Genomic DNA, 55,434 nt, shown 5'->3' on the forward strand with positions numbered 1-55,434 from the left:
GGCGGGGGCCTGAGCCCCCGCCGCGGCTTCGTGGAGTCCTTCTTTCCTGCCGCCGCCCTTTTGGCGGTATGCTGGGGCCAGCCGGATGAAACCAGGGCCGTTCAACGCCATTACCGACGTGCCGGGGGTCAAGGTGGGGCACTACACCGACGCCCTTCACCTCACCGGGGCCACCGTGGTCTTGGTCGAGGGCGGCGCGGTGGCCGGGGTCGACGTGCGCGGCAGCGCGCCGGGGACCCGCGAGACCGACCTGCTCCACCCCGCCAACCTCGTCGAGCAGGTGCAGGCCGTGGTGCTCTCGGGGGGCAGCGCCTACGGCCTCGAGACCGTGGGCGGGGTGCTGCGCTACCTCGAGGAGCGCGGCCTGGGCTACCCCGTCGGCGAGCACGCGGTGGTGCCCATCGTGCCCGCGGCGGTGCTCTTCGACCTCGGCGTGGGCAGCCACACGGTGCGGCCGGGGCTCGAGCAGGGCTACCAGGCGGCGGCGCAGGCCCACGACGGCCCGGTGGAGCAGGGCAACGTGGGGGCGGGCACCGGGGCCAAGACCGGGGGGCTCAAGGGCGGCTTAGGCACGGCGAGCGTGGTGCTGGAGGACGGGCTGCGGGTGGGGGCCGTCGTGGGGGCCAACGCCCACGGGCGGGCCTGGGACCCCGCCAGCGGCGAGCTCTACGGGCGCTGGCTCGAGCTCGGGGGCGAGTTCGGCCTCAAGCACCCCCCGCGCCCGCTCCTGAGCCCCCCGGACTACTCCGGCATGTTCGGCAGCCCCCTCCAGGTCTCCAACACCGTGATCGGGGTGGTGGCCACCAACGCCCGCCTCACCAAGGCCCAGGCCCAGAAGGTGGCGATGATGGCCCACGACGGCATCGCCCGCGCCGTCACCCCCGCCCACACCATGTTCGACGGCGACGTGATCTTCGCGCTGGGCACGGGCGAGCTCGAGGTCCGGACCCCCGCCGAGCTGAGCCGCCTGGGCGCCGTCGCCGCCGACGTCTTCGCCCGGGCGCTGATCCACGGCGTGCTGCACGCGCGCTCGGTGGAGGGGCTGCTTTGCTACCGGGAGGTCTATGACGCCTGAGGACCTCGCCGCCCTCGCCCGCCGCGCCGCCGAAGCGGTGGACGCCGAAGAGGTGGTGCGGCTGGCCCAGAAGCTCGTGCAGATCGAGAGCTACTACCCCGGCCCCGGCGAGCAGCCGGTGGTGGACTACCTCGAGCCCTACCTGCGCGAACGCGGCTTCAAGACGCACGTCCAGCCCGTCGCCCCGGGCCGCCCCAACCTCATCGCCGACCTGGGCTCAGGGCCCGGGGGCCTGATCCTCGAGGGCCACACCGACGTGGTGACCCACGGGCGGCTGGAGGACTGGCAGGTGCCGCCCTACGCCGGGCTCATCCAAGACGGCCGGCTCTACGGGCGCGGCTCCTGCGACATGAAAGGCGGGCTGGCGGCCGCCGTCGTCGCGGCGGCGACGCTCGAGCGGGTGCTGGGCGAGCCCCCGCGCACCCTGCGGCTGTGCATCCCCTGTGACGAGGAGGGCCTGATGGGGGGCATCAAGGCCTTCGTGAGGGCGGGCTACGCCGAGGGCTTCGCCGGGGCCGTCATCTGCGAGCCGGAGGAGCTCGAGGTCTGCCTGGTGCAGAAGGGGGCCATGCGGGTGTGGGCGAGTTTCGAGGGCCGCATGGCCCACGGGGCCATGCCCTACGCCGGGGTCAACCCGCTGCCCGCCGCCGCGTGGTTCGTGGGCCGCATGGCCGAGGTGCAGTCATGGTTGCAGCGCACTCCCGATCACCCCCACCTGGGCAAGGGCTGGGTCACCCCCACGGTGCTCGAGGCCAGCGCGGGCGAGGGGCAGTTCAACGTGATGCCGGGCCACGCCCGCGTGGGGCTCGACGTTCGCACCAACCCCGACCACGACCACGCCGCCATCCGCCGGCGGCTGGAGGCCGAGTGCGAGGAGTGCATGCGGAATTTCCCGGGGGTGCGGGCGGGGCTCGAGGTCTTCGAGGACCGCCCCGCCACCCACACCGACCCCGCCCAGCCGGTGGTGCGGGCCACCGAGCAGGCCCTCTCTTTACTGGGCCTGCCGGTGTGTTATGGTGGAGTTCCGGGCGCGACCGATGGGACGTATCTCTGGGCCTGGGCCAAGCTCCCCATCGTCACCATCGGGCCGGGTGGGCGGAGAACGCCCCACCAGGCCAACGAGTTCGTAGAGATAGACGATCTCGTCGCCGCGGCGCGACTATACACCGCGATTTCCGTTCTGATGCTCTACAGGGACTGAATCGCGGACGGTAGGTCCGCCGCGGCGACGGTCTTTTGGGGCATCTTGAGAACCTCACATTGAAGGAGGGTAAAGATGACGAAACGTTGGTTTTGGGCACTGTTCCTGCTCCTGGGCCTGGTCTTCGCGCAGAACCGGGGGGGCACGCTCACGGTGGCGCTGCAGACCGAGCCCACGGTCTTCGACCCCAGCCAGGCCGCCGGGGCCGACATCGCCCGCATGGTCTACGACAACGTGCTGCAGGGGCTGGTCAAGCGCAACGCCAAGGGCGAGATCGTGCCCGCCCTCGCCGAGCGCTGGAAGGTCTCGGCCAGCAGCCTGACCTACACCTTCACCCTGCGCAAGGGCGTGAAGTTCCACGACGGCACGCCCTTCGACGCCGCCGACGTGGTGGCGAAGTTCAACCGCGCCAAGGACCCCGACACCAAGCGCAGCGGCCACATCCGCCCCGAGATCTACCGCGACATCGCCTCGGTGACGGCCCCCGACGCCTCGACGGTGACCTTCACCCTCAAGCAGCCCAACCAGGACTTCCTCTTCGTGCTCTCGCTGCCCGAGAGCACCATCGGGCCGCGCGAGCGCAAGCTCGAGGACCAGAAGGTCAAGCCCGTCGGCACCGGGCCCTTCCGCTTCGTGGCCTGGGAGCGCGGGGTGGGGGTGCGGCTCGAGCGCAACGAGGCTTATTACATCCCCAACCTGCCCTACCTCGACCGGGTCAACTTCCGCTTCCTCGGCGACGGCGAGGCCCAGCTCGCGGCCCTGCGCGCGGGCGACATCGACGTCATCGCCTACTCCATGCTGCCCGAGAACGCCCAGATCCTCGCGCGCGACGCCCGCTTCAAGGTCTTCAGCGGCAGCGGCACCGCCGAGGCCGTGGCCTCGATGAACAACTCCCGCGCCCCCTTCAACGACGTGCGGGTGCGCCGGGCCATGCAGTACGCGGTCAACAAGGACGAGCTGATCCAGAGCGCCATGCTGGGCTACGGCACCAAGATCGGCTCGATGCGCTCGCCGGGCGAAGCCTGCTACGAGGACCTCTCGGGCTTCTACGCCTACGACCCCAACCGCGCGCGCCAATTGCTGGCCGAGGCCGGCTTCAACGCCCAGAACCCCCTGCGCTTCACCTTCACCCTGGCCGCCGAGTTCCCCTACGAGCGCCGCATCGGCGAGGCCCTGGCCGCGCAGCTCAACCGGCTGGGCGTGGTGCAGGTCAACATCCAGGTCGTCGACTTCGGCACCTGGATCCAGCGGGCCTTCGTCGCCGCCGACTACCAGATGACCATCATCGGCCACGTCGAGGCCAACGACATCGGGCGCTACGCCAACCCGGGCTACTACTGGCGCTACAACAGCCCGCAGGTGCAGCAGCTCTACACCACCTACCTGCGCTCCAACGACCCCAAGAAGTCGTGCGACGCGCTCAAGGCCATGCAGCGCAAGCTGGCCGAGGACGCGGTGAGCATCTGGACGATGAGCCTGCCCGCGCTGGGCGCCTACCGCGCCAACGTGATGAACTGGCCCGGCGCCTCGCTGAGCCCCGGCATCCTGCTGGCCGAGGTGTACCTGGCCAGGTAGCCGGTAGCTGATGGTCAATAGCCGGTAGCCAGTAGCTTTTCGCTATCAGCTATAATACCAGATTCGGTTAGTTCGTCACCGAACGGTGACGAACTAACCCGACCGAAGGGAGTGCTCTAGGATTCAAAAAGATAGCCTCCAGGGTTCTGGGTTGGATGATTATCTTTTTGAATCCGGTATAAGCTATCGGCAGCGCTGTTATGTGGTCCTACCTCGCGCGCCGTTTCGCCGTCGCCCTGGCCACGCTGTGGCTGGCCTCGAGCCTGGTCTTCCTGGCCCTGCTCGTCATCCCCGGCGACCCGGCCTCCATCATCCTGGGCTTCGGCGCCGACCCCGAGCGCATCGCGGCGCTGCAGGCCCGGCTGGGGCTGGACAAGCCGCCGCTCGAGCGCTACCTGCTGTGGTACGCCGGGGCCTTGCAGGGCGACTTGGGCGAGTCGATCCGCTACAGCTCGCCGGTGCGCACCGAGATCGCCCGCGGCCTGAGCGTGACGCTGCCGGTGGTGGTGTTCTCGCTGCTGCTGGCGACCCTCATCAGCGTGCCGCTGGGCGTGCTGGCGGCGCGGCGGGCGGGGAGCTGGCTCGACGTGGGCATCTCCACCGCGGCCCTGCTGGGCATCGTGCTCCCCTCCTTCTGGGTAGGCCTGATGTTCATCTACCTCTTCATCGTGCGGCTCGACCTGCCCCTGCCCACCAGCTTCCCCATCGACGGCTGGCGCGACCCCCAGCGGGCGCTGCTGGCCCTGGTGCTGCCCATCCTCACCGTCACCCTCTCCCGCTCGGCGCTGCTGGTGCGCATGGTGCGGGGGAGCGTGCTCGAGGTGCTCTCGCAGGACTACGTCCGCACCGCCCGCGCCAAGGGGCTCGCCGAGCGCAAGGTGCTCTACAAGCACGCCCTCAAGAACGCGGCCTTGCCGGTGGTGACGGTGCTGGGGCTGGAGTTCTCCCAGCTCCTCATCGCCGCGGTGATCGTGGAGACGGTGTTCGGGCTGCCGGGGCTGGGCTCGCTCTCGCTCACGGCCATCAACGCCCGCGACTTCCCGCTGGTGCAGGGCATCGTGGTGGTGCTGGCGGCCTTCATCGTGCTGGTGAACCTGATCGTGGACCTGCTCTACGCCTACCTCGACCCCCGGGTGAGCTATGCCTGAAGCGAACGCCCCTCTGCCTGCCCGCCGGGGCCTCTGGCACCGCCTGCCCCTGGCGGTCAAGCTCGGCGGGGCCGTCATCGTGCTGGTGCTGCTGGGCATGGTCGCGGGCTGGCTCAACCCCACTGACCCCGACGCCACCGGCCCCGACCGCCTCGCCCCCCCCTCGGCCCAGCACCCCCTGGGCACCGACCTGCTGGGCCGCGACCTGCTCGCCCGGGTGCTGGCCGGGGCCGAGAACGCCCTCTACGTGGGCGTGATCGCGGTGGGCATCGGCCTGTCGCTGGGGGTGCTGCTGGGGATGCTGGCGGGCTACTTCGGTGGCTGGCTCGACTCCCTCCTCACCTTCCTCCTCGACAGCCTCTACGCCTTCCCAGCGCTGCTGCTCGCGCTGCTCTTCGCGGCGGTGTTCAACCCCGGCGCCACCAGCTCGATGGCCGCCATCGGCATCGCGGCGGTGCCGGCCTTCGCGCGGCTGGCCCGGGCCGGGGTGCTGGCGGTCAAGGCCCAGCCCTACGTGGAGGCGGCTCGAGCCCTGGGCGTGGGCTCGGCCCGCATCATCGCCCGCCACGTGCTGCCCAACATCCTGGGCCCCCTGGTCGTGCAGGCCAGCCTGGCCTTCGCCGCCTCCATCCTCGCCGAAGCCGGCCTTTCCTACCTGGGCCTGGGCACCCAGCCCCCCACCGCGAGCTGGGGCCGCATGCTCCGCGAGGCCCAGAGCTACCAGGAACTCTCCGTCTTCCCGGTCCTGTGGCCCGGCCTGGCCATCGCCTTCACCGTCCTCGGCTTCAACCTCCTCGGCGACGGCCTGCGCGACTGGCTCGACCCCAGGCGGCAGAACCGCTAGAGGGGGCCCGTGGGGGACCTGGGGAGCCGTCAGCTATCAGCCGTCAGCCGTCAGCCATAAGCAAAAGGCTCGAGGCCCGCGGCCTGTGGCTAGTGGTGAAAGGGACCCCACCCCAACCCTCCCCGCCTGCGGGGAGGGGGTATCCCCCCTGCCCCCCTTGCTAAGGGGGGTGAAGAAGGGGTGTTTGGCGTTGGGCGTTCGGCTATCGGCTATCGGCTATCGACCATCGACCATCGACCATCACCGCCCCACACACCCCCTTTAGCGTTAAGCTGGGTCGAACCAAAGGAGGAACTCGATGAATTACGCCGACATGTTTCGCCTCGAGGGGCAGGTCGCACTGGTGGTGGGCGGGGGTTCGGGCATCGGGCAGGCCTCGGCCGAGGCCCTGGCGGCCCACGGGGCGCGGGTGGTCGTGGCCGACGCGCGGCTCGAGGCCGCCCGGCAGACCGCCGAGCGCGTCCAGGCGGCGGGCGGGGAAGCCGAAGCCGTCGAGCTCGACATCCTCGACGGCGCGGCGGTGCGGGCGCGGGTGGAGGAGATCGTGGGGCGCTACGGCCGCCTGGACACCGCCGTGACCACCCCCAGCATCAACGTGCGCAAGCCCTTGCTCGAGTACACCGACGAGGAGTTCGAGCGGGTGGTCATGCTCAACCTCAAGGGCACCTTCCACGTCCTGGCCGAAGCGGGCCGGGCCATGGCCCGGCAAGGCTCGGGCTCGCTGATCGCCTTTTCCTCCATCCGCTCGCTGGTGGTGGAGCCGGGGCAGGGGGTCTACGCCGCGACCAAGGCGGGCACGGTGCAGATGGTGCGGGCCCTGGCCGCCGAGCTGGGCCCCCGCGGCGTGCGCGCCAACGCCATCGGCCCCGGCGTGATCGACACCCCCCTCACCGCCCCCATCAAGAACCAGCCCGAGTGGTACGCCGCCTACGGCGCCAAGAGCGTCTTCGGCCGCTGGGGCAAACCCGAGGAGGTCGCCGGCGCAGTGGTTTTCCTGGCCTCGAGGGCCTCCTCCTACGTCACCGGCACCATCCTCTTCGTAGACGGCGGCTGGACCGCGGTGGACGGGCGCTTCAACCCGCCGCTGTGAAGACGGGTTTCGGGGAGCCTGGGGCTAGTAGTTCGTGGCTCGTGGCTACCTCACCCCGGCCTTCCCCGCCGGCGTCGAGGGTCGAGGGCCAAGGCGTATTGCGTCTTGCGTCTGGCGTACGACGTAGGACGTACGACGTACGCCCCGCACCCGGCGTTGGGCGTTTAGCTATCGGCTATCAGCTATCGACTATCGACACGACCCTACTCATACCAGATTCGGTCAGTTCGTTCCCGAATGGGGACGAACTGACCCGACCGAAGGGAGTGCTCTAGGATTCAAAAAGATAGCCTCTGAAGGTCTTTAGTTTGGGTGATTATCTTTTTGAATCCGGTATCACCACCTCCTGCGCCGCTGCGGCAGGAGCAACAGGATCACCCCGATCACCACGCACATGTCGGCCAGGTTGAAGATGGGGAAGTCGCGGATGACGCCGACGTTGGTGGTCATGTCGATGTAGTCCACCACCGAGCCGCGGCCGATGCGGTCGATGGCGTTGCCCCAGGCCCCCGCCACGATCATGGAGAGGGCGACCATCTGCACGGCCGGTAGCCGGGGGTTGCGGTAGAGGTAGTACAGAATCCCGAAGCCCACGACCACGTTGATGTAGGCGAGCCACGGGGCCCCGCCCGTGAACAGCCCGAAGGCCGCGCCGGTGTTGTAGACCAGGGTGAAGTCGAGCAGCCCGGGGATGACGGTCCTGGAACCGGCGGTGAGGCTCTGGATCGCGGCCAGCTTGAACACCTGGTCGAGCGCGAGCAGGAGCGGGACGATGAACAGCGGCATGGCGGGAGTCTATTCGAGCGAACATGAGCTTGCAACTCAGGGGCCGGGCCCGGCGCTTTCCCGGGAGGAATCCCCCAAGGCCCCGCCCAGGCGACCCCGCATGGACTCGAGCCTTCCCCGCACCGGCACGGCCTCGGTGGCCCTGGCCAGGCCGTACGGCGGCATGTTGCCGTAGACGCTCTCGAAAGCCCCGGCCTCCACCCGGTAGGTCTCGTGCCAGATCCCCACTGCCCCGCCCTTGAAGGACTGCCGGAAGAAGCGCCGCCAGGCCTCGGGGTGGAGGCGGGGGTCCTGGCGGGCGAAGCGCTCGAGGTCTTCGGTGCTCCGCCAGTACTGCACGGTCACGATCTCGCGGAAGTTGGGGCTGAAGAAGGGGCCGTTGGCCCCCAGGAAGCCGCTTTCGGGGTACCGGCGTAGGTAGTCCTGCATGGGCCCCATCGCGCTCGCCACCGGCAACCACTCGCGCCAGCGCAGCCAGTTGTTGACCCGCATCCCGATGAGGAAAACCACCATCGGCCCGTCGTGTCGTGCGGTAAAACGCCCGATCTGCACCATGTTCCCACCTCACGCGGGTTTGAACACCATGAAGTACAGGTTGAGCAGCGGCAACACCGTGGCGATGACCCCGAACACGCCCCACCAGTTGGCCAGCCGCCAGTAGGCCGTGGGGATGCTCGCCTGCCGGGCGAAGGCGCGGGCCATGCGGGCCTGGGCGACCTGGATGGGGACGAGCGCCACCAGCCAGATCACGCCCGAGGCCACGAACAGCCCCCGGCCCCAGCCCACCCACGAAGCCCCCTCCCAGCGCCCGGCCATCAGCTCGCCGGTGACGATGATCAGCCCCACCCCCAGCGCGGTGAAGGCGAAATCCGTGACGGTGACCATCCGCTGGGCATAGGCCACGATGGCCGGGTTCTGGGTGCGGTCGGCCAGCACCTTCCACAGCGCGGTCACTAGGATGTTGCCCAGGAAGATCACCGCGCCCAGCACGTGCAGCGACTTGAGCAGGAGGTAGCTATCCACGGCGCACCCCCTCCGCTTCGACGCCCCCTACCCGACCGTTTTGTTCGTTCCCGTTCATACCTACCTCCTTACGCTATTCATATGCTTAACGCTGTTAAGTGAGCGATCCAAAAAAATCAGGGGCTGAGCCCTCGAGCCAGCATCTCCATGAACTGCCCGGCCAGGCGGCGCACGTCGGCGGGGTTGTCCCAGCGCGGCACGACGCCCTTCATGCTCAGCGCCAGCGACACGATGCCGTGCATGCCCGACCAGACGAGGTTGGTGGTCTCGAGGGGGTCGCCCATGCGGATCTTGCCCGCCTTCATGGCCTCGGTCACCGCCTGGAGCAGGATGTGGTAGGAGGTCGAGCCTTCCACCTCGCCCGCGGGCGCGCTGGCCCGCAGCGCCCACTCCGAGCGCTGCATGAACATCATCTGGTAGTGCAGCGGGCGGGAGAGGCCGAACTCGAGGTAGGCCCGGCCCAGCGCCTCGACGCGCTCGAGGGGGTCGGGGGTGCTGCGGTAGGCCTGCTGCAGGGCCTCGGTGAACTCGGCGAAGCCCTGCTGGCACACGGCGAAGAGCAGGTCGTCCTTGTCGGCGAAGTAGAGGTAGATGGCGGTGGGCGAGTACCCGATGGCCTCGGCGACCTGCCGCAGGCTGAAGCCCTCGTAGCCCTGCTCCTCGAAGAGCCGGGTAGCGGCTTCCAGGATGGTGCGGCGCAGCTCCTGCTTCTGCTGCTCGCGCCGCTCGGCGCTGCGCTGGCGGATGCGGGCCTGCCGGGTGGCCGTGGGGTCGCTCACGGCCTCAGCTTACTTTACGGTGTTAAGTTAGTCAATACTGCTAAACGAGCTTCCTGGAACGCAGCCACTCGAGGCTCACCCGCACGCTCTCCAGCGGCCTGGCGCTCTCGTCCTGCTCGACGAGCAGCCAGCGCACCCCGCTCGCCTGCGCGGCCCGCACGGCGGCCTCGACCGGCACCTCGCCCCGCCCGAGCTCGACCGTCCGGCGCCCCTCGAGGTCCTTGAGGTGCACCAGGGGCAGGCGGCCCGTGTACTTGCGCACGTAGGCGGCCGGGTCCTGGCCCCCGGCGTGGGCCCAGGCGACGTCGAGCTCGGCCTCGAGGCTGGGCGCGGCGGCGAAGAGGGCGTCGAAGGCGGGCCGTCCCCCCACCTTCTCCTCGAACTCGAACTCGTGGTTGTGGTAGACCAGCCGGAGCCCCGCCGCCCGGCAGGCCTTGCCCAGCCGCTCGAGCCGCCCGAACAGCTCGCGCCACTTCGCCTCGCTGCCGCGCAGCCCCGCGTCGAGCCAGGGGCACACCAGGTAGGGCGTGCCCAGGGCGCGGGCCAGCGCGACCTGGCCGTCGAGGCCCTGCTCGAGCTGCTCCAGCGGGACGTGCAGCCCGGCCACCTCGAGGCCCAGCCCGTCCAGGAAGCGCCTGAGCTCGCCGGGGTTGAGCCCGCCGTAGACCCCGGCGAACTCCACCCCCTTGTAGCCCATCGCCGCGACCTGCTCGAGGGTCTCCTTGAAGCGGTCGCCCAGCAGGTCGCGCAGGGTGTAGAGCTGGAGCCCGACCCTGGGGCGCGGGGTGTTCTGGGCCCGGCCCAGGCCCTTCGCGGCCAGCGCCGTCGCGGCCACGCCCTGCAGGAATCGCCGTCGGTTCATCGGCTTCATGCCCCTCAGTCATACCGGCCCGCCGCATGAGATGCTAGATGACCCGGCGGTTCCAGTTGGCGAGCAGCAGGCTCGAGGCCAGCAGCGCCCCGGCCAGCAGGCACAACAGCGCCGTGACCTCGCTGCGCTGGGGCTTCCACACCGTCTGGCGCTGCAGCTCGCGGTAGACCTCGAGCAGCCGCTCGGCGGAGCCCACGGCGAAGTACCGCCCCCCGGTGACGTCGGCGATGCCCCGCAACTCGGCCTCGTCGAACCCGGCGAAGGGCACGTTGGGGTCGGAGCTGTTCACCGACCCCACCCCGATGGTGTGGACCACGACGCCCAGCTTGGCGGCCTCCCGCGCGGCCTCCTCGGGCTCGATCCCGGTGCGGTTCTGCCCGTCGGAGAGCAGGATCACCGTGGCCGAGCCCAGCACCTTGCCGTCCTCGCCCAGCGGGAAGGCCCGGACGCTCTCCATCAGCCCCTCCCCGATGGCGGTGTTGGGGCGGCGCTCGAGGTAGCCGATCTGCTCGACCACCTCGGCGTGGTTGCCGGTGAGGGGCGCGTTGAGGACGGCGTACCCCGCGAAGCTCACCAGCCCCACCTTGATCCCGTCGGGCAGCCGCTCCACGAAGTCCTTGGCGGCGGCCTTGGCGGCTTCCAGGCGGGTGGGGGCGATGTCCTGCGCCCGCATGGACCCGCTGACGTCGAGGGCGAGCACGATGCCGGCCCCCTCGTCGGGCATGGGGATGACCGCCTGCGGCCGGGCCAGGGCCAGCAGCCCCAGGAGCAGGGCGAGCCCGTAGAGCCCCAGCGGCAGGTAGCGCCTGGGGTTACGGCCGTGCGCCGTGGCCTGCCGCCAGCGCTCGAGGCCCGGCAGCAGCCCGTACCCCTCGCGGGCTTCCCGGCGCACCATCCGCCAGTAGACCCACGCCAGCAGCGGCAGCAACAGCAGGGCCAGCAGGAGGTGCGGAGCCTGGAAGCTCATGAATGCATGGTAGGGCAGCCCCTCGTTTCCAAGTTGGAGCCCCCTCACGCTTGACCAAGTAAAGCGCCCCCCTCGTCAGGGGCCACCCCGACCGAAGGAGCATGAGCGCCCCCCGGGCCTCGAGCCGCCCCCTAAGGGACACCCGGAAGTGCGGCCTCCCGAAATTTACGGGAATAGGAACCTTTCTCCAAGGCCCAGTGAACCGGGCCAGCTTTATCGAGTGGGCATATTAGGGCTCACTGGTGGGTTCTCACCAACGTCCACTGCTCTTCCGAGAAGGTACAGCCGTTGAGCTCGAATATGCGCCGCATAGGATAGTTGCCGTAATCCGTCGCGCCTACGTACTGGGGAGCAAACTGACGGGCTTTATGCATTAAGTACCGGTGCAAACGGGCCCCCCAGCCCTGTCCGCGAAGAGGGGGAATTACGCCGAGCAGTTCTATCCTCGCCACGCCCTCCCTCTGCCGGCCGACCAGACCCGCAGCCAGTAGCTGTCCTGTTGCATCCACGACCTTGTAGCCTTCGACAGCTTGGTAGGTCGTGTAGTGTTGTGTCTTCGCCTCCAATATGCTTCGCACCTGGCCTGAATCAGCCATGTTCGTCACCAGGCTGTAGAACCTAACAAATCGTTCGTCGAGCATTTCTTCGATCGAAAACGGTTGGGTAAACTCGGGTTCTTTAAAGCCGCTCACCCCGGATAAGTCAGCGGCATAGACGAGGACGTGGCTCTCCTCCACCCATCCACTTCGATAGGCCAGCTCGACCAGATTTGGGTCATTGCGCTTAGAGCTCAGGTTGAGGCTCAGCCGGGAGCCTCCTTGCTGCTCAGCCAACCACCCCAAGAGGAAGAGGGCCGCTTCATCCCCCAGGTTTTCCGCTGTGCGCGGTGCTACTACCTTGAGCGGGGTCGTGCCGGACACATGGGAAAGGCTGAAGGCAGCTAGAATGTTATTGTTCCCATTAATCAAGACCCATAGATCCTCAATTCGCGTTTTCCGGACTTCGAGCCTGAGTAGCAGATTGTTTAAGGCAGACTTGGAGTCAGTTTGGCCCCTCAGCGCTACAAATTCTGCCAATTCACTTTGTTCCGGGTTTCTGATCTTCATTGTCATACCAGATTCGGTTAGTTCGGCGCCGGATGGCGGCGAACTAACCCGACCGAAGGGAGGGCTCTAGGATTCAAAAAGATAGCCTCCGGGGCTCTTCGGATCGGATGATGATTTTGAATCCGGTATCAGATCCTGAGATTAAACACTCACCATCTCTGCTTTAGAGATGGTGAGTACAGGTTACTACAAGTTCTTAGGGATGCTCTAAACAATGAGAGTGAAGATCGACCAAATTGCCGCATCCAGTCTTAGTCTGGACCAGACGTTCATCATCCAATTCCCTCATGATTGTATTTAAATCAACGTATCAATTGTTCCGAGTTTGCTTTCCCGCCCATCAGCGCCTCGGCCTTGTCCACCACGTACTCGGCGAAGGGCATGGCGGCGGTGAAGGCCGGGGAGATGGCGTTGAGCACGTGCAGCCCCTCGGCGTTGCCCTCGAGGTTGAAGTCCATCACCAGCTTCTTGGCCCGGTGGTCGTAGAGCTGGGCCCGGATGCCGGGGCGGCCCCAGGTGCGGAAGTTCTCGGGGCGGGTGCCCTCGAGCATCCGGGCGGCCTGGGCCACCAGGTAGCGCTGGGAGTACTTCCGGATCTCCTCGAAGGCCAGCCGCCGGAAGTCGAAGTCGTTGCGCAGGAACAGGATGGCCTCGTCGCGCAGCACGCCCAGCGCCTCCATGAGGTCGAAGCCCTCCAGGCCGTTGTAGTTCTCGCGCCAGAAGGCGGGGATGGCGGTGGGCCCGATCTTGGTCTTGCCGTCCACCGTCACGGTGAAGTGGACGCCCAAAAAGGTGTTGCGCAGGTCGGGGACGGGGTAGATGTGGCGCTTGAGGCTGCCCTTGGGCTCCGAGCCGTAGAGGTAGAGGCCCTTGAAGGGCAGGATGCGGTAGTTGAGCCCGATGCCGAAGTCGTGGGCCACCTCGTCGGCGTGCAGCCCGGCGGCGTTGATCACGTAGCCGGCCTCGAGCTCGCCCTGGGGGGTCCGCACGGCCTTGCCCCGGCGGCCCAGGTAGGGGCTGGAGAGCCGGAACTCGATGCCCTGGGCGCGGGCCTCGGCCACCAGCGCGTTCATGCACTCGACGGGGTTGACGGTGGCGGTGTTGGGCGACCACAGGGCCAGCTCGGTGGTCTTGACCCGGGGCTCGAGCTCCTTGGCCTCCCGCTCGCTGATGAGGTAGGTCTCGACCCCGTTGAGGTCGCCGCGGCGCTTGAGCTCCTTGAGGCCCTCGAGCTCGCCCTCGTGCTTGGTCACCACCAGCTTGCCGCACTCGTTGATGCTCAGGCCCTGCTCCTTCACGAAGGCCTTCCAGCGCTCGTTGCCCAGCCGGGTGAAGCGGGCCTTGAGCGAGTCGGCGGTGTAGTAGAAGCCCGCGTGCAGCACGCCCGAGTTGCGCCCCGAGCCGTGGGCGGCGATGTCGTTTTCCTTTTCCAGCACGGCGATGCTGGCCTTGGGGTTGCGGCGCTTGAGCTCCAGCGCCACGGTGGTGCCCACCACCCCGCCGCCGATGATGAGGAAGTCTACGGTCTTCACGGCCTACTCCTATTCCTAGCCTACGCCAAGGCGGCGTTAGGGGGATCGTTAGGGCAGCGTGAACCCGGGGAACGGGCTGCAGCCGGGCCCCGCACGACGACGGCCCGGCCGGGTTACCACCAGCGTAGGGGGGTCTCGGGGAAGGCGGCGGGAGCCACCTCGTCGCCCTCGTCGTAGGTCTGCTTGCTGCGGTAGTCCTCGCCTTGGGGGTCGCGGTAGACCTCGAGCTGTTTCCCCTTGACGTCCAAGATCCACACCTCGGGCACCTTGTTGCGGGCGTAGACCCGCAGCTTGCGGCCCCGGTCGTAGGCCAACGTCGTGTCGCTGATCTCGACGACCAGGCGCACCTGCTCGGCGTGGGGCACGCCACCCGGGTAGCTATTCCTGTCGATCACGGCGAAGTCCGGCTCGGGCAGGCTGGTTTCCTCGGCAGTGCGTAGGGGCACCTGGCAGAGAATTCGGGCTTTTTCCCGGAGCTTGAGGACGAGTTCTTCGTTGAGCACAGCGAGTTTATCCACGTGATCGTCGCCCATGGGCGGCATCTCGAAGACCTCCCCCTCGAGCAATTCCAGGCGAAGCTCCTGCGGGAAGGCTCCGGCGCGGTGCATTTTCTCGAACTCGGCCACCGTGAAGCGGTGGCGCCGTTCGTCCCCCGAGGGTTGGGGCGGCGTCTTTAGCACGGGCTCAATTGTAGCAAGGGCGGTTAGGATTAGAGGGCATGAACCCGGTCGCATTCATCGAAGCCAAGCGCGACGGCCACGCCCACAGCCGGGAAGAGCTCGAGGCCTTCCTCTCCGCCTACCTGCGCGGCGAAATCCCCGACTACCAGGTCTCGGCCTGGCTGATGGCGGTGTTCTGGCGCGGCATGACTCCCGAGGAGACCACCGCGCTCACCCAGGTCATGGCCGACTCGGGCCACCGCCTCGACCTCTCGGCTTATCCACACCCTGTGGATAAGCACTCCTCCGGCGGGGTGGGCGACAAGACCACCCTGGTGGTCACGCCCATCCTGGCCGCTTGCGGCTGCACGGTGGCCAAGATGTCGGGGCGGGGGCTGGCCCACACCGGGGGCACCATCGACAAGCTCGAGAGCGTCCCCGGCTGGAGCGGCGACCTCAGCGAGGAGCGTTTTCACGAGCTGGCCCGCACGGTGGGGCTGGTGATTGCCGCGCAGTCCAAGGACCTCGCTCCCCTCGACGGCAAGCTCTACGCCCTGCGCGACGTGACCGCCACCGTGGACTCGCTGCCCCTCATCGCCTCCTCGATCATGAGCAAGAAGCTCGCCGCCGGGGCCCGCACCATCGTCCTCGACGTGAAGGTGGGGGCGGGGGCCTTCATGAAGACCCTCGACGACGCCCGCCGGCTGGCCCAGACCATGATCGCCATCGGCAAGGGCGCGGGGCGGCAGGTGCGGGCGGTGCTCTCGAGCATGGAGCGCCCGCTGGGGCACGCGGTGGGCCACGCCGTCGAGGTGCGCGAGGCCATCGCCACGCTGCGCGGGGAGGGCGCCGAGGACCTGCGCGAGTTGGCCCTCGCCCTGGCCGCCGAGGTGCTCGAGGCCGAGGGCAAGGACCCCGCGCGCGCGCGGGAGGCGCTCGAGTCGGGCGCCGCCCTCGCCAAGTTCCGCGAGTTCCTCCAGGCCCAGGGCGGCGACGCGCAGGTGGTGGAGGAGCCCGAGCGGCTCGAGCTCGCCCCCGAGGTCTGGGAGCTCAAGGCCCCGCACGACGGCGCGGTGGCGGCGGTGGACGCGCTCGAGGTGGGCCTGGGCGTGCTGGCCCTGGGCGGCGGGCGCGTGAAGAAGGGCGAGGCCATCGACCTGGGCGTGGGGGCCTGGCTGGCGAAGAAGCCGGGCGACCGGGTGCGGGAGGGGGAGGTGCTGGCCCGGCTGCACCACCGGGGCAAGGGGCTGGAGGAGGCCGCCGAGCGCCTGGGCCGGGCCTACCGCCTGGCCGCCGAAGCCCCCAATCCACCCTTAATCCTCGACGTGCTCCGCGGTTAATCCGGTCAAATTGCCTTGACCCGCCCGCGGCTTTCATGTCATTCTCACCCCCGTGCGCCGCAGACGACCGGCCCGTTACACCCTATGGCTGGCCCGCACCGGCGCGGCCCCGCGCACCTTCTCGCTGCCCGTTTGGATCCCGGCAGCCCTCGTGATCTTCCTGGCCGCCTGGAGCGCCTTCAACCTCTACCTGTGGAACCGCACGGCCGAGATGCGCAGCCTGCAACTGCGCCTGTCGAGCCTCTCCGGCCAGGCCCGCCAGCTCACCCTCCGGCTCGAGGCCGAGAAAACCCGCAACGACGCTCTCAGCCAGGAGGCCCAGGAGGTCATGAAGAGCCTGGAGAGCCTCGAGGCCGAGATCAACCGCCTGCGCGAGCGCGCCGGGATGCCCCGGATCCGCCTCACCCCCGCCCGCAGCAGCCCCAAGGAGCCTAAGGGCGGCGCGGCCCTGGCCCCCGAGCCTGGGAGCCTCTTCCTCCAGGCCCGGCACCAGCTCACCGGCCTGGCGGGCGACTTGGGCGAGCTCGAGAGCCGCCTCGACGCCACCCTGCGCCGCGAGGAGGCCCTGCCCAGGGGCTACCCCCTGCCCGGCCACACCCGCATCACCTCCTACTTCGGCAACCGCCGCAACCCCTTCGGCGGCCGCCGCTACGAGTTCCACGACGGCCTGGACTTCTCCGCCCCCTACGGCACCCCCGTCCACGCCACCGCCCCCGGCGTGGTGATCCAGGCGGGCTGGAACGGCCCCTTCGGGCAGTCCATCACCCTCGACCACGGCTACGGCTACCGCACCCTCTACGGCCACCTCTCGAGGCTGGGCGCGCGGGTGGGGCAGCGGCTCGAGGCGGGCGAGGTGCTGGGCTGGGTGGGCTCGACCGGCCGCTCGACCGGCGCGCACTTGCATTACACGGTGATGCGTTACGGGGTGGCGGTGGACCCACGGGCGTATTTGCCCTAGGGAATCCGTGGCACGGGCTCGGCCCCCTCGAGCGGCGGCACCGGGACAGGCCGGCCGTCGGGGCCTACGGCCACCATCACGAACCCAGCCCGGCAGGCCAGCACGCGCTCCTCTTTGTCCATAGGCTCGACCCACATCTCCACCTCCAGCCGCATCGAGGTGCGCCCGGTGGCCTTCACCCAGGCCGCCAGCTCCACGATTGAGCCCTGGGGGACGGGGTGGCGGAAGTCGAGGGCGTCGGCGTGCACCGTGACCACCTTGCTCCTGGCGTGACGGGTCGCGGCCACGAAGGCCGCCTCGTCCATCCAGGCCATGGCGGTGCCGCCGAAGAGGTTGCCGTAGTGGTTGGAGTCGCCCGGCAGCACCAGGTGCACGGCGCGGGTGACGCCGGCGCGCGGCTGGGGTAGTGCTTGAGCGGGGGATGGCAGGCCCATGCTCCTCCTTCAGAACACGAAGTCCTCATCACGCAGGGGCTCGACCCGGATGGCCTTGACGTAGCCGTTGCCCTTGGTGGAGAAGAAGTCGTGGTTCTTGGTCTGGGTGCGCAAGCCGGCGAGCACCACCGGGTTGACCTGCTCCTCGCCCACGCCGAAGCAGGGCTCCAGGCCCAGGTTCATCAGGGCCTTGTCGGCGTTGTAGCGGGAAAAGCGCGTCACCTGCTCCTCCAGCCCGATGGGGGCGTAGAGCTCGGCGGTGTAGCGCGCCTCGAGCCGGTCGAGCCGCTCGAGGATGCCCAGCGCTTCCTGGCGTGCTTCGCTCTGGGCCCGGTGGCTAAAGCGTTCGAAGACCTGCTGGGCCAGCAGCCCCACGTAGACCCCGTGGATGGACTCGTCGCGGATGATCAGGTTGATGATCTCCCCCGAGTTCACCAGCTTGCCCTGCCCGGCTAAGAACAGCGGGTAGAAGAAGCCCGAGTAGAACAAGTAGGACTCCAGGAACACGCTCGTGCACAGGGCGAGGTAGAGGCTCTTCTGGCCCCAGACGTTGCAGTAGCGCTCGTGCACGAAAGCCAGCTTGTCCTGCAAGAGGCGGTTGTGCCGCACCCAGCCGAAGATCTCCTCGATGCGGGCCGAGGTGCACAGCGTCGAGAAGATGCTGCTGTAGCTCTTGGCGTGCATGTGCTCCATGGCCCCCATGAAGCCCATCACCGCCCTGACCTGGGCACTGCCCACGTGCTGCGAGAGCAGGGGCATGCCCACGCTGCCCTGCTCGGTGTCCAGCAGGGTCAGCCCCGCCAGCACGTGCTCGTAGACCCTCTTCTCCTCGAGCGAGAGGGCCATCCAGGGCAGCTTGTCGTCGGCCAGGGGGATCTCTTCGTCCACCCAGAACTGCCGCACGTTCTGGTCCCAGAACATCTTGGTGTAAGCGTCGTCGGGCTGGTTCCAGTTGACGGCGGAGAAGGTGGGTTGGTCGGTTGGAGGATCGCTATGCACTCGAGTCTCCTTATTAACATTTCGTGGCCTGTGAATACCGGATTCAAAAAGATAGTCATCCAAACCAAAGACCTTCAGAGGCTATCTTTTTGAATCCTAGAGCACACCCCTCCCTGACGGTCGGCGAAGCAAGCGCATCCCTTCCAAGGGGCGGTATCGCCCTCCGCCACGCGGATAACTTCAGTCGGGCTGACCGAATCGGGTATGAAGAGGGCAGGCACAAGGCCATCCCTACAGCGTGGCGTCTAGCGTTCGGCATTAGGACTCAAAGCCCCCGGCCACCGGCTCACACCGCACAGGCCAGGCACTCCTCCACGCCGAGGTTCTTGGTGCGCGTGTAGTAAAGGCTTTTCAGGCCCTTCTTCCAGGCGTAGACGTAAAGCCGCGCCAGCTCGCGGGTGCTGGTCTCGCTGGTGACGTAGAGGACGGTGCTGATGCCCTGGTCCACGTGCTGCTGCATCTCGGCGACGAGGTCGATGAGCTTGTACATGTCCATCGCGTAGGCCGACTTGTAAAACCAAAGCGTCTGGGGCGAGAGGTAGGGCATGGGGTAGTAGGTGGTGGCGTTGCCGTAGGTGCGCGTCTCGATGGGCTCGACGACGGGCATGACCGAGGGGGTGGCGTTTTGGAGGTAGCTGATGCTCTGGGTGGGTGCGACGGCCAGGCGGTAGGAGTGGTACAGGCCGTGCCGCATGACCTCGGCCTTCAGGCGGCTCCAGTCGGCGGGGGTGGGGATGGCGATGCCCTCGAAGAGCTTGCGCACGGTCTGGGTGCGGGGGCGGTAGTCGGTGTGCTCGTAGCGCTCGAAGTAGGCCCCGCTGGCGTAGTCCGACTTCTCGAACTGTGCGAAGGTGCGCCCCTTTTGGCGGGCGATGAGCATGGAGCGCTCGAGGGAGTAGTAGTTCAGCGCCATGAAGAAGGTCCGCACAAAGTCACGGGCTTCCTCCGACTCGTAGGGGATGTGGTTCTTGGCCAGGTAGCCGTGCAGGTTCATGGCCCCCAGCCCCACCGAGTGGAACTCCTCGTTGGCCCGCCGCACCCCCGGCGCGTTGGGGATGTCGGAGAGGTCGCTCACCGCGGTGAGGGCGTCCATGGCGGTGTGCACGCTCTCCCGGAGGTTCTTGCGCTCCATCACCCCGGCGATGTTGAGCGAGCCCAGGTTGCAGCAGATGTCGTAGCCGATGAGGTCGGGCTGGCCGTAGTCACCGATCACCGAGGTGCTTTGGATCTGGAAGATCTCGGTGCAGAGGTTGGACATCTTGATCTGCCCGATGCCCTTCAGCGGGTTGGCCGCGTTGGCGTTGGAGCGGTAGACGATGTAGGGATAGCCCGACTCGAACTGGGTTTGAGCGATGCGCGTGAGCATCTGCCGGGCCTCGAGGGGCCGCTTCTTCACCTCAGGGTGCGCCACGAGCTGCTCGTACGTGCGGTCTAGGTCCATGTCGTCGAGGTGCTGCCCGAAGGCTCTGTAGACCGAGTAGGGCGCGAAGACGAAGAACTCCCGGCCCGCCTGGGCGAGCTCGAAAAACTTGTCCGGCACGATCAGGCCCAGCGAGAGGGTCTGGACGCGGCTCTTCTCGTCGGCGTTGATCTTCTTGGTGTCGAGAAACTCCTCCACGTCCCAGTGGAAGATGTTGAGGTACACCGCCCCCGCGCCCTTGCGCTGGCCCATCTGGTCGGCGTAGTTGAAGGCGTCCTCGAGCAGCTTCATCACCGGGACCACGCCCTTGGCCGCGTGCTCCACCCCCTTGATGGGCTCGCCCCGGCCCCGCAGCTTGGAGAGGTTGAGCGCCACCCCGCCGCCGATCTTGGAGAGTTGCATGGCCGCATTCAGGTTGAAGCCGATGGAATTGAGGCTGTCGTCGAGCTCGAGCAAGAAGCACGAGACCAGCTCGCCGCGCCGGGCCCGGCCCGCGTTGAGGAAGGTGGGGGTGGCGGGCTGGTAGCGCCCCTCCATCATCGCCCGCACGTAGGCGCGGGCCCTCTCCACGTCGCCCTGGGCCAGGTGCAGCGCCACCGCCAGCACCCGGTCCTCGTAGCGCTCGAGGTAGTGCCGCTTGTCGTCGGAGCGCAGCGCGTAGTCCTTGTAGAACTTCGACGCCGCCATGAAGGATTGGAACTCGAAGCCGTAGCCGTAGGCCAACCCGGAGAGCTCGGCGATGGCCCCCTCGCTGTAGCGCTCGAAGAAGTCCTCGTAATAGCCCTCCTCGATCAGGGCGCGCATGCGGGCGATGGGGTGGGGGAAGGCACGCAGCTTGCGGGCTGCTTCGGCCTCGAACTCCCGCAGCGCCTCCCGGTCGCGCTCGAGCTGGAAGAAGCCGTCCTTCTTCTGCAAGACTTCGCTGTTAAGCTCGAGGTAGCGCAAGCGCCCTCACCCCTTCCCAAAAGCGCGCGACGTCCTCCGCGCGTCCTGAAAGCTCGAACTTGTGGATCACCTCGAAGCCATACGCCGCGGCCAATTGGTCGGCGGCTTTGGCGTAGTTGCTTCCCCAGTTGCGGTTGCCGCTGGCCGCCACCGCGCGGATGTGGGCCTGGTTGCGCCGAGCGAAGCGCTCCACCTCGTGCGGCACCTGACCCAGCCCGGTGGTGTAGGTCAGGAGCACGCAGGGCTCGCCGGCTTCCTCCTCACCCGTGCGAATTTGCAGCAGCCTGGGCGCGGGCAGCTTTCGCACGAAGCGCTCGACATTGCCGGTTCTGGAAGCATAGACGATGAGCAAGGGTCACCTCGGAATTGTCGATGGTCGATGGTCGATAGCCATTGGGTCGCGCGTCCTACGCCGAACGCAAAACGCCGATAGCCGCCCGTTGTAGAGATGGGCCTTGTGCCTGCCCTCTTTCCCACGGGCTAGCCACGAGCTACGAGCCACAGGCTGGCCGTATGCGCCTTTATGCGGTGCTTAGCTGTAGGGGGAGATTCACCTTTACCATCCTTTCCGCCCCTGACGCGGGGGCGAGGAATAGGATCTGGGCAGGCGTTCGGGCTTACGGGGTTGGGCCCCGATCACCGTTGCGCGACAGCGGCGGATTCACACCGCACTTCCCCTGTCTCCAAACCCAGAGGCCACATCTTGTGGTCTCTGCCGAGAAATCTACTACAGGTTGAGTACCTTGTCCATAGGTTTGTGGGGTTCCTTTGGCTTTCCTTCATCCGACCTGGGCTGAACCGGGCGGAGGCCGGGGGAGGGGTAAACTGAGCCGATGCTGAGTCGTGGTAAGTCTTCACCCAACGCTTCGCTGACCTACCTGGCCGAGGGCACCGAGCTCGAGGGCAACCTCAAGGCCAAGGGGCAGGTGCGCATCGACGGGACGGTGCGGGGCTCGGTGCTGGTGGAGGGCGAGCTCGAGATCGGGCCCACCGGCTTTATCGAGGGCGAGCAGGTCAAGGCCAAGAACGCCCACGTGCAGGGCAAGGTGCGGGCGGCCGTCGCGGTGGAGGGCAAGCTCACCCTCACCAAGAGCGGGCAGCTCGAGGGCGACGTGCGCGCGCGGGCGCTCGACATCGAGGCGGGGGCGGTGTTCATCGGGCGCAGCCAGACCGGGGAGGTCAAGGCCGCGCTGCCCCAGCCGTCCAAAACGGCCAGCGAGTAAGCCGCGCAGGCGGCCCGGAGGGCGATTTGTACGGCCCTCCGGGCATTTTCTTAGACCGCGTAAAGGCAAAACCCCTGCCAAAAGCGGTAAAGTGGTTGGGCTGTGGCCCTCGAACGTTTGTTCCGCCGTCGGCGCACCCAGGGTGAAGTCCGCGACGTCCCCGAGCTGTGGACGCGCTGCCCGAGCTGCGATGCGCCCATTTACAAGAAAGACCTCGAGCAGAACCTCTACGTCTGCCCCAAGTGCAGCCACCACATCCGCTTCCCGGCCATGCGCCGCATCGAGTCCTTGGCCGACGCCGGCTCCTTCGAGCAGACCACCCGCCTCAAGCCCGCCGACCCGCTGCACTTCACCGACACCGAGCCCTACGCCAAGCGCCTCGAGCGCTACCAGAAGGAGGCCGGCCGCCCCGACGCCATCGTGGGCGGGCGCTGCCTGATCGGCGGCGTGCCGAGCGTGCTGATGGTCATGGACGCGGCCTTCGCCGGGGGCTCGATGGGCAGCGTGGTGGGGGAGGAGATCACCCGCGGCGCCGAGCTCGCCGCCCAGGAGGGCCGCGCGCTGGTGATCGTCTCGGCCTCGGGCGGGGCGCGCATGCAGGAGGCCGCCCTCTCGCTGATGCAGATGGCCAAGACCACCCTGGCCCTCGACCGGCTGTGGGCCAAGCGCCTGCCCTACGTCTCCATCCTCACCGACCCCACCACCGGGGGCGTCACCGCCAGCTTCGCCGCCATCGCCGACGTGATCTTCGCCGAGCCGGGCGCCCTCATCGGCTTCGCCGGGCCCCGGGTGATCAAGCAGACCATCCGCCAGGACCTGCCCGAGGGCTTCCAGCGCTCGGAGTTTTTGCTCAAGCACGGCATGGTGGATAAGGTCGTCGACCGCCGGATGCTGAAGGAGGCGGTGGCGCGCGTGCTCAAGCAGCTCGCAGGAGGTGCCCGTGCCGCTGGAGTTTGAGAAGCCCATCCTCGAGCTCGAGGCCCGCATCGCCGAGCTCGAGAAGTACGCCCAGGAGAGCGGCGTGGGCCTGGAGGGCGAGCTGTCGGTGCTGCGCGAGCGGCTCAAGAAGCTGCAGAGCGACACCTACGGCAGCCTCTCCCGCTGGCAGCGGGTTCAGCTCGCCCGCACCCCCGGCCGACCCACCACCCTCGACGTGCTCAACGGGGTCTTCCAGGACTTCCTCGAGCTCTCCGGCGACCGCACCTTCTCCGACGACTCGGCCATCGTGGGCGGGCTGGCCTACCTCGAGGGCACCCCGGTCGTGGTCTGCGGCCAGCAGAAGGGCCGCGACACCAAGGAGAACATCCAGCGCAACTTCGGCATGCCCCACCCCGAGGGCTACCGCAAGGCCATGCGCCTGATGGACCTGGCCGACCGCTTCCGCCAGCCCTTCTTCGCCTTCATCGACACCCCCGGCGCCTACCCCGGCATCTCCGCCGAGGAACGCGGCCAGGCCTGGGTCATCGCCCAGAGCATCCAGCGCATGGCCCGCCTGCGGGTGCCCGCCATCGCGGTGATCCTGGGCGAGGGCGGCTCGGGCGGGGCGCTCGCCATCGGCGTGGGCAACCGCGTGCTGATCCTGGAGAACGCCTGGTACTCCGTCATCTCGCCGGAGTCGTGCGCCGCCATCCTCTGGCGCGACTCCAAGGAGGCCGCCAAGGCCGCCGAGGCCCTCAAGCTCTCGGCCCCCGACCTGCTGCAGCTCGGCGTCGTCGACCGCGTGATCCCCGAGCCGGGCGGCGGGGCCCACCGCGACCCGGCCGCCACGCTCGCCAACCTCAAGACCGCGCTCCTGGAGGCCCTGGCCGAGCTCAAGGACCTGGGCCCGGAGGAGCTCTTCGAGGACCGCTACCGGCGCTTCAGGGGCCTGGGCGTCTACGCCGAATAGGTAAAACTGCCCTTTCCCGCTTCCTCGGGGCCGGGCAAAACTGTCCTGATGCTCACCACTCTGCGGCGCAACCAGGCCTGGGCCGTGGCGCTGGGGCTCAACTGGGTCCTGTGGCTGTGGGCCATCACCGAACAGCCCCAGTGGCTCAGCGGGGCCATCGCCTACGCCAACTTCGTCGCCGTCGCCGGGTACTTCCGCATGGCGGCCCACCTGCCGGCTTCCATCCAGCGGGCGATGCACGGCATGGGGGTCGCCACCGGGGTGCTGGGGGCGGCCGAGCTGCTGCTGGCCTTCCAGCGCGCCTTCTCCGTTTCCGCCGGCTGGCTGCAGGAGAGCCTGTTCATGGCCGGGGCCCTCACGGCGGCCTTCTACGCCTTCGGCCTGCCGGGGGCCCTCGAGCGGCTGCGCCTGTACCGCCCGGGCGTGGCCCGGCGCGCGGTGGCCGGCTCGCTGCTCGCGGGCGCGGCCTGCACCCTGGTGGCCTGGCTCTTCCGGCCCTACTTCACCCCCGTCACGCTCTACACCTTCGTCACCTTCGCGCTGTTCTTCCTCTTCGCCCACCAGGTCGCGCTGATGTCGCAGAACCGCCTGCGCGAGAGCTTGCTGCGGGTGGTGTGGGGCCTGGCCCTGGTGAGCTTAGCCCGCGTCGTCGGGATTATCGGCGGCTTCGACCCCCCGCCCTGGGTGACGGTCGGCTTCACCTCGTTGTGGATCGCCGGGATGCAGGTGGTGGCCTCGTCGGCCCTCGAGCCCTCCACGTAACATTCCGCGTAACGATTCCACCGCTTGAAAATTGGCTTGGCTACAGATAGGCTCGTTGTACTCGGTGGTTTTTGGAGGCCAAGTCTCCATGTCCAAGAGCGTCACCATCCACGGTTCCTCCCCCTGGCTCTGCTCGGCGGCCGAAGCCCTGTACGGCACGGTGCGCCTGAGCAAGCCGGTCACTCTGGTGCTCGACCAGCCCGTAGGCTTCGCGCTCCAGGTGCTCCCCCTGCTGCAGCCGCCCTGTGTCGTCGCCACGCAGTCGGCCTCCCCCCACTACCTCCACGACCTCGCCGGCCACCACCCCGCGGCGGTGCTGCTCGAGCCCGTCTCCCCCCAGCGCATGCTGGAGGTGCTCGAGCTCGTCGCCTCGGGCGCGGTGCTCCCCACCCCGGGGCTCGAGGCCGCCGAACCCCTCACCCAGCGCGAGCGCCAGGTGGCCCGCCTGCTGGTCAAAGGCCTCAGCGACAAGGAGATCGCCCGCGAGCTGCGGGTCGAGCCCAAGACGGTGTCCAACTGGGTCTACAGCCTCAAGCAGAAGATCGGCGCCGACAACCGCTCGCAGGTGGGCCTGCTCTACCTGGGCCTGCGCGTCGAGCTGCCGTAAGGTGAAAGCCCTACAACTCGTCGAAACGGCCCTCGAGGGCCGTTCTTTTGTCTAGGTCCTGTTGTAACACCGGATTCAAAAAGATAGTCATCCGATCCAAAGACCCCCGGAGGCTATCTTTTTGAACCCCAGGGCACACCCCTCCCTGACGGCCGGCGAAGCAAACGTCACCCTTCGGCACCGGACTGACCGAATCTGGCATAACTGGGTAATTTCTCCTAGCCGCCGCCGGGAATAATTACGCTTTCTGAGTTGGATCCTAAACACTACTTTGATCCTGCCCTGGGCCCGGGGCAGGAGGTGCGCACGTGAACGTATCTAAGGTATTCGTATGCGATGAGCGGGGGACTGGCCATGCTTAGGCACGTCGTGGGCGGTGCTCTGCTCCTGCTGCTGGCCGGCTGCGGCTCGAAGGATAGCCCGATCGTTCGGGTGGGGCCTGGCGCCGATAAAGAGATTCGGACTTTTCAGGTGGAGATAAACGCGGCGACGGCAGCCCCGTTCATGGGGTTGCGAACCCAGTCTCCGCAGGGGCTGCGGGCGGCCTATCTGTTTGAAAACGGGAACCTCAAAACCCGCTTGGACATACCGGCCGAGATGCTGCCCGACCAGCGCGCTCGAGTGATCCTTACGGACTACGCTCAAAAGGCGGCTCGAGTGTACTTCGCAGATAACCGGCAGTTGGACCCTCAATTCGACGCGTCGGGCTTCGGGCAGTTGCTCATGGACGACGCCTTAGGCCTACAGGTAGGCTTTGGCGACCTGCGCCACCCCTTCCGCCGCATGTCCCCCGACCAGTTCCAGGCTGTCGCACAAAGGGCGGGCTTCGACCTCGTAGGCAAGAAAGCCCAGCTTCTCACCGTGCGGCGCGTCTATTCACGCGACAACGTGACCCGCAAGCTCACGCTGGCCTTTGACGCAGAAGTTGGCGCGGTGACGCAGGTCGATGACGTCATCGTCAGCCCGTCCGCCACGCTCGAGGCGGTCAGCCAGGTCCAGTACACCGAGTTGCCCAACACCACCGACATCGCGGTGCCCTATCAGATCGACACCACCTCCACCGTGACCCTTCAAGGGGACCTGCGCCAGCCGACGATGGAGCTGCCGGTAGCCGACGCTGAGCTCAAGCCCGGTGAGCAACTTCAGTTGCAACCGGGCGAGGAGGTAGTGGCCGAGTTTTCGGCCCCCGTCGGCCAAGGCTCGGTTGATCCGAACACCCAGACCTCCCAGCAGACCATCCGCTACGAGGACATACGGGTCAACACCCTCGAGGCCGACTACTTCACCTTCGGAGGTAAGTGATGCGCTTGCGGTGGATCCCACTCTCAGCCCTGGCTTTGCTGCCCGGCGCCTTCGCCCAGAGGATGGGCTTCGAGCTCGCCCACGGCATCAACTCGGGCTACGGGATGTTCCAGGAAGCCATGACCACCCCCAACGGCAGGCAGACGCTCGAGCAGTACCTGCAAAAGCTGGAGGGTGTCGCGAGGGTTCAGGGCGTCACCTGCAACACCAAAGCCTTCGACGTCAACAGGCAGGTCTACGAGAACGCCTGCGAATCGCACACGACCAGCTACGCGAAATCCGTCAACCAACTCGCCCGGGATGTGGACAAGATGATCCTGGTGGGGCACAGCCAAGGTGGCCTACGCTCGCGCGAGTTCCTGCAGTCGGTGGGCGACCGCAACGGGGACTTTAGCCTCGCCCGGAGCAAGGTGACGGGTCTGGTCACCATGGGTTCGCCGCTCAACGGGGCCGCGATCGCCCAGAACGCCCCCGGATTTGCTGCCTGGAACATAGGGCTTCTGTTCACCAGTTCCATGGCGAGCAGCTTCTGGGCTTCGGGGCAAGCGAGCGCGTGGCAGGGTCCTGCGGCAGCCATCGCTGCTGCAGTGGTGCCTATCCTGATCACCAATCACGTTGTTAATGACGTGGTGGGCGCGGGGCGGGGCGATATGAGCCCGAACAGTGCGATGGTGGGTCGGCACAACAACTACCAGTGCCGGTGGGTGCTCACGAAGCAGGCTTCGCAGATGGGGATGGGGAGCTTTTCGGTGGGGCAGTGGACCCAGGTATGCGACATGAAGAACCCCGCTTATCGCCCGCTTCCGGCTCGAGTGGCTGTGATGAACATCGTTGGGCAGGGCAACCACCTCGATCATTTCGTCGGGTTGAACGCTCACCTCATTCAGATCGCGGCCGACGGGATAGGTGTGCTCAACGGCTTTCCGATCGCCAACCTAATTTCTACCCCCCTGAGCAAACTGCTGACGCTTATCGCCTCCGCGACCAACGGCGAGGCAGTGTGGCTAGCTGCCCGCACGGGAACGGCCACCTACTTCGGTGTTCTGGCCGCAGCTACGTGGGCGATCGCCTGGATGCCTTGGAATTGGTGGCAGATTCCGGCAGCCATAGCTCAAACGGCACTGGCGACTGAATTTGCCGCCTTGCCGTGGGTTTGGAATACGGTGGTAGTAGGCAGCGGTCAGGGAGACAGCATCGTGCCCGAGGACTCGCAGAACTACATGTTCAGAAATGCCGCACGCCTGGGCATTGGTCTTGCTATGGTCAAGAACCTGCCGGATGCCCACCATGTGGGCAAGAAGGGCGAAGCAGTGCATCCTGATACGCCTCGAGCCATCCACGACTTGTACAAGGTAGCGAGGAATCAGTGAAGGGGTTACGCCTTTTGATGGCAACTGGCTTGATAGTTATGGGCATTACCGGTTGCGGTCTTCTAGATCCTAATGCTCATATGGCTGACATTAAGCCTGTCTGGAAACTTGAGGATCCCAAAGGTTGGGGGGGCTATGGCCCCCTTAACCTGGTCGGGGATACGGCTGTTAGTTCCTATCCATGGTCTACATGGGCAGTGGGTATTAATCTGAAAGAACGCCAGTTCATATGGTGGAGCCCGAATTACTCTCACGATATCCGTTACATTCCTACAAAAGATGGCCTTTTCTACACCTACGGTGGGGATAAAGCCCAGAACGTCCCCTATCGGTTGTGGGTGGCGAGGATTGACACGGGAGAACTGGTCAGATCTATTGAACTTCCATACTTACAAGGTTTAGACGCGCTTAACTTACATCCAGTAATACACAAAGACCGATTATTCCTTGTGAGTGAGGATATTTTGGTAGCTTACGCCATTAAAGATGCGTCAAGACCACACGAAGTTTGGCGAGTACGCATACCTGTTCTTCCATGGTCGATGGAGATAGACGAGAAGGGTGATATCTACATAGGACACACATATCAAAGTGGCGAGGAGCGCCCAAGCCTGTACAAGTACTCAGGCGAAGACGGTCGCCTCATCTGGAAGGCCTTTACCAAGTACTCTGACCTCAACCGCCCCGGAGACGTAAAAAGCTGGTATGAAGGAGCCGAATCCATCGGCTTTGATGGCGACCGGGTGATTGTTTCGGCAGGCGTGACGCTGCAAGCCTTCGACCGCCGAACCGGGCAACGCCTTTGGGTATCTCCGGAGGTGCAGTGCGGTGGGGCGGTGGGAAGTGGCTTCGGGGGCCCCATCGAGTTCGGGGGCGGGAAGGCCTACCTGCTGCGCAACTCGGACGTGTGCTTCCACGCCTTCAACCTCAGCGACGGCTCGATCGCCTGGACCGTAGACGCAGGGCAGGTGGCGCCGTGGGCCAAAGTCACCTTCGGTGCGGCGAACCAGAAAGCCCTGTACCACAACGGCGTGGTCTACGCGAGCAACGAGCACTTGTGGGCCGTCGAGGCCGCGACGGGGAAGGTGCTGGCGGTGTCGCGCACCAGGGCCTACCAGGCGACTTCAACGGCCCCAATCCTGTACAACGGCGAGATCATCGTCAACGGCAATCCGATCTACGCGTACAAACCCTTGCGTTAGGAGGCTTTCATGAGGCTATACGTCGTGCAGCCGTGGGCTGCATTCAGGAGGCTTGTCGTCCGAATGGGTTGGCTGAGTCAAAGTTGGGCGCGCGGTCTGGCGGGAGTCCTGCTGGTCGTGGGATTGGCTTTCGCCCAGGAACCTGCCGAGCAGCAGGAGCCGTGGGAGGCTTCGCCAGCTACGCTGACTGCGGGAAAGGTGCGGTTGGGGTTTCACTACTCGAGCCCCTCCGACGGCGGTCCAGCCCTCGGCCCTGGAGGATGGCTGGCGTTCGAGGTGGGGGAGCCCGGCGCGCTTCAGTCGCGCTTGCTGTTCGAGGTGAACGGGATTTCCCAACCCAAGGCCAGTGTTTATGCCGCCTACGCCAGAATGTGGCCGCTGGATCTCGTGAGCGTTGGGCGCCTTTGGGGAACGCTGGGGTTCGGCGTCGATAGCGATGACCTGAGCAAATACCAGGAGAAGGACGCGACCGACGGCACCACCTGGGTTTTGGCCATACTGATATTCCCGGCGCTGCTGGACATTACCCGCTTCGAGATGAGCCTGGGTTGGGACGTCGAGCTCACGGAAAACCTCAGCCTCATGCTCGAGACCTACACCAACGCTTCGGGGGTAGGCGGCGGTCGGTACGGTCTGCGTAGCGGCCTCGTCTTCCGCGTGAATCCGAACCTCGAGGGCGTCCCACGGGAGTAAGCAGAGCAATGGTCTCGTATAAAACCCTTACCCTGGTGGCGTTGTGTGCCCTGGCCCTTCCGGCCTGCACGAAAAGGGAGGCCCGCATCCGGGTCACGGCCGAGGTGAGCGGCCCGACCCTGAACCTCAGCGCGGTGCTCGAGGGCGCTGACGGGCAAGGCCTTTCGGGCGCCTTGGTCAAGCTCACCGACCCCAGTGGGGCGGTCAGCATCGTGAATTTCGACGCCCGCAAGAATGCTTATGCCCTCACCGCCCCGGCCCTGAACGGGGAGTACCGCCTCGAGGCCGACAGCCTCGGCTCGGGCAGGCAGCGGTTGTCCTTCCCGGTGCAGGTGTTCTCCACCGAACCCGGCGTGGTCTCGGTGCAGGACGGCGAGGGCAGCAAGGCCGAGGAGTTCAAGAAGCTCAAAGCCGGCACGCCCATCCGGGTGGAGTGGAGGCCCGTGGAAGGCGCCGAGCGTTATCTGCTGGAACTGCGGCAGGGCGGAAAGACCGTCGGCAGCGTGAGGGTCAGCGGGGGCTACAGCTACGTGATCCCGCCGAATACCTTTCAGGGAAGCGCGGTGGGGGCTGCGGTCACGGTGCAGGTCACGGCCAGTGCCCAGTCCGGAGACCTGGACTACTCGAGGGGCTACCTGAGCTACACCAGCGCCCAGGGGCCGAGCTATAGCTTTCAGGTCGTCCCGTGAGAGGTGCCGTTGCCCTGGCCGTGTGCGGGCTGTGGCTGGCCGGCTGTGCCCGGGGCCCGGCTCCCGAGATCCGTTTCCCCTCACCAGGGGCCAAGCTCGCGAACCCGGTCCATTTGGAGGCCAGTACCGAGGTGCGGTGGTTCGACGGGCAGGCATACCTGGGCCAGGGGCGTGTTTGGAGAGGAAGCCTGAGCCCTGGAACCCACCGCATTCGTGCGGAGGGTGCGGGGGAGGCGAGCCTCGAGCTCGATGTCGAAGAGGATTACCCCCTCGACGTGATCCGGGCCGTCCCCTCAGGGAAGGCTGAGCTGGACCTTCCTCCGGGCAAGTACCGCGTGATCTGGGGAAACGCTTCCGGGAAGCCGATCCAGGCCGGCGAACCCTCGGCACGAACCCAACCGCCGAGCCATACTCCCTGGCACGAGCCGGTTCGAGCCCTCGAGCACGAGCTCCTGCAAAAACCCCAGCGCAAGGTCGAGCTGAAGCCAGGCAAACAGCTCCGGGGTCTGCCGGAACTGGGCAGTAAACGCAGCTTTCGCCTGCTGGACCTGGACTCGCCTGGCAGCGAGTTGATCGAGGCCCGGCTGGTGTGGGCCGGTGCCAACGTCCTGGCCTACGTGCATGAAGCCGCCGGGTACGACGTGGGCGAGTTGGCGGCTGCGGTGGGCCCCATCGTCCGGGCTTTCGACGGGGAGGTTCTCGAGCGAGTTCGAACGGCCTTCGGGGCTCATGCCGACGTAGACGGCAACGCCCGGATCCTCCTGCTGTTCACGCCCCGGCTCAACCAGTCGGGCCTGGCCGTGGGCTTCTTCTACGCCGGCGACCTGCTGGCGCATGGCCCGGATAACCCCGATAGCAACGAGGCCGACATGCTTTACCTGGGTGTCCCCCAGCCAGGGGATTTCAATTTCTCCTCGGCCTCCCTCACCGCGACGGCCTGCCACGAATTGCAGCACCTGGTGAACTTTTCCAATTACACCCTGCCCTACGTCGAAAATCCTGACCCGCCCCTGAGCCCGCTGTGGCTCAACGAGGGGATGTCGCACCTGGCCGAGGACCTGTGCGGGTACAACCTGCTGGGCGGCAACCTGGCCTTCGTGAGCCGGTACCTCGAGCGAGTCCCCGGCACCAGCCTTACGGCCGCCGACCTGAACGGCCAGGGGGATACCCTCGAGCGGCGGGGGGCGGCCTACCTCTACCTGCGCTACCTGATGGAACGCGCAGGAGGTCTGGCCTTGCAGAACGGCAGGTTGGTGGATAAGGGCGGATTGCGCTTTACCCGCAGGGTCATCGCTGAACGGGCGGCGGGTTATGCGGCGGTGGCCGGGCTCGCGGGCGTCGCACCCGGTGAGGCGCTCTGGCGCTACTGGTGGACCCTGGCGCTCTCGGGCGAGGGTCGCCTGGCCTGGGCCGAGTTCGAGCCAAGGGTGCTCGACCCTTTCACCGGCGACTACCTGGGGGTGGACCTGCGCTTGGGCAAGGTCCAGCTCACGCCCCAGCATGCCTTCGAGCTGAACGGGGTTAAACCCACCCTCCAGTGGCCGAGCACGCTTCCGCCCGCTGCCTTCGCGCTGCGGGAGGTTCAGGGGCCCTGCCGGCTCGAGCTGCCTCGAGCGGGAGCCGTTCAGGTGTTGAGGGTTGAGTAAGGCCGGGGTCGCTCGCGTTCACCCGCTGGGCCCTGCCCTAGCGGAACAGCCCACAGCGCGGGGGGTACTCGTTGGCGACCATCCCGCTCGAGTCGGCGAAGCGGTACAGCCCCTGCTCGTAGCTCCGCCACTCGGGGCCCGGGGTGCCCGTGCGGGCGAAGCTGACCCAGGCGCGCTGCAACTCCTCGGTGTAGCGCTGGCCCTTCTGGAGCGCCTCGAGCGTGAAGAACAGCACCAGCGAGGGCCAGGCGGTGTGGGTGCCGAAGAGCAGGGGCATGTCGATGCCGTGGAAGCTGCCCAGGTTGCCGAGGTAGGGGCTCTGGAAGGTCTGGAGGTAGGCGTAGGTGGGGGCGTGGGGGGCCTGGGCGCGGGCGGCCTCGAGGCTCGGGCACAGCAGGTAGCGGTCGGTCTGGAAGTAGCCCCAGGCCTCGTTGGGCCGGGGGTAGAGCGGCCGGTAGGCCTCGGCGAAGGGCTGCCCCTTGCCGGTGAACACCTCCTCGACCCGCTTGGCGAACTCCTCCCAACTGCCCGGCCCCCCGCCCACCTCCGCCCAGCTCTCCTGGAGGGTGGCGCCCGCGATCAGGGGGATCCCGCCGGCGTCGCCGTCCTGGAGGGCCTGGAGGGGGGTCTTGGTCAGGTAAACCCCGTCCACGTGGGGTTTCCAGGGGCTTTTCATGAAGCCGCCCTCCTCGAGCTTGCGCAGCGCGTCGAGCACCGGCCCCGAGGTGGGGAAGAGGCGCTCGAGGGGCACCGCCCGCAGGCAGGCGGGGTCGGCGCCGGGGCAGCCCATCAGCTCGGCCCACTTGGCCACGAACTCGCGGTCTTGCTCGTGGGTGCGCACGTACTCGCACCCGCCCGACATGATGACGGCCTTGTGGAAGAGCCCCCTGGCCTTGGGGCTCGCCATCAGCGTGCACACCGACATGCCCCCCGCCGACTGCCCGAAGACCGTGACGTTGTCCGCGTCGCCGCCGAAGGCCCGGATGTTGCGCTGCACCCAGCGCAGGGCCTCGACCTGGTCCATCAGCCCGTAGTTGCCCACGGCGCCCTCCGGCGACTCGGCCTTGAGGCTCTCGAGCGCCAGCCAGCCCAGCGGCCCCAGGCGGTAGTTGATGCTCACCACCACCACGCCCCTCGAGGCCAGCGCCGTCCCGTCGTACACCGGTTCGGCCCAGCTCCCGCCGGTGAAGCTGCCGCCGTGGATCCACACCATCACCGGCCAGCCCCCGGGCGGCGGGGAGCCCAGCGGCATCCACACCCCCAGGTTCAGGCAGTCCTCGCTCTTGGGCGGGAGGTAGCCGCCCAAGTCGGTGGTGAGCGAGCGCCGCTGCGGGCAGGCGGTGGTGGGGGCGGTGGCCTGGAAGGCCCCCTCGAGGCGCTCCACGGGCACCGGGGCCTTCCAGCGCTCGGCGCGGGCATAGGGGATGCCCAGGAAGTAGGCCACCTGCGCCTGGGCGTTGACGCCCCCGCGCAGCGTGCCCTGGGGGGTGAAGACGTAGGCGCTTTCCGCGAGGGCGAAGCCGAGCAGAGCCAGGAGGGTGAGCAAGCGCGGCATGAGGCTCAGTTTGGCTTAGGCAGCGTGAGAAATCCGTAATTAGGTGGGGGTCGGGCTCGAGGCACCAACGCAGACGGAGTTAATTTGAGTCAACCCAAACACTAGCTAAGGGTGCTTGGTGATGAGCTCCAAAGTTCGCTTTGCGGTCTTCAATGCTATTTGAGCAATTCGTGAAGGGTCTTGAGGCTTGTTGCCAGCTTGGAAATCATTGTCGTAGTCTGCCGATCTTCGATATAGACGAAGGCGGTCCAAGTCTTCACCTGCTCGGCGAAAATCTTCTATTTTTTGCCTGCTTGCTGAGCGATCGTTATAGCTTTTTAAGCGATCTACTACCCACCTATGCACCTCGTGTTTAGGTTCCGACCAACCTGAATTGATAAAACGATTATAAGCTACTTTAAAAACTGCATAATAGACCCTACTAATCGCTGCGCGGTAGACTGCTTCCTGATCTGCGCCAGTTAAGAGCGCCTCAGGATCTTGTAGAAGAGCCTCGGAGAGGCGATAGTAGGCGCACCAGTCAAAACTCATTCCAGGAGAGCAATAAAGCGCCGCTTCTCTTTGTCGGATCGGTGGATGCTCCATATCTGATCAAAGCGTTCTAATGCTTCTAGATCAGAGTCTATGTCCTCGCTCCCGAATACCCAGATTCGCAAAAAGGGTTCTTCTTGGGCTACCTCAACCCGAAGTGGGTGATTGGGGAAAAATTTCCTTAGGGTCTGAAGCATATCTATTAGCTGATTGGCGTCTAAAGGAAACTCCAAAAGCCAAGCTGCAAGCTCCGCCGATAGCGGAGCGTGAAGCTGACCTGAAACCCTCATCAGAAGAAGCGACTGTTCATCAGGCCAGGTATTTGCTAGGCGATATTCGATGCTACAAATCCGGGAAAATACATCTTGGAAGGAAGTCGAAGCTCCCGAAGAAAGATCCCTCTTAGGAGCAGAAGAAAGATCCCTCTCAGGAGCAGTGGTTGGGGTCCGGAATAAAGTAATCGAAGGATTTAGATGGGTAGGGATAGGTGTCAAGGTGTTACCCCCTTTATGGCTAACTCTTGAGCAAGATCAACCAGTTCGGAAAAAATGGCTTTTTGTGCCTGGGGCTCGAGTGGTTTGGTGTGGTTGGCATCGGTGTTGAGATCAAACGAAGCCTGAGCCCAAAGTTGCTCATTCTGCGCCAGTGCTGAGGAGGGGTTAACACCCCGCACTATGTACCCAATAGTAGTAACTACGGACCACTCTGAAAGGCGATTAAGCCGCAAACCTGGGTATGACTGGGCTTCACGTGGTCGATTGACTCGATAAAGGAAATCAGTAACATTTTCCGAACCGAGGCACCCCCCAGGCAAAAAACTTTGTAATAGCTGATACCCTTCAGAAAGGGTAGATACCGGATTGCGCAAGATCACACCCAAAGCAATGCGCTGGACTGAATCCGAGAAAGTTGTGAACCATGTTTCGGCAAGATTTCGAAAGTTATGCAGCTTCTTCGGCCAGTCTAAGGTAATTTCGGAAGGATCCGAGAAAGGTGGAGGACCTTCCCAAAGGAGATCAACTCGCCCCCGCCCGAAAACAAGCCTAAGAGGACTATTGTTAAGTATTCCTTCCGCAATGTAAACAGGTATATCACCCTGTCGTTGAGTGATCTCTGTTTGGGGCGACAATCCTGTAAGTAACCGCCATCGCTCTCCCACTGAACCCGACGGAGGCTGAAGTGGGAATAGGGTTAGTCTCAACTGTTCGGTTTGCCAAGGGATCGTAGTAGTTGGACTACTCATGGTACGTGAGTTCCAGGATATCACGAAAAGTATAGAGAGGTGATGACTAGGGCATAGGGTTATACGTCACAGCCCGCTAAGGATATTCTATTTCTACGTTTGGGCTACATACACTTTGTGATGTGGGAAGGGAATCTCGATGTTCTCATGGTCGAAGCGGATTTTGATGCGCCGGCGGAACTCGCGTCCGACGGCCCACTGCTCCTTGGGCTTGGTGCTCAGCAGCACCCGGATGACGACGCCCGACTCGGCCAGGCGCTCCACCCCCAGCACCTCCGGGGCCTGGGTGAACTTCTCCTGCCACTGGGGGTCGTTGAACAAGCGCTCGGCCTCGTCGCGGATGACCTCCAAAGCCCGGTCCACGTCCTCGTCGTAGGCGACGGAGATGTCCTCCACGCTGCGGGCCCAGTCCCGGCTCATCACCGTCACCTGGGTCACCTGGGAGTTGGGGATGAAGTGGACCCGGCCCTGCAAATCGCGCAGCACCGTCAGGCGCAGGTTGAAGCGCTCCACCCCGCCGCTCACCTGGCCGATGCTCACCACGTCCCCCACGCCGTACTGGTCCTCGAGGAGGATAAAGAAGCCATTCAGGACGTCGCGGATGAGGTTCTGGGCGGCGAAGGAGACCGCCAGCCCCACCACGCCCGCCCCGGCCAGCAGCGCGGTGACGTTGAAGCCCAGGTTGGAGAGGAAGAGCAGCCCGCCCAGGAGGATCACCACCGATTTCAAGACCGCCTCGAGCACGCCCTTGAGGGTCTGGGAGCGCACCTGCTGGCGGGTGAACTCCTCGGAAACGGGCACGGGGAGCCGCCCGAGCGTGCGCGAGACGATGCGGTAGGCCAGGAAGGACAGCGCCAGGATGAAAAGCCCCGAGGCCCCCTTGCTGCCCAGCCAGGCTGCGAGCTGCTCCCCCCAGGTGCGTAAGGGCTCGAGCGCCAGGCCATGAACCAGCACGATCAGCGAGAGGGCGGCCACCCCCGCCAGCGCCCACCAGGCCCTGCCCAGCCAGCGCCAGTAGCGGTCGTCCTGCTCGCTGGGGGTGAGGCTTCCCACCCAGCGCAGCAGGCTACCCCCTAAGCGCCCGGCCCACCAGGCCAGAATCAGCACCAGCAGGCTCAGGAGCCAGCGCCACCAGGATGCGCCCGAGAACTCAGAGAGCAATCCATCCATAACTCACCCGACCACCAATCCGGCGATGCCCGCACGCACCCGCTCCACCAGGCCCGCCTCCGCCGCGCTCTTGGCCTTGCGCAGGGCGCTGCGCACCGCGCGGGCGTCGGCCGAGCCGTGCCCGATGAACACCGCGCCCTCCACGCCCAGCAGCGGCATGGCCCCGTACTCGGCGGGGTCCATCCTGGCCCGCAGGCCCTGCAAGGAGCCCCGCACCAGAAGCGCGCCCAGCTTGGCGAGGAAGGAGCTCGTCAGCGCCTCGCGCACCCACTTGAGGATGGTGCGGGCCTCGCCCTCGGAGAGCTTGAGCACCACGTTGCCGGTGAAGCCGTCGGTTACGACGACGTCGCTGGTGCCCTTGAAGATGTCGCGGCCCTCCACGTTGCCCACGAAGCGGATGCCGGGGGTGGCCTTGAGCAAAGGGAAGGTCTCGAGGCGGAGCTGGTCGCCCTTCTCGTCCTCCTCCCCGATGTTGAGCAGGCCCACCGTGGGCTCGGCGACCCCGTTGGCCCGGGCGTAGGCGGTGGCCATCACCGCGAACTGCACCAAAAAGCTGGGGCGGCAGTCGGCGTTGGCCCCGCCGTCGGCCAGGAAGACCCGGCCCTTCTCGCTGGGCATCTCCACCAGCAGCGTAGGCCGTTCCACCCCCTTGATGCGCCCCAGCGTGAACAGCGCCGAGGCCAGGGTGGCCCCGGTGTGGCCCATCGCCACCACCGCGCTGGCCTCCCCGGCCTTGAGCAGGTTCATGCAGACGTTGATGGACGCCTCCTTGCGCTTGCGCACGTCGGTGGCGTGGTCCTCCATGCGGATGAAGTCCGGGGTATCCACGATGGGCAGCGTCGCCGAGTGCTTGGCGAGCTCGGCCTCGAGCGCGGCCTTCTGCCCCACCAGCACCACCGGAACGCCTTCCTTCGCGGCCATCACCGCCCCGGCCACGGTCTCCCTGGGCGCGTAGTCGCCGCCCATGGCGTCGAGCGCGATCGGCTTCATGAGGGGATTGTATCGGGTTTCAGGTGGCCCGTGGCTCGTGGCTCATGGCCTGTGGTGGGCCCCACCCCAACCCTCCCCGCGCGCGGGGAGGGGGTATCCCCCCCAGCCCCCCTTGTTAAGGGGGGGTAGAGAAAGGACGTCTTGCGTTTAGCGTTCGGCTATCGGCTATCGACCATCGGCTATCGGCTATCGGCCATCGACCCTCGACCCCCTCACCCATGCCTGAGCATGTGCCCCAAAAAGTAAGGCAACTGGATGCGCCACCAGGGCCAGTCGTGGTCCACGTCGTGCCCCCAGAAGTCGATCCAGGCGGGGATGCCCTTGCTCTCCAGGATCGCTTTTATCTGGTGGGTGTGCTCGATCATGCGCTCCTCCCAGCGGCCCTGGCCCACGCAGAAGACGATGGAGCTCTGGCGGTAGCGCTCGAGCGTGGCCTCGTCGGTGAGGCCGGGAAGGTACCAGAGGGGGGAGTTGTAGTAGGCGTCCATGCCGCCGTCGCCGCCGGTGAACTCCTCGGTGTTGTAGAGGCCGCTCATGGCGATCACGCCGTCGAAGAGGTCGGGGTGGCGGAAGAAGAAGTTGGCGGCGTGGAAGGCGCCCATGCTGCAGCCGGTGGCCCAGGGCGGGGTGCCGCCGGTGCGCTCCAGGAGCAGGGGCATGAACTCGGCGGTGACGTAGCGGTCGTAGTCCTGGTGGCGGCGGGCGCGGTCTTGGGGCGGGACGTGACGGTTGGTCCAGCTCTCCCAGTCCACCCCATCGACGGTGAAGAGCATGACCTTGCCGGCCTCGAGGAAGTGCCGGATGGCCTCGACCATCCCGAAGCCTTCCCAGTCGTAGAAGCGGCCGTCCTGGGCGGGGAAAGCCAGCAGCGGCTTGCCGTGGTCGCCGTAGACCTTGAACTCCATGTCGTGGCCCAGGGCTTCGCTGTAGTGGCGGTGGTATTCGACGTTCATGGCTCAGGGCTCACGCGGGCAGGTGGATGGCGGCGGCGGCCTCCTCGATGGGGGCCATGTCGGGGCAGCGCAGGATGTAGCCGTAGTTGCCGATGGCGGCGGCGAAGACGTCGTTGATGCGGGCGTGGTGCACGATCAGGTGGCCGTAGCGGCGCAGGATCTCCTCGTGGGGGATGGCGTAGCGCTTGTGGTCCTTGCGGCTGATGAACGCGCAGTTGTAGGGCCGGGTGATGGCGGCCTCGAAGCGGCCGTGGACGAGGATGTTGGCCCACTCCTTGTAGAAGTCCATGTCGTTGGCGTAGTTGAACATGTCGATGGTGAAGCCGCCCGGCGGGCGCATGTTGACCTCGAGCGCCACCAACCCCCCGTCGGCCTGGCGGAAGAACTCGAAGTGGAAGGGGCGTTCGCGCACGCCGAAGGCCTTCACCACCGCCTTGCCGGCCTCGTCGAGGTCGGAGGGCATCTCGCGGGGGATGTAGTACCAGATGTCGAGCCCCTGGTTCACCGACTCCATCACCCCGGTGCTGTAGATCATGGTCGAGGCGAAGACCACGTTGCCCTCGCGGTCGGTGAGGCCGTCGTAGGTGACGATGGTGCCGGAGACGAACTCCTCCATGATGTAGTCCACGGGGGGCTTGGAGACGAGGTACTCGGCCAATTCCTCGTCGTTGGTGATCTTGTAGGTCTTGGCGGCCCCCACCCCGACGTCGGGCTTGGCGACGACGGGGTAGCCCACCTCGGCCACGAAGGCGGCGGCCTCGGCGGCGGTCTGGGCCACCTTGCCGCGCGCGACCTTGAGCCCGGCCTCCATGAACAGCCGCTTCATCTCCGACTTGCGCTTGACGTGGGCGATGCCCTCGAGGTCGATGCCGGGGATGTTGAAGTCGGTGCGCAGCATGGCCTCGGTCTCGAGCCAGTACTCGTTGAGCGAGTCGAGGCGGTGGATCTTGCCGTACTTGAAGGTGAAGTAGCCCAGCGCCCGCACCATCTCGTCGTAGTGGTGCATGTCGGTCACGCGGAAGTACTCGGTGAGGGCCGCCTTCAGCTCGGGCCGCAACGCCTCGTAGGGCTCGTCGGCGATGCCCAATACGTTGGCGCCGGTCTCTTTCAGGCGCACGCAAAACAGGTAGTACCAGGGGGGAAAGTGCGGGGAGAGAAAAACCACGTTCATCGCGCCACTCCTCCTCTCATAGGGACGTCAAAGCGCTTCCATGCCGAGCCTGCCGACGGGATGAATCCTGATTATGCCGCCATTCTACGCTGAAGGGGAAAGGGGCTGATAGTTGATAGCCGGACGCTGAACGCCGATAGCCGATAGCCGGATGCTGGGCGCGGGTCGTACGTCGTACGCAAGACGCCAAACGCCAAACGCTAGACGCAAAACGCAAGACGCAAAACGCAAGACGCCTTGTTCCCCCCTTAGCAAGGGGGGCCAGGGGGGATACCCCCTCCCCGCGGGCGGGGAGGGAAGGGGAGGGGTCAACCACAGGCCACACGCTGACGGCTGATCGCTGACCGCTGAAGGCTGATAGCTAACCGCTCCCCCCATGCGGGGATTACTGCCCCGCAGTCAAGGGGTTATCCAGCACCAGCACCGCCTCGAGCGAGCTGGCGGCCATACTGCCGACGATGAAGACCGAGTAGACGCGGCCGGGCTCGAGCCGCACATCGGGGAGGTTGAGGGTGGCGGTGGCGGTGCCGGTGGGGCGCACCTCGAGCTGGTAGCTGCGGGCGGGGATGGCGACGTAGGGGGTGGCCTCCCCGAACTTCAGGTTGTTGCGCAGGAGCAGGGGCTGTTCGCCCGGCACCACCGCGTCCACGGGGGGTGCGTCGGGGGAGGCGTGGACCAGCCGCACGTTGGCGCTGCCCTCGGGCGGGGTGGCGATCTCGTCGAGGAAGAGCCGGGCCTGCACGTCCTTGGCGAGGCCCACAGCGGCCACGGTGTAGCTGCGCCCGGCCTCGAGCGTCACCCGCGTGTCGATGAGCCGCGGCGTGACCTGCCCGGCGGGCATCACCCAGACCTGGTTGACCCCGCCGCGCACCGTGAGGTAGGCGCCGACGTTCTTGTAACTCACCCGGCTCAGCACCCGCACCCCGTTGACCCACACGTCCACCGCCGGGGCGTCGGGGGAAAGGTGGGCGACGCGCAGCCGGGCCTGGTTGCCCTGCACCAGCCCCAGGCCCGACCCCAACACCAACAAACCCACGAATAGCAGCAGAATTCGCTTCATGGAGAATCCTCCTCGAGGCCGGCGCCACTCCAGCTTCACCGAGCTTAGCCGCCCTCCCGCGCCCGGCGGCTAGGGTTGGGTTACAAAAGGGGGGTCGATGGTCGATGGCTAAACGCCTAACGCCGAACGCCCAACGCCCAACGCCCAACGCCGAACGCCCAACGCCCAACGCCGAACGCCCAACGCCCAACGCCCAACGCTCTTCCTCTCCGTCCTGGCCGGCGGGGAGGGGGTATCCCCCCGGCCCCCCTTGTTAAGGGGGGAACAAGGCGTTTTGCATTTAGCGTTTGGCGTTGGGCTATCGGCTATCGGCTATCGACCATCGCCATCAAACCCTATACCTCCACCGCATCACCCACTTCATCCCGTGCAGCACCCACGTCACGATGCGCCCGTACCAGCCGCGGGGCAGCCAGGCCGGGCCGGTGATGGGGATGAGGCGCTCGAGCGCCACCGTCTGTAGCTCGGTGAAGCGGTAGAGGCCCTCCTTGCCGTGGCGCCGGCCCAGGCCCGAGGCCTTGAAGCCGCCCATGGTGGCGTCCATCGAGATCCAGGCCGCGGCGTAGGCCTCGTTGACGTTGACGGTGCCGGCCTGGATGCGCGAGGCCACCGCGCGGCCTTTAGCGAGGTCGCGGGTCCACACGCTGGCGTTGAGGCCGTACTCGCTGGCGTTGATGCGCTCGAGGACCTCCTCGAGGTCGCCGTAGGGGTAGAGCGCGACCACCGGCCCGAAGGTCTCCTCGTTGTACACGCGCATCTCGGGGGTGACGCCCTCGAGCACCGTGGGCTCGAAGAACAGCGGCCCCAGGTCCGGGCGGGCCTTGCCCCCCGTGAGCACCTTCGCGCCCTTCGCCACCGCCTCCTGCACGTGGGCTTGCACCAGCTCGAACTGGCGGGCCACGGTGAGCGAGCCGATCTGGGTACGGTGGTCGAGGGTCGAGCCCAGCCGCAGGCGGCTCACCTTCTCCACGAAGCGCCGCTTGAAGGCCTCGTAGACCGACTCGTGCACGTAGATGCTCTCGATGGAGACGCACAGTTGCCCGGCGTTGGTGAAGCAGCCGTCCACCGCGCCCTTGACGGCGGCCTCGAGCGGGGCGTCCTCCAGCACCAGCATGGGGTTCTTGCCGCCGAGCTCGAGGTTGGCCCCGATCAGGCGCTCCCCGGCCTGCCGCGCCACGACGCGCCCGGTGCGGGTGCTGCCGGTGAGGGCGATGAAGTCCACCGCGCCCACCAGCGCCGAGCCCACCTCCGCCGCGCCCGTCACCACCTGCATCAGGCCCGGGGGCAGCCCGGCCTCTTCCATCAGGCTCAGCACCCACAGCGCGGTGAAGGAGGTCTGGGGGTCGGGCTTGAGCACCACCGCGTTACCGGCCATCAGCGCGGCCACGGGCTCGCTCACCGCCATGGTCAGGGGGTAGTTCCAGGGGCAGATCACCCCCACCACGCCCACCGGGTGGCGGTACTCCCAGGTCACGGTGAGGCCCGCGAAGGTCCCCCCGGCCCGGCGCGGGCGCAGCCACCCCGGGGCCCGCGTGGCGTAGTACTGGGCGTTGATGGCCGAGTCGAGCAGCTCCTCCTGGGCGTGGCGGCGGGCTTTGCCGGCCTCGAGCTGGGTCAGGTCGAGGCCCTGCTCTTGCCTGGCGAGCAGCAGGTCGTGGAAGCGCAGCAGCACGCGGGCGCGTTCCCTGGGGTCCACCTTGGCCCAGGCCGCCTGTGCTTCCCTGGCCCGCTGCACCGCTGCCGCCACGTCGGCGGGCGTGCAGATGGGCAACTCGGCCAGCACCTGCTGATCGAAGGGCGAGCGCACCGCCTCGAAGACCCCGCTCTGCGTGGGCACGCGCCGGGCCAGCCGCGCGAAGAACTCGGGGTTCAGACTGGCGCTGGGCCCCGAGCGGGGCGGATTAACGATGGGCAGGCGTCCGGTCTCGATCACGGGCATCTCCTGAAAAGGGTTCTGCCCTCATGGTGGGGTGAAATTTGGTCCGAGTCAAGCGAGTTGGGGGAAATGGCGTGGGGGACGGTGGGGGATGTCGGTGGCCGATAGGCGATAGCGGGTCGTACGTCCTACGTCGTACGCCGAACGCCGAACGCCGAACGCCAAACGCAAGACGCAAGACGCAAAACGCAAGACGCAAAACGCAAGACGCCAAACGCCAAACGCAAGACGCGGGGCGCCTTGTCACCCCCCTTAGCAAGGGGGGCTGGGGGGGATAAACCCTCCCCGTGCGCAGGGAGGGACAGGGAGGGGCCTACCACGAGCCACAAGCCTCCCGCTGACGGCTGACTGCTGACGGCTTCCCACTCTACGGCAGGCTCACCGTCTTGCTCTGCACCGGCGTGCACAGGATGGGGCCGCAGACGCGGGCGCTCACCTCCACCGCGTAGGGCTCCTCCTTGGCGTTGATCAGGTCGTTGATGGCGGTGTCGATGGCCTTGTAGAGGCCGCTGGTGGTCTTGTCGATGCCGATGGCGGGGAGGGGGACGCCCAGGTAGTTGCCCAGGGCGGCGGGGGCCAGCGAGAGCACGACCTTGAAGGCGTTCTCGAGGATGCGCCCGGCCTGGCGGAAGAAGTTGCGGTCGGGGACGTAGACCGGGAAGGTGGCGGTGGCGGGGTTGCCTGAGGAGAGCGGGCTGTCGCCGGTGATGACCCGGGTGCGGTTCTCGTAGCGCGGCTGGAGGATGGTGCCCACCGGGGTGCGGTAGAAGAGGGTGACGGTGTACTCGGCGCGGGTGCCGTCGCGGGCGGCGGTGGGGTAAACCACCAGGGTGCAGACGTTGGCGCCGTACTCGAGCACCGGCCCGGGGCGGTTGGACTCGCCCACGCAGGCCAAGTTGGTGCGGGGGGCGGCGGCGTAGGCGGTGAGGTACTCGGGGTCGGCGCTCGTGCGCGGGGCGCAGCCCAGCAGCAGCCCGCCCAGCAGGCCCAGGGTCAGCAGTCGCTTCACGGAGTCATTATGCCTGTTCGCCCCTGAGCTTTGGGTTTGATACCGGGTTCAAAAAGATAATCATCCGATCCGAAGAGCCTCGGAGGCTATCTTTTCGGACCCCAGAGCACACCCCTCCCTGGCGGTCGGCGAAGCAAGCGTATCCCTTCCAAGGGGCGCTACCGCCCTCCGCCACGCGGATAACTTCGGCCGGCCGCCCCGCCTTGGCGGGGCGGCGCCGCCGAACGGTGACGAACCGACCGAATCGGGTATGAGCCGTGGAGCGGGTGCAAATCCTGAGCTTTGTACTTGACATTTTGAAGCGTTCTCCCTACACTCTGCCCAGCTACGCGTTAGCGTGGCTCAACCGACAACGCACTCGTTCTCTTATCCAGAGCAGCGGAGGGAATCGGCCCGATGAAGCTGCGGCAACCCGTAGGGGCGTTCAGCCGGCAAACTGAACCGTCTCTACGTAGGTGCCAATTCCGACCCGGTGTTGGGTGGCCGGGGGAGATGAGAGAAGGGGAGATCCACCGGCCTGCCAAGCCCCCCTTCCATGCTCCGAGAACGAACGAGGGAAGGGGGTTTTCCCTTTCCCGCGCGGCCTTCGGTTCGGTAAAGGAGGCGGAAAGTGGAAGAGCTGAACCTCGAGCACGACTATTGCTGCCCCGGCTGCGACACCCAGCCGCAGGGCGCGGACTTGGGACGCCGCACCGTGATCGGCGGGATCGCGGCCCTGGCGGCCAGCAGCCTGGGGATCGCCCAGGCCAAGAAGGTAAAGATCGGCACCTGCGGCCAGTTCCTCTGCCTGGTGCCCTACGAGGTCGCCAAGCGCCGGGGCTACTTCCAGGAGCAGGGCCTCGACGTGGAGATCATCTGGGCCAAGGGCGGCACCCAGGCCTTGCAGTTCATGATCGGCGGGGCGGTGGACTACTCGGCCACCAGCCTCGACGCGGTGCTGCAGGCCCGCCAGCGCGGGGCCAAGGTGGTGCAGGTGGCCTCCTCGGGCCGGCTGCCGCTGTTCGCGCTGGCGACCGCGCCCAAGACCGCCGGGGCCATCCAGGCCGTCAAGGACCTGGCCGGGCGCACGGTGGCGGTCTCGGGGCTGGGCAACGCCGACCACCTGATGCTGCAGTACCTGCTCAAGCGGGCGGGCGTGGACCCCAAGGGCGTGCAGTACGCCACCATCGGCACCAACCTCTTCGAGGCCCTCAAGCAGGGGCAGGTCGAGGCGGGCATGGTGCAGGAGCCCGCGCTCAGCCTGCTCAAGGAGGCCGGGGGGCGCGAGCTCGTCAACCTGATGGACTTCAACCAGGCTAAGGCCTTCATGGGCGGCCCCTACGCCTTCATGGGCCTCAACATCCGCTCCGAGGAGCGCGACGCCCGTGCGGGGGAGATCCGGCGCATCGCCAAGGCCATCGAGAAGGGTATCCAGTTCGTGCAGACCGCCAGGGCCAACGTGATCGTGGACTCGCTGCCCAAGGAGCTCATCGTCGGCGGGGACCGCAAGCAGCTCGAGGCCATCATCGACCGCTACCGCCGCTCGCTCTACCAGTCCAGCCTCAAGCTCGACCGCGACGCCGCCGAGCGCACCGTGGACATCCAGCAGGCCGCCGGGGTGCTGCCCGCGGGGTTCAAGGTGGACGAGGCGCTGGACTTCGGGATTCTGGGATAGACATGTTGCACATCGAACACCTGAGCTTAGGCTACGGCCCCACGCCGGTGCTGCACGACCTGAGCCTGAGCCTGCGCCCCGGCGAGTTCGCCAGCCTGGTGGGGCCCTCGGGCTCGGGCAAGAGCAGCCTGCTGCGGGCCATCACCGGGCTGCTGCAGCCCCAGACCGGCAGGCTCGAGCTGGGCTGGAAGCCCGAGGAGGTGGGCTTCTTGTTCCAGGACGACGCCCTGCTCCCCTGGCGCACCGCGCGGCAGAACGTGGCGCTGGGCCTGAAGATCCGCGGGGTCGAGGCCAAGGAGGCCGAGCGCCAGGCCGAGGGCTGGCTCGAGCGGCTGGGCCTGAGCGGGCTGGGCGCGCGCTACCCCCACCAGCTCTCGGGCGGGCAGCGCAAGCGGGTGGCCTTGGCCCAGGTGCTCGCCCTGCACCCCCGCCTGCTGCTGATGGACGAGCCCTTCGCCTCGCTCGACGCCATCCTGCGGGCCCAGATCACCGAGGACCTGCTGGAGTGGGTGGAGCGCGAGGGCATCAGCGTGCTGCTGGTGACGCACGACCTCGAGGAGGCCCTGGCCCTCTCCGACCGGGTCTACATCCTCTCGGGCGGCCCCAAGGCCCGCATCCTGCGCGAGTTCGCCGTGCCCTTTGAACGGCCCCGCGACCCGCTGGTGGTGCGGGCCGACCCCCGATTCGGGCCGCTGCTGCGCGAGCTGTGGCAGACCCTGGAGGTGGCGGTATGGTCGTGAGGAAGGAGGCCACGCCCCCCAACCCCACCCCCTCGCGCAAGCGCTCCTGGCTGCGCCCGCTGGCCCTGCTGGTGGTGCTGCTGGGCTGGGAGGCCCTGGCCGCGCTGGGCCTGCTCAACCCGCTCTACGCCTCCTCGCCCAGCCAGATCGGGCGGGCGCTGGTCGAGCTCTTCGCCACCGGCCAGATCTGGCCGCACCTCGAGGCCACCTTCGGCGCGGCGCTGTGGGGCCTGGGCCTGGGCGTGCTGATCGGCGGCAGCCTGGGCCTTCTGGCCGCGCTCGTCCCCTGGGTGGGGGAGATCCTCGAGCCCTTCATGCTGCTTCTCAACGCCATCCCCCGCATCATCCTGGCCCCCTTGCTGGTGATCTGGTTCGGCATCGGCCTGGCCTCCAAGGTGGCGCTGAGCCTGCTGTTGGTGGCGGTGCTGATCTTCTTCGCCGTCTACACCGGCATCCGCGAGGTGGACCCCCGGCTCGTCGAGCGCATCCGCACCCTGGGCGGGGGGCGGCGGGTGCTCTTGCGCGAGGTGTACCTGCCCTCGGTCACGAGCTGGGTGCTCTCGCAGCTCAAGGTGGCGGTGGGCTTCGCCTTCACCGGCGCGGTGGTGGGCGAGTTCGTGGCGAGCTCGAGGGGCCTGGGCTACTTGCTCAACTTCGCCCAGCAGAACTTCAACGCCTCGCTCTCGCTGGCCCTGATCAGCCTGATCGTGGCCTTCGTGCTGCTGTTGTTCGCCGCCTTCGGAGCGCTCGAGCGGCGCCTGCTGGCGTGGCGCTCGAATCGCTGATCCGACTTCTTGCAGAAGTCGCCGATAGCGACGCCAGGCACGTTAGCTCGAGGCGGCTCGCGGGTACTCGTGCAACCGGGAAGAAGGGAGCCTCGAGGCTCCCTTCTTCGCTTTTGGCGCGATTGCGCTCCGATGCGGCTAGGGCACGGTGAAATTGCCTTGCAGAAGGGCCCACTTGACGTCTGTGCCGTCCAGGCGGGGAGGGTACAGCGGGTGGAGGAGCCCGGTACGGTAACCCAGGCTCGCGGTGCTCGAGTTCAGGAGGGTGCCTACGCTCTGGTTACTCAGGAAAGCCCCCAGAAGGTAACTGGCCTGCTCTCCGGAGAGGGGTTTGGCGCCGCCGAAGCCGGGGAGGGAGGTCAGGTCGGGCAGGGTATACGAGGTGGTAGAGCCGATCCAGCCCTTGCTCACGAAGGTCTGCCAGATAGCTCCAGTTCCTCCGGGGAAGCCCGGCAGCCCCTCCCAGAGGTACAGCACCGCGTAACCGCGGAAGTCGGGATCGCTGACTAGGTGACTGATGGGGAAGGTAGGCAGCTTGGCCAGGGTCACCGTGGTACCCGTGGGTATGGGCGCGGGCAGCGTAATGCTCTCGGTTGCGGGATTGGCACGTACCTTGATGTGGGCTATCTCCCTGCCGCCGGATCCTCTGGCGATGGCGTAGATCCAGTGCAGGTCGCCGGGGATGGTGCTTGGCACCTTGTTGTAGCTGCCGGAGGTTCCCGAAGTGCTGTTGAGAAGGGCTGTATAGACTCCTGAGCTGCTCAGGAAGTAGCTGCCGAAGTTGACGCTGAAGCCGGCGGGCAAGCTGGCGGAGAAGTCGGAAACGACGCCGGTAGCGGGCACGTCTGCTGCGGTAAAGTTGATGTCCGCGACGATGGGAGCTGTGACGTTCAGGCCGCGGAGAACCTTGACCCCCACGTAGTTGCCGCCGATGTCTTGCGCGACGGCCACCAGTTCCCGGTTGCTACCCACGGCGCTGCTGATTTCGTAAGGCCCGGTAGCGCCGGAGAAGAATTTCAGGTCCGTGTCGGAGTACACAGTCAGGGAAGTGCCGCCCACCGCGCTGAGGTTGTAGTTGCCGGAAACCTTGGCCGCCGAGCCACTGAAGGCCAGGGGGCAGAACACCTTGAGGGCGGTGGCCTCGGTGGTGGTGGCCTGGTAGGTCGTGGCCTTCATGCTCGAGGCCTGCACGCCCGTGGGGCAGTTCACGGTAAACCCGTAGCGGGTCTCCCCGGAGGGCACCGTGAACGTGTACTGCCCGATGCCGCTGGGTGCTAGCGCCTGCCAGGCCCCGGAGCCCGTCTGGTAGACGGCGGCCTGGCCGGTGACCGGATTGCCCTGGGAATCGACTACGTTCACCGTCACCTTTGTCCCGCTAGGGGCGGGTGTGCAGGCAGCCAGAGCCATCAAACCCGTCAACAAAAGCACACGCCAAACTTGCATTTCTTCATACTCTCCTTTCTGTCCTTCACGTACTTTTGGGGCGATAGTGGGCAGGGAAGCCTGTGTCCTGCTGTGGTGACCCAGGCGCTTTGCCCATGCGTTCATTGTGGGGTATCACCGTTACGCCGGTGTTACCCCGTCCTTCACCCTCCCTGATCCGCCAGGAGACGATTTGTGCCGAGTGGAACGCTATTCCGTACCCACCCTGCTGCTTCAGAAATGTAAACGAAGCTCCATTTGGAGCTGCGCTATCCTGCCCGTATTACCAGCACCGGCACCGGGCTGCGGTGCAGCACGCCCGAGGTCACCGAGCCCAGCAGCAGCCGGTCAAGGCCGCCGCGCCCGTGCGAGCCCATCACGATGAGGTCGTGGCCCTTGGCCGCCTCGAGGATCTGCTGCACCGGGCGGCCCTCCTCGAGCCGGGTCTGGGCCTCGACCCCTTCCTCGCGGGCGATCTGCGCGGCGCGCTCGAGGGCCTTCTCCCCAGCGGCCTTAGCCTCGCGCGACCAGTCCTCGTAGTAGGGGACGGTCTGGGTGCCCACGAAGGGCATGAAGGCGATGGGCTCGTTGACATAGAGGATGCTCACCGTGGCCCCCAGGCGCTTGGCGAGCTGGCAGCCCTCCCGGACGGCCTTCTCGCTGGGTTCGCTGCTGTCGGTGGGAATCAGGATGCGCTGATACATGGTTTTAGTATGCCTTATACCCGATTCGAAAAGATCATCTCAAAAGTCAGAGGCTATCTTTTCGGACCCTAGAGCACACCCCTCCCTGACGGTCGGCGAAGCAAGCGTATCCCTCCCGAGGGGCAGCACCGCCCTCCGCCACGCGGATAACTTCGGCCGGGCTGACCGAATCGGGTATTAGCCGGGGCGATTCGCTCGAGGGGGCCCACTCCCGGCCAAGGGTTGCCGCATTTGGCCTCGAGCACGGGACTCTGGCGACGAGAAGCGTGCAGGACGGCACAAAGTTCGCTTGAGAATAGTAGCATTTGACTGTACAATGGCGCTCGAGATGCTGGCGATGAAGCGCAAAATCTTCTGGCTCGAGCCCGCCCACCCCGCCCTGGTGGAAGACCTCCAGCGCTGGGTGGCGGCCAGGATCGGGACCAGACCTGAGCATTCGGCGGTTATCCGAGCGGTCTTAGACTGTATCGCCGAGTGGGCCAACCCCAAACATCCCGACTACGGTTGGTTCGTCGAAACAGCCAGTGCACAACACACCTTGCGGGGCCAGGAACGGCAGCCCCGCAATTATTACGTCTGGCCGCGCAACTTCATCCAACTGCGCCAGGTGACCGCCCAGCTCGCCGAGCTGGGTGTTCTCGTCGACGAATCCATGCTGGTGAGGCTGGCCCTCGAGCGCATCGCCACCCGGTTCACGAGTGGCGATCGCCTGTTTATCTCGGGGTTCAGCAAAAAAGTCGAGCAGAACATCGCCCCCAAGGGACGCGCCAGCACCGCCGCCCTTGGGGGTGCCCAATTGCCCATGGCCAGCGACTAAACCCGGTTCGGGTTGGAGGGGGGAGGCTCGAGCGGCCTCCCCTCCTTTCATGCCCCGCCCCTCCTGCGCCACAATGGGGCATGATCGACGTGAAGCAGGCCGTGCAGGTGGCCAACGAGTACATCCAGAGCCTCTTCAGCGAGCGGCAAATTCCCGAGCTGCGGCTCGAGGAGGTCGAGATGAGCCAGGACGGGGCCTACTGGGAGGTGACCCTGAGCTTCGTCGTGCGCGAGCCCACCGCCTACTTGAGCCTGGGCGACGCGGCCCGGACCCGCGAATACAAGGTCTTCCGCATCAACGCCGAGACCGGGCAGGTGCAGAGCATGAAGATCCGGAAAGTGTAAGCCGGTTATAGCCCTAATTAGCCTTAGCCACGTGGTAGCGTGGCTATTGATATGAGTGAGATGGTTCTCTTCTATCAATTGGTTATCTTTGCGATCGTATTTGCGAGCAGCTTTGGGGGAAGAAAGTTACTGCTAAGTACCACGATCGGCTTCGCTGTCTTTACAGCGACACACATATTTATGCCATGGCTGATGGTTCTACAGTTTACTACTATTTTTCTTGCCTATTCCCTAGGATCAGTCGTTGCTAAATCCAGGGCTTCCTAACTCAAGACCCCGTCCCCGAGTAATGCCGCAGCCCGAACAGCCAGAAGCGATAGGCCACCAGGAGCAGCACCAGCGCCACCGCAGGCCCCGCCCACACCAGCCAGCCCACGTCCCGCCCCAGCAGGTAGCTCGCGGGGTAGAAGGAGGCGAAGCCGTAGGGGATCAGCCAGGTGAGGGCGGCCTGGATGCCCTTGTGGTACATGGAGAGGGGGTACTTGGCGAACTCGTGCATCTCGTGGACGGCGCGGGTCACGGGGACGCTCTCCACGATCCAGAAGGCAGTGGTGGCGGTGAGCAGGTTGAGCGCGATGAAGATGGCCCCGCCCGAGAGCACGGCCAGCACGGCGTAGAGCACGTACAGGGGGAGCAGCGGGATGCCCAGGCTGGCCCAGGCGCTCACCACCAGCAGCGTGCCGATCACGAAGTTGCCGATGCCGTCGTGGTTGAAGCGGTCGGCGAGGAGGTGGAAGAGGGGGTCGATGGGGCGCACCAGGAAGCGGTCGAAGCCGCCGCTGCGGATGTACTGGCGGCCGATGGTCCAGAGGTTGTCGGCGAACATGTGCTCGATGGAGCGGCTCGCGGTGAGCAGGCCGTACACCAGCAGCAGCTCGTCGAAGCTCCAGCCGTTGAGGCTGGGCACCTGGCGCATCACCACCCAGAGGGTGGCGATCCCGGCGGCCTGCACGAAGACCGTGCTGCTGGCACCGATGAGGAAATTCAGGCGGTACTCCAGCAGCACCTTGAAGCGCTGGAGCAGAAACAGCCCGTAGAGCGAGGCGTAGCGGGCCACGCCTAACCCCCCTGCACGGTGACGGCCCGCACCGCGCGGCTGAAGACCCACCTCGAGGCCACCGCCAGCCCCACGATCCAGGCGACCTGGCCCAGGAAGACCTGCGGGGCCTGCGAGACCGGGGTGATGCCGGCCAGGAAGGAGACCGGGGTGTAGACGATCTGGTGGAAGGGCAGGATCTGGGCGAACAGGCGCAACCCCTCGGGCATCATGTCGAGGGGGATGAGGGTGCCGCTGAAGAAGAGCTGGATGGCGAAAAGGGTCACGCCCAGGCCCCAGACCTCGGTGGTGTAGAAGGCAAAGCAGCCCAGCATCCACTCGAAGAAGAACATCACGCTCGCGCCCAGGAAGAACGACACCGCGAAGCACGCGTAGGCCAGGGGGTCGGCGGGGGGCTGCAGGCCGTAGAGCAGGGCCAGCAGCAGCAGGGGGGTGCGGGAGAGGAGCCCGGTGAGCCAGTTGCCCACGCTGAAGGCGTAGAGCATGCCCTGGAAGTCGAGGGGGCGCAGCAGCTCGAGCGCGATGCGGCCCTCGCGCAACTGGTAGCCGAAGGTCCAGAGGATGCCGCTCTCGCCCACCCCGGCGATCACCTGGGCCAGCAGGACGTAGTTGAGGGTCTGCTGAAAGCCCAGCCCCGCGATCTGGTCGGCCTGGGCGTAGATGGCCTTCCAGAAGAACACGAAGATGGTCATGGCGACGGCCGAGGTGAAGAGGTTCATCCAGAACCAGATGTTGTAGGCCAAAAACTCCTTGGCGGCCATGCCGCTGAAGCCGGTGTAGCGGGAGAGCAGGCGGCGCAGGGTCATACCGGCCTCGCTTCGCTCAGGGCCCCGCCGTAGATCTGCTTGACGATGCTGGTGAGGTCGGGCTCGGAGAGGGAGAAGTCGAGGACCTCGAGCTGGCCCATCACCGCCGCCGCGACCTGCGAGGCGCTGGCGCGGGTGCGGTCGAAGCGCAGCTCGAGCCGCCGCTCCTCCTGCCCCACCACCTCCGCGCCGGGGGGTAGGGTGAGGGGGTGCTCGAGGGGGCGGGCCGTCTCGAAGGTGATGCCCCGGTACTTCCCGAAGCGCTCGCGGATGGTGGCCAGCGGCCCGTCGTAGATCACCCGCCCGGCGTCGATGATGATGACCCGGCTGCACAGCTCCTCGATGTCGCCGAGGTCGTGGGTGGTGAGCACCACGGTGGTGCCCTTGGCGCGGTTCTGCTCCTTGATGAAGGCCCGGATCTTCTCCTTCACCACCACGTCGAGGCCGATGGTGGGCTCGTCGAGGTAGACCACGCGGGGCTCGTGGATGAGGGTGGCGGCCAGCTCGGCGCGCATCTTCTGGCCCAGCGACATCTGGCGCACCGGCTTGGCGAGGAGCTCGCCCAACTCGAGGGTGTAGGAGAACTGCTCGAGCAGCTCCTTGTAGCGCTTGGGCTCCACCTCGTAGATGCGGGCGATGAGGTTGAGCGACTCCACGAGGGCTAAGTCCCACCAAAGCTGGGTGCGCTGCCCGAAGACCACCCCGATCTGGCGGGCGTTGGCGACGCGCTCCTTGTGGGGGTCGCGGCCCAGCACCCGCACCAAGCCGGCGGTGGGCGCCAGGATGCCGGTGAGCATCTTGATGGTGGTGCTCTTGCCCGCGCCGTTGACCCCGATGTAGCCCACGATCTCGCCGGGGGGCACGCTGAAGCTGATGTCGTCCACCGCCACCTTCTCGGCGTAGCGGGGGCGGAAGAGCGCCTTGACGGCCCCGCCCAGGCCGGGGTCGCGCTGGGGGATGTGGAAGACCTTACGGAGGTGGGAAACTTCGATGGCGGGCTGGTTCTGGCTCACGGATCGTGCCTCGCGAAGAAAACGGCGGCCCGAAGGCCGCCCGGTAGCTGCGGGGTTCGGGATAAGGGGGAGATTACAAGGACTCGATCATGGGACCAGCCAAAGCCAAGTGTAGCCCCCGCCCGCCCCGGCCGCAAGCTTCAGGGCACCGCGACCTGCAGCGCCTTGGGGTGGACGCGCACCTCGTAGGTGCTCTGGGTCTGCACCAGCTCGCCGTCGGCGTGGGCGGGGGTGGCGCGGTCGAAGCGCACGGTGAAGGCCCTGCCGCTGAACTCGCGCACCCGGGGGTGGCCCAGGTGCTTGCCGGCCAGCAGGCGGGGCAGGATGCCCAGCACGCCCAGCTTCGAGAACTCCCCCGCCACCACCACGCTCAAGAGCCCGTCGTCGGGGGCGGCGCCGGGCGAGATGGGGATGCCCCCGCCGTAGGTGCGGGCGTTCATCAGCGCCGAGAGCAGGGCGCGGCCCTGGAAGAGCACCTTGCCCTCGGCCTCGAGCACCAGTTCCGGCAGGTTCAGCTCGCGCAGCACGCCGAAGATCGAGTAGAGGTAGCGCGGCATCCCGCGCAGGAAGGTGGGGGCGCTGAGGGCCTTGTGGGCCACCTGCGCGTCGAAGCCGATGCCCACGCTGGCCCCGAAGGCCTCGCCGTTGACCTCGCCGAGGTCGAAGGGGCGGGTCTTGTCGCCCAGGGCCACCCGCAGGCTCTCGGCCAGGCCCAGCCCGCGCAGCCCGGCCATGCGGGCGAAGTCGTTGCCGCTGCCGATGGGCACCACCCCCAGGCTCTTGCCGCCGTGGGCGATGCCCCGGATCACCTCGTGCACGGTGCCGTCGCCGCCCACCGCCACCACCCGGCCCCCCGCTGGGGCCTGGCGGGCCAGCTCGACGGCGTTGCCGGGGGCGCGGGTGTGGAGGAAGACGAGGGGGCGCTCGCCCGCGGCCTGGCGGAGGGCAGCCTCGAGCTGCGCCGCCATGCGGCCCACCCGCCCCCGGCCGGCGGCCGGGTTGAGGATGACGGTGATTGGGGGGGCGTGGCTCATGAAACTGTGGCCGCATTGTATCGCCCGGCGGGCGGTGCGCAAGGGCTTTTGGACCGCCCGGGACAGAGGGCTCTAACGAGGGCCGGGAGGGCCGGTGCTACACTGTTTTCATGATCCGCCCGGTTGCCCGAGAAGACATGCCCCAGCTCCTCGAGCTGCTGCGCTGGATGGACGAGGACCCCTCCCGGCGCGTGCTGGCTCCCGAGGCCCGGCAGGTCGAAGGGCTCTCCTGGGAGATCCTGGGGATGCCCGGCGACGGGGACACCGCCTGGGTGCTCGACGGGGGCGGCAAGGTGCGGGGCTACCTGGCCCTGCACCCCCTCGACGACGAGCTGGCCCTGGAAGGTCCCCTGCTCCTGGAGCCCGACGACCGCCTGCTCAAGGCCGCCATCGCCGAGGCCCGCGAGCGCGGCTACCGCACGCTGCTGGCCTTCCCCGACGAGGCCAACAAGCCCCTGCGGGCCATGCTCGAGGCCGCCGGCTTCGCCCCGCAGCACACCACCTACTTCTACACCATCGGCCGCACCGACCTCGCCTACCCGCCCCCCAAGGGCGTGAAGATCGTGCTGGCCGAGCCCGTCGACCCCGACCACTACCGCGAGGTCTACAAGAACTGCGAGGACGGCTGGAACCAGCGCTTAGCCTGGGAGGACGACGAGCTCGAGGCCTACTTCGCCGACCCCGACGTGAGCCTGTTCATGGCCTACGAGGGCGACAAGCCCGTGGGCATGGCCGAGCTCGAGATGGACGAGGAGGAGGCCGAGATCGCCTACATCGGCACCGTCCCCGATGCCCGCGGCAAGGGCATCGGCCGCGCCCTGCTCGGCCACGCCGCCCGCGAAGCCTTCAAACACGGCGCCAAGCTGCTGCGCGTGCGGGCCCACGACCACGAAAAAGCCGCCCAGGAGCTCTACCGCAGCCTGGGGTTCGCGCTCGAGGAAGTGGTGGTGACGTACGCGCTGGATTTGGAGTGAAGGGGTCGAGGGTCGTCGGACGCTGAACGCGGGTCGTGCGTCGTACGTCGTACGCGAAACGCCAAACGCCAAACGCAAGACGCCAAACGCAAGACGCAAGACGCAAAACGCAAGACGCTTTTTCTTTACCCCCCTTAGCAAGGGGGGCTGGGGGGATAAACCCTCCCCGCCGGCGGGGAAGGCCGGGGTGGGGTGAACCACGGGCCACTAGCTTCCTGTTGACGGCTGACTGCTGATAGCTGATGGTTCTTACCCCACCCGCTCCACCACGAAGCGCCTCGAGGGGTTGACGTACTCCTCCTGGGCGGCGACGAGCTGGATCTCCCGGGTGC

General features: G+C 66.7%; 55 protein-coding genes and 2 riboswitches (1 of these 57 only partly in view). Of the genes, 25 read left to right on the plus strand and 30 right to left on the minus strand.

Features of this window, described 5'->3' with window-relative positions:
• The first annotated feature begins 85 nt into the window (after window positions 1-85).
• The 6 genes from MEICH_RS0105345 to MEICH_RS0105370 all read left to right on the plus strand — a co-directional run bounded on the left by MEICH_RS0105345 (window position 86) and on the right by MEICH_RS0105370 (window position 6,933).
• Window positions 86-1,075, plus strand: coding sequence for a P1 family peptidase (locus tag MEICH_RS0105345; protein WP_027891755.1), 990 nt, complete (start codon window positions 86-88; stop codon window positions 1,073-1,075).
• Window positions 1,065-2,276, plus strand: coding sequence for a M20 family metallopeptidase (locus MEICH_RS0105350; protein ID WP_027891756.1), 1,212 nt, complete (start codon window positions 1,065-1,067; stop codon window positions 2,274-2,276). Before MEICH_RS0105345 ends, MEICH_RS0105350 begins: the two co-directional genes overlap by 11 nt.
• A 75-nt stretch (window positions 2,277-2,351) precedes the next feature.
• Complete coding sequence (locus MEICH_RS0105355; protein ID WP_027891757.1) at window positions 2,352-3,851, plus strand: ABC transporter substrate-binding protein; 1,500 nt, start codon at window positions 2,352-2,354, stop codon at window positions 3,849-3,851.
• 200 nt (window positions 3,852-4,051) lie between these two features.
• Window positions 4,052-4,999: an ABC transporter permease gene (locus MEICH_RS0105360; RefSeq protein ID WP_027891758.1), complete on the plus strand. Its 948-nt coding sequence runs from the start codon at window positions 4,052-4,054 to the stop codon at window positions 4,997-4,999.
• Window positions 4,992-5,843: an ABC transporter permease gene (locus MEICH_RS0105365; RefSeq protein WP_051303931.1), complete on the plus strand. Its 852-nt coding sequence runs from the start codon at window positions 4,992-4,994 to the stop codon at window positions 5,841-5,843. The genes MEICH_RS0105360 and MEICH_RS0105365 overlap by 8 nt, the downstream gene beginning before the upstream one ends.
• Before the next feature lie 298 nt (window positions 5,844-6,141).
• Window positions 6,142-6,933 (plus strand): SDR family NAD(P)-dependent oxidoreductase, encoded by a 792-nt coding sequence (locus MEICH_RS0105370; protein WP_027891760.1) that lies wholly within the window; start codon window positions 6,142-6,144, stop codon window positions 6,931-6,933.
• Between the two features lie 336 nt (window positions 6,934-7,269).
• Here MEICH_RS0105370 and lspA read toward each other — a convergent pair whose 3' ends face one another.
• From lspA to MEICH_RS0105415, 9 genes are all read right to left on the minus strand, one after another.
• The gene (gene lspA / locus MEICH_RS0105375) at window positions 7,270-7,719 is read right to left on the minus strand and encodes a signal peptidase II (protein WP_027891761.1); all 450 of its coding nucleotides are present in this window, start codon (window positions 7,717-7,719) and stop codon (window positions 7,270-7,272) included.
• Window positions 7,720-7,755: 36 nt separating this feature from the next.
• Entirely contained in the window at window positions 7,756-8,274 is a 519-nt protein-coding gene (locus tag MEICH_RS23740; RefSeq protein ID WP_051303932.1) for a DUF4188 domain-containing protein, read from the minus strand.
• 9 nt (window positions 8,275-8,283) lie between these two features.
• Complete coding sequence (locus MEICH_RS0105385; RefSeq protein WP_027891762.1) at window positions 8,284-8,742, minus strand: DUF2269 family protein; 459 nt, start codon at window positions 8,740-8,742, stop codon at window positions 8,284-8,286.
• A gap of 116 nt (window positions 8,743-8,858) precedes the next feature.
• Window positions 8,859-9,521 carry a TetR/AcrR family transcriptional regulator gene (locus MEICH_RS0105390; RefSeq protein ID WP_027891763.1) on the minus strand — a complete coding sequence of 221 codons (663 nt, stop codon included), beginning with the start codon at window positions 9,519-9,521 and terminating at the stop codon, window positions 8,859-8,861.
• A 40-nt stretch (window positions 9,522-9,561) separates the two neighbouring features.
• Entirely contained in the window at window positions 9,562-10,383 is an 822-nt protein-coding gene (locus MEICH_RS0105395; RefSeq protein WP_084542334.1) for a sugar phosphate isomerase/epimerase family protein, read from the minus strand.
• A gap of 43 nt (window positions 10,384-10,426) precedes the next feature.
• On the minus strand, window positions 10,427-11,359 hold the full coding sequence (locus MEICH_RS0105400) for a vWA domain-containing protein (RefSeq protein WP_027891765.1): 933 nt from the start codon (window positions 11,357-11,359) through the stop codon (window positions 10,427-10,429).
• Window positions 11,360-11,595: 236 nt separating this feature from the next.
• Window positions 11,596-12,465 carry a GNAT family N-acetyltransferase gene (locus MEICH_RS0105405; protein WP_157202621.1) on the minus strand — a complete coding sequence of 290 codons (870 nt, stop codon included), beginning with the start codon at window positions 12,463-12,465 and terminating at the stop codon, window positions 11,596-11,598.
• Window positions 12,466-12,767: 302 nt separating this feature from the next.
• Window positions 12,768-13,997, minus strand: a complete 1,230-nt coding sequence (locus tag MEICH_RS0105410; RefSeq protein ID WP_027891767.1) for an NAD(P)/FAD-dependent oxidoreductase — start codon at window positions 13,995-13,997, stop codon at window positions 12,768-12,770.
• 113 nt (window positions 13,998-14,110) lie between these two features.
• A complete protein-coding gene (locus MEICH_RS0105415; protein WP_051303934.1) occupies window positions 14,111-14,677 on the minus strand; it encodes a Uma2 family endonuclease in 567 nt (188 codons plus the stop codon).
• Between the two features lie 38 nt (window positions 14,678-14,715).
• On the opposite strand from MEICH_RS0105415, the gene MEICH_RS0105420 reads away from it, so the two are divergent.
• Window positions 14,716-15,996 (plus strand): thymidine phosphorylase, encoded by a 1,281-nt coding sequence (locus MEICH_RS0105420; protein WP_027891769.1) that lies wholly within the window; start codon window positions 14,716-14,718, stop codon window positions 15,994-15,996.
• 52 nt (window positions 15,997-16,048) lie between these two features.
• A complete protein-coding gene (locus MEICH_RS0105425) occupies window positions 16,049-16,954 on the plus strand; it encodes a M23 family metallopeptidase (protein WP_027891770.1) in 906 nt (301 codons plus the stop codon).
• Here the strand turns inward: MEICH_RS0105425 and MEICH_RS0105430 are convergent.
• From MEICH_RS0105430 to nrdI, 4 genes are all read right to left on the minus strand, one after another.
• Complete coding sequence (locus tag MEICH_RS0105430) at window positions 16,951-17,388, minus strand: acyl-CoA thioesterase (protein WP_051303936.1); 438 nt, start codon at window positions 17,386-17,388, stop codon at window positions 16,951-16,953. The two genes, MEICH_RS0105425 and MEICH_RS0105430, sit on opposite strands and share 4 nt — an antisense overlap.
• Window positions 17,389-17,397: 9 nt before the next feature.
• Window positions 17,398-18,387 (minus strand): class 1b ribonucleoside-diphosphate reductase subunit beta, encoded by a 990-nt coding sequence (nrdF, locus tag MEICH_RS0105435; RefSeq protein WP_027891772.1) that lies wholly within the window; start codon window positions 18,385-18,387, stop codon window positions 17,398-17,400.
• 286 nt (window positions 18,388-18,673) lie between these two features.
• The gene (gene nrdE / locus MEICH_RS0105440) at window positions 18,674-20,752 is read right to left on the minus strand and encodes a class 1b ribonucleoside-diphosphate reductase subunit alpha (RefSeq protein WP_027891773.1); all 2,079 of its coding nucleotides are present in this window, start codon (window positions 20,750-20,752) and stop codon (window positions 18,674-18,676) included.
• Complete coding sequence (gene nrdI / locus MEICH_RS0105445) at window positions 20,733-21,104, minus strand: class Ib ribonucleoside-diphosphate reductase assembly flavoprotein NrdI (RefSeq protein ID WP_027891774.1); 372 nt, start codon at window positions 21,102-21,104, stop codon at window positions 20,733-20,735. The genes nrdE and nrdI overlap by 20 nt, the downstream gene beginning before the upstream one ends.
• Before the next feature lie 233 nt (window positions 21,105-21,337).
• Window positions 21,338-21,460, minus strand: a riboswitch (cobalamin riboswitch).
• Window positions 21,461-21,585: 125 nt separating this feature from the next.
• Between nrdI and MEICH_RS0105450 the strand changes: the two genes are divergently transcribed.
• From MEICH_RS0105450 to MEICH_RS0105500, 11 genes are all read left to right on the plus strand, one after another.
• A complete protein-coding gene (locus MEICH_RS0105450; protein ID WP_027891775.1) occupies window positions 21,586-21,975 on the plus strand; it encodes a bactofilin family protein in 390 nt (129 codons plus the stop codon).
• Between the two features lie 102 nt (window positions 21,976-22,077).
• Window positions 22,078-22,932, plus strand: coding sequence for an acetyl-CoA carboxylase, carboxyltransferase subunit beta (accD, locus tag MEICH_RS0105455; RefSeq protein ID WP_027891776.1), 855 nt, complete (start codon window positions 22,078-22,080; stop codon window positions 22,930-22,932).
• Complete coding sequence (locus MEICH_RS0105460) at window positions 22,916-23,863, plus strand: acetyl-CoA carboxylase carboxyltransferase subunit alpha (protein ID WP_027891777.1); 948 nt, start codon at window positions 22,916-22,918, stop codon at window positions 23,861-23,863. The genes accD and MEICH_RS0105460 overlap by 17 nt, the downstream gene beginning before the upstream one ends.
• Window positions 23,864-23,911: 48 nt before the next feature.
• On the plus strand, window positions 23,912-24,625 hold the full coding sequence (locus MEICH_RS0105465; protein ID WP_027891778.1) for a hypothetical protein: 714 nt from the start codon (window positions 23,912-23,914) through the stop codon (window positions 24,623-24,625).
• Window positions 24,626-24,713: 88 nt separating this feature from the next.
• Window positions 24,714-25,232 carry a LuxR C-terminal-related transcriptional regulator gene (locus tag MEICH_RS30420; protein WP_051303937.1) on the plus strand — a complete coding sequence of 173 codons (519 nt, stop codon included), beginning with the start codon at window positions 24,714-24,716 and terminating at the stop codon, window positions 25,230-25,232.
• A 336-nt stretch (window positions 25,233-25,568) separates the two neighbouring features.
• Window positions 25,569-26,534: a hypothetical protein gene (locus MEICH_RS0105475; RefSeq protein ID WP_027891779.1), complete on the plus strand. Its 966-nt coding sequence runs from the start codon at window positions 25,569-25,571 to the stop codon at window positions 26,532-26,534.
• Window positions 26,534-27,904: an esterase/lipase family protein gene (locus MEICH_RS0105480; RefSeq protein WP_027891780.1), complete on the plus strand. Its 1,371-nt coding sequence runs from the start codon at window positions 26,534-26,536 to the stop codon at window positions 27,902-27,904. Before MEICH_RS0105475 ends, MEICH_RS0105480 begins: the two co-directional genes overlap by 1 nt.
• Before the next feature lie 542 nt (window positions 27,905-28,446).
• Window positions 28,447-29,106 (plus strand): outer membrane protein assembly factor BamB family protein, encoded by a 660-nt coding sequence (locus MEICH_RS30650; protein ID WP_169730634.1) that lies wholly within the window; start codon window positions 28,447-28,449, stop codon window positions 29,104-29,106.
• Window positions 29,107-29,115: 9 nt separating this feature from the next.
• Entirely contained in the window at window positions 29,116-29,799 is a 684-nt protein-coding gene (locus MEICH_RS0105490) for a hypothetical protein (RefSeq protein WP_027891782.1), read from the plus strand.
• Window positions 29,800-29,834: 35 nt separating this feature from the next.
• Complete coding sequence (locus tag MEICH_RS0105495; RefSeq protein WP_157202623.1) at window positions 29,835-30,488, plus strand: hypothetical protein; 654 nt, start codon at window positions 29,835-29,837, stop codon at window positions 30,486-30,488.
• A gap of 275 nt (window positions 30,489-30,763) precedes the next feature.
• On the plus strand, window positions 30,764-32,134 hold the full coding sequence (locus MEICH_RS0105500) for a hypothetical protein (RefSeq protein ID WP_169730635.1): 1,371 nt from the start codon (window positions 30,764-30,766) through the stop codon (window positions 32,132-32,134).
• A 37-nt stretch (window positions 32,135-32,171) separates the two neighbouring features.
• On the opposite strand, the gene MEICH_RS0105505 is transcribed toward MEICH_RS0105500, so the two are convergent.
• The 10 genes from MEICH_RS0105505 to MEICH_RS0105540 form a co-directional block, all read right to left on the minus strand.
• The gene (locus MEICH_RS0105505) at window positions 32,172-33,689 is read right to left on the minus strand and encodes a carboxylesterase/lipase family protein (RefSeq protein WP_027891785.1); all 1,518 of its coding nucleotides are present in this window, start codon (window positions 33,687-33,689) and stop codon (window positions 32,172-32,174) included.
• A gap of 105 nt (window positions 33,690-33,794) precedes the next feature.
• On the minus strand, window positions 33,795-34,274 hold the full coding sequence (locus MEICH_RS27820) for a HEPN domain-containing protein (RefSeq protein WP_084542191.1): 480 nt from the start codon (window positions 34,272-34,274) through the stop codon (window positions 33,795-33,797).
• 436 nt (window positions 34,275-34,710) lie between these two features.
• Window positions 34,711-35,379 (minus strand): hypothetical protein, encoded by a 669-nt coding sequence (locus tag MEICH_RS28445; protein ID WP_157202625.1) that lies wholly within the window; start codon window positions 35,377-35,379, stop codon window positions 34,711-34,713.
• A 177-nt stretch (window positions 35,380-35,556) separates the two neighbouring features.
• A complete protein-coding gene (locus tag MEICH_RS0105510; protein WP_084542192.1) occupies window positions 35,557-36,633 on the minus strand; it encodes a mechanosensitive ion channel family protein in 1,077 nt (358 codons plus the stop codon).
• Window positions 36,634-36,636: 3 nt separating this feature from the next.
• On the minus strand, window positions 36,637-37,623 hold the full coding sequence (gene plsX, locus MEICH_RS0105515) for a phosphate acyltransferase PlsX (protein WP_027891787.1): 987 nt from the start codon (window positions 37,621-37,623) through the stop codon (window positions 36,637-36,639).
• 212 nt (window positions 37,624-37,835) lie between these two features.
• Window positions 37,836-38,576 (minus strand): esterase family protein, encoded by a 741-nt coding sequence (locus MEICH_RS0105520; protein WP_027891788.1) that lies wholly within the window; start codon window positions 38,574-38,576, stop codon window positions 37,836-37,838.
• 10 nt (window positions 38,577-38,586) lie between these two features.
• Window positions 38,587-39,747 (minus strand): ATP-grasp domain-containing protein, encoded by a 1,161-nt coding sequence (locus MEICH_RS0105525; protein WP_027891789.1) that lies wholly within the window; start codon window positions 39,745-39,747, stop codon window positions 38,587-38,589.
• Between the two features lie 385 nt (window positions 39,748-40,132).
• On the minus strand, window positions 40,133-40,807 hold the full coding sequence (locus tag MEICH_RS0105530) for a DUF4397 domain-containing protein (RefSeq protein WP_027891790.1): 675 nt from the start codon (window positions 40,805-40,807) through the stop codon (window positions 40,133-40,135).
• Window positions 40,808-41,135: 328 nt separating this feature from the next.
• On the minus strand, window positions 41,136-42,740 hold the full coding sequence (locus tag MEICH_RS0105535) for a succinic semialdehyde dehydrogenase (RefSeq protein ID WP_027891791.1): 1,605 nt from the start codon (window positions 42,738-42,740) through the stop codon (window positions 41,136-41,138).
• Between the two features lie 370 nt (window positions 42,741-43,110).
• Window positions 43,111-43,752, minus strand: coding sequence for a hypothetical protein (locus MEICH_RS0105540; protein WP_027891792.1), 642 nt, complete (start codon window positions 43,750-43,752; stop codon window positions 43,111-43,113).
• Window positions 43,753-44,115: 363 nt separating this feature from the next.
• Window positions 44,116-44,251: riboswitch (SAM riboswitch) on the plus strand.
• A gap of 111 nt (window positions 44,252-44,362) precedes the next feature.
• Between MEICH_RS0105540 and MEICH_RS0105545 the strand changes: the two genes are divergently transcribed.
• Genes MEICH_RS0105545 through MEICH_RS0105555 form a run of 3 tightly spaced genes read left to right on the plus strand, consistent with a single transcriptional unit; the run spans window position 44,363 to window position 46,931 of the window.
• Window positions 44,363-45,406, plus strand: coding sequence for an ABC transporter substrate-binding protein (locus tag MEICH_RS0105545; protein WP_245587621.1), 1,044 nt, complete (start codon window positions 44,363-44,365; stop codon window positions 45,404-45,406).
• A 2-nt stretch (window positions 45,407-45,408) separates the two neighbouring features.
• Window positions 45,409-46,146: an ABC transporter ATP-binding protein gene (locus tag MEICH_RS0105550; protein WP_027891794.1), complete on the plus strand. Its 738-nt coding sequence runs from the start codon at window positions 45,409-45,411 to the stop codon at window positions 46,144-46,146.
• Complete coding sequence (locus tag MEICH_RS0105555) at window positions 46,137-46,931, plus strand: ABC transporter permease (RefSeq protein WP_084542193.1); 795 nt, start codon at window positions 46,137-46,139, stop codon at window positions 46,929-46,931. The genes MEICH_RS0105550 and MEICH_RS0105555 overlap by 10 nt, the downstream gene beginning before the upstream one ends.
• 138 nt (window positions 46,932-47,069) lie before the next feature.
• Here the strand turns inward: MEICH_RS0105555 and MEICH_RS0105560 are convergent, their stop codons facing one another.
• Entirely contained in the window at window positions 47,070-48,290 is a 1,221-nt protein-coding gene (locus MEICH_RS0105560) for a hypothetical protein (protein WP_027891796.1), read from the minus strand.
• Between the two features lie 332 nt (window positions 48,291-48,622).
• Window positions 48,623-49,057: a universal stress protein gene (locus MEICH_RS0105565; RefSeq protein ID WP_027891797.1), complete on the minus strand. Its 435-nt coding sequence runs from the start codon at window positions 49,055-49,057 to the stop codon at window positions 48,623-48,625.
• Between the two features lie 316 nt (window positions 49,058-49,373).
• On the opposite strand from MEICH_RS0105565, the gene MEICH_RS0105570 reads away from it, so the two are divergent.
• Window positions 49,374-49,874 carry a hypothetical protein gene (locus MEICH_RS0105570; protein ID WP_027891798.1) on the plus strand — a complete coding sequence of 167 codons (501 nt, stop codon included), beginning with the start codon at window positions 49,374-49,376 and terminating at the stop codon, window positions 49,872-49,874.
• A gap of 80 nt (window positions 49,875-49,954) precedes the next feature.
• Entirely contained in the window at window positions 49,955-50,218 is a 264-nt protein-coding gene (locus MEICH_RS0105575) for a hypothetical protein (RefSeq protein WP_027891799.1), read from the plus strand.
• A 268-nt stretch (window positions 50,219-50,486) separates the two neighbouring features.
• Here the strand turns inward: MEICH_RS0105575 and MEICH_RS0105580 are convergent, their stop codons facing one another.
• From MEICH_RS0105580 to MEICH_RS0105595, 4 genes are all read right to left on the minus strand, one after another.
• Window positions 50,487-51,275 carry an ABC transporter permease gene (locus tag MEICH_RS0105580; RefSeq protein WP_027891800.1) on the minus strand — a complete coding sequence of 263 codons (789 nt, stop codon included), beginning with the start codon at window positions 51,273-51,275 and terminating at the stop codon, window positions 50,487-50,489.
• A gap of 2 nt (window positions 51,276-51,277) precedes the next feature.
• Entirely contained in the window at window positions 51,278-52,081 is an 804-nt protein-coding gene (locus MEICH_RS0105585) for an ABC transporter permease (protein ID WP_027891801.1), read from the minus strand.
• On the minus strand, window positions 52,078-53,094 hold the full coding sequence (locus MEICH_RS0105590; RefSeq protein ID WP_027891802.1) for an ABC transporter ATP-binding protein: 1,017 nt from the start codon (window positions 53,092-53,094) through the stop codon (window positions 52,078-52,080). Before MEICH_RS0105590 ends, MEICH_RS0105585 begins: the two co-directional genes overlap by 4 nt.
• 140 nt (window positions 53,095-53,234) lie before the next feature.
• Window positions 53,235-54,128: a diacylglycerol/lipid kinase family protein gene (locus MEICH_RS0105595; RefSeq protein ID WP_027891803.1), complete on the minus strand. Its 894-nt coding sequence runs from the start codon at window positions 54,126-54,128 to the stop codon at window positions 53,235-53,237.
• Between the two features lie 110 nt (window positions 54,129-54,238).
• On the opposite strand from MEICH_RS0105595, the gene MEICH_RS0105600 reads away from it, so the two are divergent.
• Window positions 54,239-55,102 carry a GNAT family N-acetyltransferase gene (locus MEICH_RS0105600; protein ID WP_027891804.1) on the plus strand — a complete coding sequence of 288 codons (864 nt, stop codon included), beginning with the start codon at window positions 54,239-54,241 and terminating at the stop codon, window positions 55,100-55,102.
• Window positions 55,103-55,351: 249 nt separating this feature from the next.
• Here the strand turns inward: MEICH_RS0105600 and pdxY are convergent, their stop codons facing one another.
• Window positions 55,352-55,434, minus strand: partial view of a pyridoxal kinase PdxY gene (gene pdxY / locus MEICH_RS0105605; protein WP_036218355.1) — the 3' portion only. 799 nt of this gene lie beyond the right edge of the window; only the last 83 of its 882 coding nucleotides appear in the window; its start codon lies off the right edge, out of view; its stop codon occupies window positions 55,352-55,354.

It is taken from the genome of Calidithermus chliarophilus DSM 9957, from assembly GCF_000430045.1.
GTDB lineage: Bacteria > Deinococcota > Deinococci > Deinococcales > Thermaceae > Calidithermus > Calidithermus chliarophilus.

Coding starts and splice junctions, on each gene's coding strand:
- MEICH_RS0105345 (WP_027891755.1), top strand. CDS start 86: ATGAAACCAGGGCCGTTCAACGCCATTACCGACGTGCCGGGGGTCAAG.
- MEICH_RS0105350 (WP_027891756.1), top strand. CDS start 1,065: ATGACGCCTGAGGACCTCGCCGCCCTCGCCCGCCGCGCCGCCGAAGCG.
- MEICH_RS0105355 (WP_027891757.1), top strand. CDS start 2,352: ATGACGAAACGTTGGTTTTGGGCACTGTTCCTGCTCCTGGGCCTGGTC.
- MEICH_RS0105360 (WP_027891758.1), top strand. CDS start 4,052: ATGTGGTCCTACCTCGCGCGCCGTTTCGCCGTCGCCCTGGCCACGCTG.
- MEICH_RS0105365 (WP_051303931.1), top strand. CDS start 4,992: ATGCCTGAAGCGAACGCCCCTCTGCCTGCCCGCCGGGGCCTCTGGCAC.
- MEICH_RS0105370 (WP_027891760.1), top strand. CDS start 6,142: ATGAATTACGCCGACATGTTTCGCCTCGAGGGGCAGGTCGCACTGGTG.
- lspA (WP_027891761.1), bottom strand. CDS start 7,719: ATGCCGCTGTTCATCGTCCCGCTCCTGCTCGCGCTCGACCAGGTGTTC.
- MEICH_RS23740 (WP_051303932.1), bottom strand. CDS start 8,274: ATGGTGCAGATCGGGCGTTTTACCGCACGACACGACGGGCCGATGGTG.
- MEICH_RS0105395 (WP_084542334.1), bottom strand. CDS start 10,383: ATGAACCGACGGCGATTCCTGCAGGGCGTGGCCGCGACGGCGCTGGCC.
- MEICH_RS0105400 (WP_027891765.1), bottom strand. CDS start 11,359: ATGAGCTTCCAGGCTCCGCACCTCCTGCTGGCCCTGCTGTTGCTGCCG.
- MEICH_RS0105405 (WP_157202621.1), bottom strand. CDS start 12,465: ATGAAGATCAGAAACCCGGAACAAAGTGAATTGGCAGAATTTGTAGCG.
- MEICH_RS0105420 (WP_027891769.1), top strand. CDS start 14,716: ATGAACCCGGTCGCATTCATCGAAGCCAAGCGCGACGGCCACGCCCAC.
- MEICH_RS0105430 (WP_051303936.1), bottom strand. CDS start 17,388: ATGGGCCTGCCATCCCCCGCTCAAGCACTACCCCAGCCGCGCGCCGGC.
- MEICH_RS0105450 (WP_027891775.1), top strand. CDS start 21,586: ATGCTGAGTCGTGGTAAGTCTTCACCCAACGCTTCGCTGACCTACCTG.
- MEICH_RS0105465 (WP_027891778.1), top strand. CDS start 23,912: ATGCTCACCACTCTGCGGCGCAACCAGGCCTGGGCCGTGGCGCTGGGG.
- MEICH_RS30420 (WP_051303937.1), top strand. CDS start 24,714: ATGTCCAAGAGCGTCACCATCCACGGTTCCTCCCCCTGGCTCTGCTCG.
- MEICH_RS0105475 (WP_027891779.1), top strand. CDS start 25,569: ATGAGCGGGGGACTGGCCATGCTTAGGCACGTCGTGGGCGGTGCTCTG.
- MEICH_RS0105480 (WP_027891780.1), top strand. CDS start 26,534: ATGCGCTTGCGGTGGATCCCACTCTCAGCCCTGGCTTTGCTGCCCGGC.
- MEICH_RS30650 (WP_169730634.1), top strand. CDS start 28,447: ATGGAGATAGACGAGAAGGGTGATATCTACATAGGACACACATATCAA.
- MEICH_RS0105490 (WP_027891782.1), top strand. CDS start 29,116: ATGAGGCTATACGTCGTGCAGCCGTGGGCTGCATTCAGGAGGCTTGTC.
- MEICH_RS0105505 (WP_027891785.1), bottom strand. CDS start 33,689: ATGCCGCGCTTGCTCACCCTCCTGGCTCTGCTCGGCTTCGCCCTCGCG.
- MEICH_RS27820 (WP_084542191.1), bottom strand. CDS start 34,274: ATGGAGCATCCACCGATCCGACAAAGAGAAGCGGCGCTTTATTGCTCT.
- MEICH_RS0105510 (WP_084542192.1), bottom strand. CDS start 36,633: ATGGATGGATTGCTCTCTGAGTTCTCGGGCGCATCCTGGTGGCGCTGG.
- plsX (WP_027891787.1), bottom strand. CDS start 37,623: ATGAAGCCGATCGCGCTCGACGCCATGGGCGGCGACTACGCGCCCAGG.
- MEICH_RS0105520 (WP_027891788.1), bottom strand. CDS start 38,576: ATGAACGTCGAATACCACCGCCACTACAGCGAAGCCCTGGGCCACGAC.
- MEICH_RS0105525 (WP_027891789.1), bottom strand. CDS start 39,747: ATGAACGTGGTTTTTCTCTCCCCGCACTTTCCCCCCTGGTACTACCTG.
- MEICH_RS0105530 (WP_027891790.1), bottom strand. CDS start 40,807: ATGAAGCGAATTCTGCTGCTATTCGTGGGTTTGTTGGTGTTGGGGTCG.
- MEICH_RS0105550 (WP_027891794.1), top strand. CDS start 45,409: ATGTTGCACATCGAACACCTGAGCTTAGGCTACGGCCCCACGCCGGTG.
- MEICH_RS0105555 (WP_084542193.1), top strand. CDS start 46,137: ATGGTCGTGAGGAAGGAGGCCACGCCCCCCAACCCCACCCCCTCGCGC.
- MEICH_RS0105565 (WP_027891797.1), bottom strand. CDS start 49,057: ATGTATCAGCGCATCCTGATTCCCACCGACAGCAGCGAACCCAGCGAG.
- MEICH_RS0105570 (WP_027891798.1), top strand. CDS start 49,374: ATGGCGCTCGAGATGCTGGCGATGAAGCGCAAAATCTTCTGGCTCGAG.
- MEICH_RS0105575 (WP_027891799.1), top strand. CDS start 49,955: ATGATCGACGTGAAGCAGGCCGTGCAGGTGGCCAACGAGTACATCCAG.
- MEICH_RS0105585 (WP_027891801.1), bottom strand. CDS start 52,081: ATGACCCTGCGCCGCCTGCTCTCCCGCTACACCGGCTTCAGCGGCATG.
- MEICH_RS0105595 (WP_027891803.1), bottom strand. CDS start 54,128: ATGAGCCACGCCCCCCCAATCACCGTCATCCTCAACCCGGCCGCCGGC.
- MEICH_RS0105600 (WP_027891804.1), top strand. CDS start 54,239: ATGATCCGCCCGGTTGCCCGAGAAGACATGCCCCAGCTCCTCGAGCTG.